49 protein-coding genes are annotated in these 54,222 nt (G+C 34.0%); 16 read left to right on the top strand and 33 right to left on the bottom strand.

The window, feature by feature from the left end; genetic code table 11:
* Positions 1-68: 68 nt before the first annotated feature.
* Positions 69-1,313, bottom strand: a complete 1,245-nt coding sequence (locus B5V89_RS17575; RefSeq protein ID WP_108073271.1) for a helix-turn-helix domain-containing protein — start codon at positions 1,311-1,313, stop codon at positions 69-71.
* Between the two features lie 190 nt (positions 1,314-1,503).
* Between B5V89_RS17575 and B5V89_RS17570 the strand changes: the two genes are divergently transcribed.
* Positions 1,504-1,872 (top strand): hypothetical protein, encoded by a 369-nt coding sequence (locus tag B5V89_RS17570; protein ID WP_107958439.1) that lies wholly within the window; start codon positions 1,504-1,506, stop codon positions 1,870-1,872.
* Between the two features lie 466 nt (positions 1,873-2,338).
* Positions 2,339-3,313 carry a hypothetical protein gene (locus B5V89_RS17560; protein WP_107958443.1) on the top strand — a complete coding sequence of 325 codons (975 nt, stop codon included), beginning with the start codon at positions 2,339-2,341 and terminating at the stop codon, positions 3,311-3,313.
* A 111-nt stretch (positions 3,314-3,424) separates the two neighbouring features.
* On the opposite strand, the gene aspA is transcribed toward B5V89_RS17560, so the two are convergent.
* Positions 3,425-4,855 (bottom strand): aspartate ammonia-lyase, encoded by a 1,431-nt coding sequence (gene aspA / locus B5V89_RS17555; protein WP_107958445.1) that lies wholly within the window; start codon positions 4,853-4,855, stop codon positions 3,425-3,427.
* Positions 4,856-5,075: 220 nt separating this feature from the next.
* On the opposite strand from aspA, the gene B5V89_RS17550 reads away from it, so the two are divergent.
* Positions 5,076-5,831 carry an LbetaH domain-containing protein gene (locus tag B5V89_RS17550; protein ID WP_066233476.1) on the top strand — a complete coding sequence of 252 codons (756 nt, stop codon included), beginning with the start codon at positions 5,076-5,078 and terminating at the stop codon, positions 5,829-5,831.
* 94 nt (positions 5,832-5,925) lie between these two features.
* A complete protein-coding gene (locus tag B5V89_RS17545) occupies positions 5,926-7,296 on the top strand; it encodes a hypothetical protein (protein WP_107958449.1) in 1,371 nt (456 codons plus the stop codon).
* 70 nt (positions 7,297-7,366) lie between these two features.
* Here the strand turns inward: B5V89_RS17545 and dctP are convergent, their stop codons facing one another.
* The 3 genes from dctP to B5V89_RS17530 all read right to left on the bottom strand — a co-directional run bounded on the left by dctP (position 7,367) and on the right by B5V89_RS17530 (position 11,041).
* Positions 7,367-8,644, bottom strand: coding sequence for a C4-dicarboxylate transporter DctP (dctP, locus tag B5V89_RS17540; RefSeq protein WP_108073269.1), 1,278 nt, complete (start codon positions 8,642-8,644; stop codon positions 7,367-7,369).
* 119 nt (positions 8,645-8,763) lie between these two features.
* Positions 8,764-9,444, bottom strand: coding sequence for a response regulator (locus B5V89_RS17535; protein WP_108073267.1), 681 nt, complete (start codon positions 9,442-9,444; stop codon positions 8,764-8,766).
* A 1-nt stretch (position 9,445) separates the two neighbouring features.
* On the bottom strand, positions 9,446-11,041 hold the full coding sequence (locus B5V89_RS17530) for an ATP-binding protein (RefSeq protein WP_108073265.1): 1,596 nt from the start codon (positions 11,039-11,041) through the stop codon (positions 9,446-9,448).
* 98 nt (positions 11,042-11,139) lie between these two features.
* Here B5V89_RS17530 and B5V89_RS17525 point away from each other — a divergent pair, with 98 nt between their 5' ends.
* Both B5V89_RS17525 and B5V89_RS17520 read left to right on the top strand, forming a co-directional pair.
* On the top strand, positions 11,140-12,195 hold the full coding sequence (locus B5V89_RS17525) for a TRAP transporter substrate-binding protein (RefSeq protein ID WP_108073263.1): 1,056 nt from the start codon (positions 11,140-11,142) through the stop codon (positions 12,193-12,195).
* A 131-nt stretch (positions 12,196-12,326) separates the two neighbouring features.
* Positions 12,327-13,496: an MFS transporter gene (locus B5V89_RS17520; RefSeq protein ID WP_108073261.1), complete on the top strand. Its 1,170-nt coding sequence runs from the start codon at positions 12,327-12,329 to the stop codon at positions 13,494-13,496.
* 72 nt (positions 13,497-13,568) lie between these two features.
* Here the strand turns inward: B5V89_RS17520 and B5V89_RS17515 are convergent, their stop codons facing one another.
* The gene (locus tag B5V89_RS17515) at positions 13,569-14,351 is read right to left on the bottom strand and encodes a VOC family protein (protein WP_108073259.1); all 783 of its coding nucleotides are present in this window, start codon (positions 14,349-14,351) and stop codon (positions 13,569-13,571) included.
* 147 nt (positions 14,352-14,498) lie between these two features.
* Here B5V89_RS17515 and B5V89_RS17510 point away from each other — a divergent pair, with 147 nt between their 5' ends.
* On the top strand, positions 14,499-15,317 hold the full coding sequence (locus B5V89_RS17510) for a DUF2161 domain-containing phosphodiesterase (RefSeq protein ID WP_328019152.1): 819 nt from the start codon (positions 14,499-14,501) through the stop codon (positions 15,315-15,317).
* 101 nt (positions 15,318-15,418) lie between these two features.
* On the opposite strand, the gene B5V89_RS17505 is transcribed toward B5V89_RS17510, so the two are convergent.
* From B5V89_RS17505 to B5V89_RS17490, 4 genes are all read right to left on the bottom strand, one after another.
* The gene (locus B5V89_RS17505) at positions 15,419-15,754 is read right to left on the bottom strand and encodes a CHY zinc finger protein (protein ID WP_108073257.1); all 336 of its coding nucleotides are present in this window, start codon (positions 15,752-15,754) and stop codon (positions 15,419-15,421) included.
* A gap of 12 nt (positions 15,755-15,766) precedes the next feature.
* Entirely contained in the window at positions 15,767-16,696 is a 930-nt protein-coding gene (gene glsA / locus B5V89_RS17500) for a glutaminase A (protein WP_066233449.1), read from the bottom strand.
* Positions 16,697-16,987: 291 nt separating this feature from the next.
* Positions 16,988-17,140, bottom strand: a complete 153-nt coding sequence (locus B5V89_RS17495; RefSeq protein ID WP_084347753.1) for a Fur-regulated basic protein FbpA — start codon at positions 17,138-17,140, stop codon at positions 16,988-16,990.
* A 41-nt stretch (positions 17,141-17,181) separates the two neighbouring features.
* Entirely contained in the window at positions 17,182-17,490 is a 309-nt protein-coding gene (locus B5V89_RS17490; protein ID WP_066233446.1) for a DUF5634 family protein, read from the bottom strand.
* A 182-nt stretch (positions 17,491-17,672) separates the two neighbouring features.
* Between B5V89_RS17490 and B5V89_RS17485 the strand changes: the two genes are divergently transcribed.
* Positions 17,673-18,134: a YndM family protein gene (locus B5V89_RS17485; RefSeq protein WP_066233443.1), complete on the top strand. Its 462-nt coding sequence runs from the start codon at positions 17,673-17,675 to the stop codon at positions 18,132-18,134.
* 42 nt (positions 18,135-18,176) lie between these two features.
* Here B5V89_RS17485 and B5V89_RS17480 read toward each other — a convergent pair whose 3' ends face one another.
* A complete protein-coding gene (locus tag B5V89_RS17480; protein WP_108073255.1) occupies positions 18,177-18,947 on the bottom strand; it encodes a class I SAM-dependent methyltransferase in 771 nt (256 codons plus the stop codon).
* A 145-nt stretch (positions 18,948-19,092) separates the two neighbouring features.
* On the opposite strand from B5V89_RS17480, the gene B5V89_RS17475 reads away from it, so the two are divergent.
* The 3 genes from B5V89_RS17475 (at position 19,093) to B5V89_RS17465 (ending at position 21,967) form a co-directional block, all read left to right on the top strand.
* Entirely contained in the window at positions 19,093-19,293 is a 201-nt protein-coding gene (locus tag B5V89_RS17475; RefSeq protein ID WP_108073253.1) for a methionine aminopeptidase, read from the top strand.
* A gap of 250 nt (positions 19,294-19,543) precedes the next feature.
* Positions 19,544-20,434 (top strand): CPBP family intramembrane glutamic endopeptidase, encoded by an 891-nt coding sequence (locus B5V89_RS17470; protein WP_108073251.1) that lies wholly within the window; start codon positions 19,544-19,546, stop codon positions 20,432-20,434.
* Positions 20,435-20,722: 288 nt separating this feature from the next.
* Entirely contained in the window at positions 20,723-21,967 is a 1,245-nt protein-coding gene (locus tag B5V89_RS17465) for a cation:dicarboxylate symporter family transporter (protein ID WP_066233419.1), read from the top strand.
* Between the two features lie 221 nt (positions 21,968-22,188).
* On the opposite strand, the gene argH is transcribed toward B5V89_RS17465, so the two are convergent.
* The 11 genes from argH to B5V89_RS17410 all read right to left on the bottom strand — a co-directional run bounded on the left by argH (position 22,189) and on the right by B5V89_RS17410 (position 38,188).
* Positions 22,189-23,562, bottom strand: coding sequence for an argininosuccinate lyase (gene argH, locus B5V89_RS17460; protein ID WP_108073249.1), 1,374 nt, complete (start codon positions 23,560-23,562; stop codon positions 22,189-22,191).
* 33 nt (positions 23,563-23,595) lie between these two features.
* Positions 23,596-24,807, bottom strand: coding sequence for an argininosuccinate synthase (locus B5V89_RS17455; protein ID WP_066233413.1), 1,212 nt, complete (start codon positions 24,805-24,807; stop codon positions 23,596-23,598).
* 72 nt (positions 24,808-24,879) lie between these two features.
* The gene (argF, locus tag B5V89_RS17450) at positions 24,880-25,863 is read right to left on the bottom strand and encodes an ornithine carbamoyltransferase (RefSeq protein WP_066233410.1); all 984 of its coding nucleotides are present in this window, start codon (positions 25,861-25,863) and stop codon (positions 24,880-24,882) included.
* A gap of 18 nt (positions 25,864-25,881) precedes the next feature.
* Complete coding sequence (carB, locus tag B5V89_RS17445; RefSeq protein WP_108073247.1) at positions 25,882-29,061, bottom strand: carbamoyl-phosphate synthase (glutamine-hydrolyzing) large subunit; 3,180 nt, start codon at positions 29,059-29,061, stop codon at positions 25,882-25,884.
* Positions 29,048-30,124, bottom strand: coding sequence for a carbamoyl phosphate synthase small subunit (locus B5V89_RS17440; RefSeq protein WP_066233405.1), 1,077 nt, complete (start codon positions 30,122-30,124; stop codon positions 29,048-29,050). Before B5V89_RS17440 ends, carB begins: the two co-directional genes overlap by 14 nt.
* Positions 30,121-31,320, bottom strand: coding sequence for an acetylornithine transaminase (locus B5V89_RS17435; RefSeq protein WP_066233403.1), 1,200 nt, complete (start codon positions 31,318-31,320; stop codon positions 30,121-30,123). Before B5V89_RS17435 ends, B5V89_RS17440 begins: the two co-directional genes overlap by 4 nt.
* Complete coding sequence (argB, locus tag B5V89_RS17430; protein ID WP_066233400.1) at positions 31,314-32,096, bottom strand: acetylglutamate kinase; 783 nt, start codon at positions 32,094-32,096, stop codon at positions 31,314-31,316. Before argB ends, B5V89_RS17435 begins: the two co-directional genes overlap by 7 nt.
* 25 nt (positions 32,097-32,121) lie before the next feature.
* Positions 32,122-33,369: a bifunctional ornithine acetyltransferase/N-acetylglutamate synthase gene (gene argJ, locus B5V89_RS17425; RefSeq protein ID WP_108073245.1), complete on the bottom strand. Its 1,248-nt coding sequence runs from the start codon at positions 33,367-33,369 to the stop codon at positions 32,122-32,124.
* A 15-nt stretch (positions 33,370-33,384) separates the two neighbouring features.
* Positions 33,385-34,425: an N-acetyl-gamma-glutamyl-phosphate reductase gene (argC, locus tag B5V89_RS17420; protein WP_213083814.1), complete on the bottom strand. Its 1,041-nt coding sequence runs from the start codon at positions 34,423-34,425 to the stop codon at positions 33,385-33,387.
* A gap of 207 nt (positions 34,426-34,632) precedes the next feature.
* The gene (locus B5V89_RS17415; protein WP_181294706.1) at positions 34,633-36,660 is read right to left on the bottom strand and encodes a sensor domain-containing protein; all 2,028 of its coding nucleotides are present in this window, start codon (positions 36,658-36,660) and stop codon (positions 34,633-34,635) included.
* Between the two features lie 343 nt (positions 36,661-37,003).
* Entirely contained in the window at positions 37,004-38,188 is a 1,185-nt protein-coding gene (locus tag B5V89_RS17410) for a beta-ketoacyl-[acyl-carrier-protein] synthase family protein (RefSeq protein WP_108073241.1), read from the bottom strand.
* Positions 38,189-38,766: 578 nt separating this feature from the next.
* Here B5V89_RS17410 and kynB point away from each other — a divergent pair.
* From kynB to B5V89_RS17395, 3 genes are all read left to right on the top strand, one after another.
* Complete coding sequence (kynB, locus tag B5V89_RS17405; protein ID WP_108073240.1) at positions 38,767-39,396, top strand: arylformamidase; 630 nt, start codon at positions 38,767-38,769, stop codon at positions 39,394-39,396.
* 5 nt (positions 39,397-39,401) lie between these two features.
* Positions 39,402-40,223 (top strand): tryptophan 2,3-dioxygenase, encoded by an 822-nt coding sequence (gene kynA / locus B5V89_RS17400; protein WP_066233387.1) that lies wholly within the window; start codon positions 39,402-39,404, stop codon positions 40,221-40,223.
* Positions 40,224-40,295: 72 nt separating this feature from the next.
* On the top strand, positions 40,296-41,012 hold the full coding sequence (locus B5V89_RS17395; protein WP_181294705.1) for a class I SAM-dependent methyltransferase: 717 nt from the start codon (positions 40,296-40,298) through the stop codon (positions 41,010-41,012).
* Positions 41,013-41,089: 77 nt separating this feature from the next.
* Here the strand turns inward: B5V89_RS17395 and B5V89_RS17390 are convergent, their stop codons facing one another.
* The 5 genes from B5V89_RS17390 to B5V89_RS17370 all read right to left on the bottom strand — a co-directional run bounded on the left by B5V89_RS17390 (position 41,090) and on the right by B5V89_RS17370 (position 46,315).
* A complete protein-coding gene (locus B5V89_RS17390) occupies positions 41,090-41,278 on the bottom strand; it encodes a hypothetical protein (RefSeq protein ID WP_066233381.1) in 189 nt (62 codons plus the stop codon).
* A 68-nt stretch (positions 41,279-41,346) separates the two neighbouring features.
* Positions 41,347-41,646, bottom strand: coding sequence for a hypothetical protein (locus tag B5V89_RS17385; RefSeq protein WP_108073237.1), 300 nt, complete (start codon positions 41,644-41,646; stop codon positions 41,347-41,349).
* 68 nt (positions 41,647-41,714) lie between these two features.
* Positions 41,715-44,849, bottom strand: coding sequence for an AAA family ATPase (locus B5V89_RS17380; RefSeq protein ID WP_108073235.1), 3,135 nt, complete (start codon positions 44,847-44,849; stop codon positions 41,715-41,717).
* Complete coding sequence (locus B5V89_RS17375) at positions 44,846-45,991, bottom strand: exonuclease SbcCD subunit D (protein ID WP_108073234.1); 1,146 nt, start codon at positions 45,989-45,991, stop codon at positions 44,846-44,848. Before B5V89_RS17375 ends, B5V89_RS17380 begins: the two co-directional genes overlap by 4 nt.
* A gap of 144 nt (positions 45,992-46,135) precedes the next feature.
* Entirely contained in the window at positions 46,136-46,315 is a 180-nt protein-coding gene (locus B5V89_RS17370; protein ID WP_066233367.1) for a hypothetical protein, read from the bottom strand.
* Between the two features lie 218 nt (positions 46,316-46,533).
* Between B5V89_RS17370 and B5V89_RS17365 the strand changes: the two genes are divergently transcribed.
* Positions 46,534-46,962 (top strand): DUF2621 domain-containing protein, encoded by a 429-nt coding sequence (locus tag B5V89_RS17365; protein ID WP_108073233.1) that lies wholly within the window; start codon positions 46,534-46,536, stop codon positions 46,960-46,962.
* Between the two features lie 168 nt (positions 46,963-47,130).
* Here B5V89_RS17365 and B5V89_RS17360 read toward each other — a convergent pair whose 3' ends face one another.
* From B5V89_RS17360 to B5V89_RS17350, 3 genes are all read right to left on the bottom strand, one after another.
* Positions 47,131-47,619: a CcdC family protein gene (locus B5V89_RS17360; protein WP_066233361.1), complete on the bottom strand. Its 489-nt coding sequence runs from the start codon at positions 47,617-47,619 to the stop codon at positions 47,131-47,133.
* A gap of 178 nt (positions 47,620-47,797) precedes the next feature.
* The gene (locus B5V89_RS17355; protein ID WP_066233358.1) at positions 47,798-48,157 is read right to left on the bottom strand and encodes a response regulator; all 360 of its coding nucleotides are present in this window, start codon (positions 48,155-48,157) and stop codon (positions 47,798-47,800) included.
* Between the two features lie 130 nt (positions 48,158-48,287).
* Positions 48,288-49,001, bottom strand: coding sequence for a cytochrome c biogenesis CcdA family protein (locus B5V89_RS17350; protein WP_108073231.1), 714 nt, complete (start codon positions 48,999-49,001; stop codon positions 48,288-48,290).
* A 233-nt stretch (positions 49,002-49,234) separates the two neighbouring features.
* On the opposite strand from B5V89_RS17350, the gene B5V89_RS17345 reads away from it, so the two are divergent.
* Positions 49,235-49,411 carry an aspartyl-phosphate phosphatase Spo0E family protein gene (locus tag B5V89_RS17345; protein ID WP_084347743.1) on the top strand — a complete coding sequence of 59 codons (177 nt, stop codon included), beginning with the start codon at positions 49,235-49,237 and terminating at the stop codon, positions 49,409-49,411.
* 81 nt (positions 49,412-49,492) lie between these two features.
* Here B5V89_RS17345 and B5V89_RS17340 read toward each other — a convergent pair whose 3' ends face one another.
* The 3 genes from B5V89_RS17340 to B5V89_RS17330 form a co-directional block, all read right to left on the bottom strand.
* Positions 49,493-51,286, bottom strand: coding sequence for an ABC transporter ATP-binding protein (locus B5V89_RS17340; protein WP_066233354.1), 1,794 nt, complete (start codon positions 51,284-51,286; stop codon positions 49,493-49,495).
* A 3-nt stretch (positions 51,287-51,289) separates the two neighbouring features.
* Positions 51,290-53,041: an ABC transporter transmembrane domain-containing protein gene (locus tag B5V89_RS17335; RefSeq protein WP_108073229.1), complete on the bottom strand. Its 1,752-nt coding sequence runs from the start codon at positions 53,039-53,041 to the stop codon at positions 51,290-51,292.
* A gap of 394 nt (positions 53,042-53,435) precedes the next feature.
* Positions 53,436-54,023, bottom strand: coding sequence for a hypothetical protein (locus B5V89_RS17330; RefSeq protein WP_108073228.1), 588 nt, complete (start codon positions 54,021-54,023; stop codon positions 53,436-53,438).
* Positions 54,024-54,222: the final 199 nt, after the last annotated feature.

The raw sequence follows: 54,222 nt of genomic DNA, 5'->3' as shown, positions 1-54,222 counted from the left end.
TAGAACTTTTTACAATACCCTTAAAATTAATACCCATTTTATAGTAAACCAACCTCTTGTACTCGACACTAATCTAATTCATAAAGACTATTCTCAACCAGCATTTTCTTTTTGGCGATAGCCCATGCCTTTTCGTTCTGCCCTGTTTTTATATAATACCGAAAAAGCCTAACTTCAAAGTGCTGTATGATATCCTCGTTTCCGGACTGAATAAAATAAGGGAGCACCTCATTTTCAACGTATTTATAGTAAGAATCTTCCATACCCTTCAATGAAAATATATGTAGGTTAAAATAGAGATATCTATGATCTTTTCGTTGTATTGCATGGTGAAGTCCTTTTTTTGCATCGGTCAATAGGCTTTCTTTCGATTTTAAATTGCCTTTATAACAGATGTCTATGTATAAATCTAACATGGTTAGATAGTAAAAATCGTCTTCTTTTATTAACGAAAATCCTTTATCAATATACTCTTTTGCTTCTTCAAAACGTTTTCTTCTAAACAGCTCTTGTCCAAAATTATAATAGAGCTTCATTAATCTATCTACAGATTGTATTTTTTTAGCAGATTGAATTAATTTATAATAAAATTGGCGGGTTTCTTTTAAGCTAAATTGCGATTTGGCGTTTATTAGAAGAATAATTAACGTCTCTGTATCAAGTATACGTGTGAAATTTAATGTTTCTTGAAAATAATGTAAAGCTTTTTGAGCATAATATTGAGCTAAAGTGTTATTATGAACCGCATGATATGAAATAGCAAGGTGGTAGTAATATTCTTGGCTCGAGTAGTTGGAATCAATTTTCTTTAAAATTTCAATAGATTTCTTGTAGCTTCCGATACTAAAGTAATAGATGCCTTGAACATGATTATATAGGTTGCTCTCATAAGGTGAGAGGTTGATATCAAGTTTCTTGACATTCTCCATTAGTTTATGACATTTTTCAATTTCATAAAATACAAGATAATGACGAGCTAATAGAAGTGAGTAACGTACTTGAAAATCGGGAATATTCTTTAATGGATTAGCGTCAAGTGCCGCTTTTTTTACTTGCATTTCATCGGTATCTAACATAACGATAGCGTTTTGCCATTCTTGTAATGTTACTTCAAAATTTTTGAATTTTCTTACTTCATCTTGAATATTTATATTTAATTGTTTAGAAAGAATTGCTGTAATTTCTTCCGAATATTCCGTAATGCCCCGCTCAATTTTACTTAAATGACTGACAGGACAGATCCCTTTTGAAAGCTGTTCCTGTGTGTATCCTTTTTGTTCTCTGTAGTATTTTAAAATTTTCCCCTTGACCATCCTGTCCCCTCCTACCGATAGTATACAACAGAATGATTGATAGCAATAGGTAAGACTTTGATGTAGTTTATAGAAGGGAAAATTGCAAATGTCAAGTAAAATTCATGAATTAATTTAGATACTCCAGCCTTTTACGTTATAATTAAACTACAACTTATTTAAAAACCGGGAAATAAAGGAGATTTTATTTGTGTTCCTAAGAGAACTGAATCAAGAAGAGAAAGAAGCGTTTCTTGAACTCGCTTATCTCATAGCAAAAATTGATAAAAATCAATCTATATTCGAAAATTCAATTCTAAATAAATTCAAAACAGAAATGGGAATTGATAAATATTCGATTAAAGGATCTGACATAGAAGATATACTTAAAGTATTTGAAAACGATCGAACGAAAAATATCGTCTTAGTTGAAATCCTTAGACTCATTTTCTCAGATGGAGTTTTTCATGATTTTGAGAGAGAATCAATACAACTCATAAAAAAACACTTTGGTTTCGATAAAGATGACTTCCAAAGTTTGAGGGATTGGGTATTAAAAATAAAGGAATTAGAGAAATAAGGTAACAAAAGTTTTTTCTTTGTTTAGAAAAGATTTTTATATTGACTCAACTTAAAATACCATGTATACTCGTAAACGTTGTACGCATAAATTGGAGATTGATCCCCACAACTGGTTTGTGGGGATTTTTGTTTTTTACCCTGTGTATTGAAACTTCCTTTTATTTTCTATATATTACTAATATATAACTTCTTACAAGGAGGGACCTGATATCACTTTACTCCCATTGTATTTATTACATGCTACTGAAGATGCCCATGTAGAAAACGATTTCCAATTATGGTTGGTATTTTTCTGCAATTTTCTGATGGTTATTACTGGATTTATTTTTATGTACAAATTATTTACATTAAAAAATGCAAAAAAAATTGGAATTACTTTTGGGATCATCTTACTTATTAATTATTTTCTTATACTTTTATTCGGAAGTTTCTTTGATTTACTTGGTTAACGAAGGGAGATGTTGATGAATTTGAAATTTTACCGACTTTGGGTTTTAGCATTTTTACTTAAATTTATTGGTTCAGCTTGGGACGCGTCCTATCATTTTCGCTATTTATTCGAAAAATACTCCATTCCTCATTTAGTTAATTTTGCCGGCTTTGCATTGGGGGCGTATCTTCTATTTAATGAATGGCGTCGTTTAAACTATATGGATCGTTTTTCAAGAAATTTAACGACGATTGGTTATGTTCTGTTTTTAATTGGAATTCCTTTAGATTTTAGTTATCATATCGCATATGGAATTGATCTGACAACGTGGAGTCCAACCCATTTTGTCTATTATATTGCCACTGGAATAATGATTATTGCTGTATGGCGCGGATATTCGGTTTATACTAAAGGTCAAGTGCCTATATGGAAATCGATGCACACTTGGTTTGCCATGTTTTTATTAGAATGTCTTGTGTTCCCAAATATGCAGCAAGAAAATGGTTCTATCTCATATGATCAATATATCCATGGTAAATCGATTGCCTCTAAAGAGATTTTAGCCATTTTATCTGATCCGGCATCACAAATCTTTGGCGGGATTCCACCTTGGTTATATCCTTGCTATTCCGTATTAACTGTTTCATTATTTACTGTTTTAATCATTCGGATTTTTCGAAGTTATTCAATCCCATTAGCAGCTACTGCGTTATATATTAGTTTAAGATTTATAGGAAAATTAATCTTCTTTGCCGTTGGTTATCCAACATCATATGTTCCAATTACTCTATTATTTATTCCTATATTTTATCTATTGATAAAAAAATATTCTTGGATTGCAGGCTTGCTAGGTAGCTTTTTCTATTTTATTTCTTTATATGGGATTCATAAATCTGGACTGCTCATTACTCCACCTTTGGAGATTTCGTTAATCATTCCTGTCCTACTGATTGGAATACTTGTCCCTATTATAATTCCTACAAGGAAAAGGCGGAATAAAGAAATGTAGTTTCTAGAAAAAACAATTTTTGCAAAACAAAGGCAATGTAAATGTACATTGCCTTTTGTGTTGGAGTTATTTTTTATTAGTGATTCATAGGTTATTTAAGCAATTATATTATTAATCTCTTTCCAGCAATTCAGCACCAGCAATGCCGGGATGTGTCATTTCATACGGATCTAGTATTAAATTTAACTCTTCTTCTGTTAACACATCATATTTTAAACATAGTTCCCGGATCGGTTCTCCGTTTACGATTGCCTCTCGTGCAATTCGTGCCGCTACTTCATACCCAATATGAGGATTAACTGCGGTAATTAGTCCGGCACTCTTCTCTACATAGTCTTTCAATCTCTTTTCATTGGCTTTAATTCCTTTTAAGCAATTGACTGTAAAAGTACGGAAAGCATTATTCATAATACTGATAGATTGAAGTAAATTATATACGAGAACGGGTTCCATCACATTCAACTCGAGCTGGCCCGCTTCAGATGCAAGGCAAATTGTATGATCATTCCCAATGACCTGGAATGCTACCTGATTAATGACTTCTGCCATCACCGGGTTTACTTTACCAGGCATGATAGAAGAGCCCGGTTGTCTTGCAGGCAGCATGATTTCACCCAAGCCGGCTCTAGGACCTGAGGCCATTAGGCGTAAGTCGTTGGCGATTTTCGACATATTCATCATACAAACTTTCAATGCTGCTGATACTTCTGTGTATGCATCTGTATTTTGAGTTGCATCTACAAGATGTTCGGCACCTATTAATGGCAGACCACTAATCTGAGCTAGATGCTTTACGACCAATTCGATATATCGAGGATCAGCATTTAAGCCGGTTCCAACTGCTGTTGCCCCCATGTTCAATTCATATAAATGCTGACGTGATTGTTTAATCCGTTTAATGTCACGCCCGATTACGCGACTGTACGCTTCAAATTCCTGGCCAAGTCGAATTGGCACAGCATCCTGAAGGTGGGTACGCCCCATTTTAATGATAGGATTAAATTCCTCGGCCTTTTCTTGAAAAACCGCTTTCATTTCTTCCATTGAAACTAGTAAAGTTTCCAATAGATTTAATACCGCAATATGAATCGCCGAAGGAAATGCATCATTTGTAGATTGTGACATATTGACATGTGTATTCGGACTGCAACGGAAATAATCCCCTTTTTCTTCGCCCATTAATTCGAGAGCACGGTTTGCAAGAACCTCATTCACATTCATATTTATTGATGTTCCCGCTCCACCTTGAATCGGGTCAACGATAATTTGATCATGCCACTTGCCTTCAATTAATTCATCTGCTGCTTTGACGATCGCTTCTCCAATTCCGGAATAAAGACGTTTAATATCCATATTCGCAAGTGCAGCCGCCTTTTTTACCATAGCCATACCCTTTATTAATTCCTCATGTATGCGATTACCTGTGATTTGAAAATTTTCCACAGCGCGAAGTGTTTGGATCCCATAATAAGCTTCAGCGGGAACTTCTTTTGTTCCTAAAAAATCTTTTTCAGTACGCATTTTGCTTTGTGTAATTGTCATATTATTCGCTCTCCTATTTAGGTCATTAGTACTTCTTCTGTCAACTTCCTATTATAAGTGCAAATATAAGAAAGTTAAAGAAAAATACAGATTAAACTTTTTAATTATTTGACGATGCTGCCTGTGGTTTTGCTTTTTCACCTTTCCCGCCATGTTCTACATATTTAATAAGGACAATGAATACATATTAGAAAAGTATATACAACTGGAGGGATATGTCATGTATGGAAACTACAATGGATATCCATATTTTAAAAGAAATTGTCCAAACCCAAATTGCCTGAATCCAAATTGTCAATGCGGTGATAATTGTCATTGCAACGCTGAACATAATTGTCAACCACTAGAATATAAAAAACCCGGTATTTATCCTCGACAACAAATTATTTATTTTAATCCACCAATTAAAGAGGTACCTCAAGCTGAATACCCAAAAATAAGTTTAAAAGCAGTCATGGGGCCAAACTCTTATGTCATTGGTGATGTTCATGTTGAAGATGATGTAATGATCGGTTGGAATAATTTAATCAGAGCGGATTCTTCTTCACCTTATTTCATTGGAAAAAAAACAAATATCCAAGATTTTGTCCTAATACATTGTCACCCTTCACAACATATTGAAGTAAATGGAAAAAAATATGGTGTTTATATAGGTGAAGAAGTAAGCATATTACATCATGCCCAACCACATGGTCCTCTTTATATTGGTAGAAATACGTTTATTGGTGAAGGCGTTTCTATTTATGGAGCAACGATTGGTAAAAACTCAGTTATTATGCATGGGGCCACGATTGCCAATCATGTAAAAATAAGTGAGGGACGTTTTGTTGAGCCAGGGCAAACTGTTTGGAAACAAGATCAAGCAGATCAACTTCCACCCGTTCCCGCGGAATTTAAAAATCTAAATCAAGAAATTGTTGATCATTACTATCGACTCGGTAAAGCTTATCGAATGCATACTAAGCTATTTATATAAAACCTACTTGTGGAAAGGGAATAGTGATTCCCTTTCTTTTTCTGTTCTAGAGTATGTTATAATAAATTGATAATAAATCTTAGGAGGATCAAAAATGAACCAACAACCATTATTGATTTCTAATCATAATAAAACGACAGAACTTCATGTAGAACAAATGGCCATTTATTTACAAAGCAAAATTATAGAAGCTACTGATGATCAACATAACATTTATTATCTTTTCTTTTACAAAGAACAATTTCTTACATATGTTAAGCCAACTAAGTTAAAACGTCGTACACATATTGAAAAAGCTTTTACAAAAGGAATCGTTCTTCCGTCTACACATCCACTCATCCATTCTCTGCTTTTCCAAGACCATCCATATAAAAAAAGAACGTTTAATCAGCTAGTTAAGAAAGTCCAAAGTCTATACAGTCCCCAAGAAGTCGCCCAAATTGCAACCTTTTTTGAATCCTTTATTTCAAAAAAAACCATTTTCTCTCTCATTCAATCGATCTTTTATGATTACCGCCGAAACGGACAAATGTTCTCAAGCTATCGAATCCTACGGATATTAATGGATTTCGCGCCAAACCATAGTTGGGTAAAAGGATTATCAAGTGATTTAAATTTCATCAAATATGGAAAATTATATGATCGATTATCAGATGAATTAATGACAAAGGATCCTATATATATGGAAAAGGCATTGTATACAGATAAATCCTATAATCAACTTATACAATTACTCAAGAATCAATCAAGATGGATGGATGAAATCGCTTTGTATATCCATCACATCAGCCCCGAAAATTATGTATCTCTAAAACAATTGCTGAACAATCATTTTACAGACAAAGAAATAATTGACGTATTAGAACACTTATCTAACAATACAAGTGATGTTTTAGAAATAAATGATGATTTACTCGAAATCTATTTACACCACCAAAATGCAGAAAAAATGATAAACTTACTATTCACACATAAACTTAACCTCAATCCGAAACAAACTCAGGAATTTGAACAATTATTAGAAAACGTAGATTTAGAACCGGAACAATTTCCAAAAGAAAAAGTTCTTTCATTCTTAGTACCTCTTTTTAACATAAATCCTGAAAAAGCTGCTACGCTACTCCATAAATTCATCGTTTTACAACTAAAAGAATATGATATTGATTCTGTCGTAAAAAGGCTCATCCCATTAAAAATTATCATGCATGCACATCCAATTCTCGAAAAACTTCAGCATATCCAGAAACTAGCGAATGACCCGGATCAACAACTATTATTAGGAGAATTATATTACGAATTTCAACAGTTTGATCAAGCCATCGATTGTTTCAGTTGGGAAATGGAGTTAAAATCCATCGACCCAAAACCGGTAAAATGGCTTTCAAAAATATATAATGAAATTGGAATGGAACAAGAGCATCGAGCATATCGACAGCTGTATATCGATATGCAGAAAAGAGCATGATACATCGGTTTAAGGTAAAAAAGTCTAATCACCGACAACTGATTCTGTCAGGTTGATTAGACCTATCCCTTTATACTGCAGTAGTTATTTGTTTACTATGCTTCATTTCCGCTATAGCCTCTGCACATTTTGCTTCATCAAATTCCTTTTCACTTTTCGCTACGACAATTGTTGCAATTCCATTTCCTATCAAGTTTACGATCGATCGACCTTCACTCATAAAACGATCAACGCCAAGAAGTAATGCTAAACCTTCGATTGGGATGATGTGTAAAGCTGAAAGAGTTGAAGCTAATACGATAAAACCGCTTCCCGTTACACCCGCCGCACCTTTTGAGGTAAGCATCAAAATTAGTATAATCGTAATTTGATGGCCGATTGTTAAATCGATTCCAAATACTTGTGAGAGAAATACCGTTGCCATTACTAAATAAATAGATGTACCATCTAGGTTAAAAGAATACCCTGTTGGAATAACTAAACCAACTACAGATTTTGAACATCCGAATCTCTCCATTTTATCCATCATTCTCGGTAATACAGATTCTGAAGAACTGGTCCCTAAAACAATTAATATTTCATCTTTTATAAATCGTAAATATTTAAATAAGCTAAAACCATATGCTTTACAAATAAGATTTAAGACGATAAATATAAATAAGAACATTGTCGTGTAGACCGAAATCATTAATTTTGATAAAGGAACTAATGATTGCAAACCGAAAGTTCCAATTGTATAAGCAATTGCGCCAAATGCCCCAATCGGAGCTGCTCTCATAATATAGCCAATAATTTTAAAGAATACTTGTGAAATTTTATCAAAGAACTCAATAATACTTTTTCCTTTTTCACCTAAAGCTGCTAAACCAACACCAAACAAAATTGAAAAGAATAAAACTTGTAATATATCTCCTTCAGCAAAGGCGCTTACCATACTATGTGGAACAATATGTGTTAGGAAATCAACCCAGTTTAGTTTTTCTCCTTCTCCTGTATATTGGGAAATATCACCTTTTGGAAGTTTATCAGGATCAAGTCCCGAACCTGGATGGAGAATATTGACTACAAGCAAACCGATAATAAGCGCAAGGGTAGTGACAATTTCAAAATAAATTATCGCTTTTCCCCCAACTTTTCCTACCTTTTTCATGTCACCCATTTTGGCAATTCCTAAAACAATTGTTAAAAAGATAATAGGAGCAATAAGCATTTTAACTGCATTAATAAATGTATCACCAAGCGGCTTCATTTGTTTTCCAACATCCGGCCAAACTAAACCAACAATGACACCAATAAAGATCGCAGTTAGCACTTGAAAGGTTAAATTCTTTAAAATCCTTTTCCCCATTGAAAGCATCCCCTCTAAAAATTGAATTTTCTCGCAAATTGATGATAACGCTTTCTTATTAAATGGGGAAGTATATGGTCATATAGTACATTTTGGTCTTTTTGGTCTTATAGTGCCTATTACATCGTATAACGGTTAACCGGTCTACCTACATTCCCATATTGTACATCCAAATGGATAATTCCTGTTTTTTCTAAGTAATCTAAATAGCGTCTTGCGGTTACTCTAGCAATACCTACGGAGTTAGCTACTTCTCCTGCTGATTTCGCTTCATTTGCTTCTTTCATATAAGTCATAATTTGCTGTAATGTAAACATATTCAAACCTTTTGGTAAGTGGATATCTCGCTTCATTGTTTGTTGCATATTCATCATTGCATCCAGCTCGTCTTGTGAAAGTGTCCTATTCTTCTTCAATGTTCGTTTATAATATTGATAGTTTTCAAGGGATTTCTTTATTCTATCAAACTTAAACGGCTTAATAATATAATCTACAGCACCATTTTGCAGCATAATATTTATCGTTTCATTATCTTTAGCCGCAGAAACAACAATGACATCAATATTTAATTGTTGCAATCGAATTTGCTGTAATGTGTGTATTCCATCGATTTTTGGCATATAAATGTCTAGAATAACTAGATCAATGTCTCTCTCTTTAGCTAATTGAATTCCTTCTTCACCATTACTAGCCTCTCCGATTACTTTGTATCCATTAACGCTTTCTATGAAGCCTTTATTCACTTCGCGGACCATCGGATCGTCGTCTATTAATAGTACATGAATCATCTTGCTTTCCATCTTATTCACCACCTGTTCCAATTGGAAAAGTAATTACAAAGCTCGTCCCTCTGCCTACTGTCGAAGTTACTTCAATCGTTCCATTTCCTTTATCGACAATTTGTTTAGTTAAATACAAACCATAACCCGTTCCATTTTTTTTGTTTTTTGTAAAACCTTTTTCAAAAATATGAGGTAGATCATTTTCATCAATTCCACACCCGTTGTCTTCAATTAAAATTGCGCAAAGGTCATCCGTTTGTTCGATACTTATGTCTACTTTTTTTCGATATTGGAATGTATCTGGATAAGCTCCAAAAGCATTTTCTATTAAATTACCTATTAAAATAACAAAATCATGCTGATCAATTTGATAGGGAAATACTGCTAAAAAGCTATTTGGATCAATGAAAACCTCTATTCCAAGCTCTTTTCCCCTTCTAATTTTACTCAACAATAAACCCGCAATGGCATGATTTTTTATTGAATCCGTTAAAAATTGTTCTAAATTTTCTTGTTTTGCTGAAGTTTCAAATGCTAATTCTAGAGCTTGCTCTGCTTTTCCAAGTTGAATTAATCCTGCAATAGTATGTAATTTATTCATATGTTCATGATTTTGAACTCTTAATGCATCAACAAAATTCCTTACTCCCGTTAGTTCTTCAGCCAATTTAACCACTTCGGTTCGATCTTGGCAAATGGCAACGGCACCGACGACTTGATCCTCAATTACTACAGGAATTCGACTACTTAAAATCGTTTTCCCACTCACATTAATCGTTTCATTATATACTGCCTTTTTCTGTTCAACAATTTCCGGTAAGCGAGTATCAGCTATCACACTCCTTATTGGTTTTCCTACTACATCTCCAATTACTGAAAATATTGACTTCGCCTTATCATTAAAAATAGTTATGATTTCATTATAATCAATGGCTATAATTCCTTCGTGCATGGAATGAAAAGTTGCTGTTCTTTCTTTTAAAATATGAGCAATTTCATACGGCTCCAATTGAAACATCTGTTTCTTTAAATTTCGCGCTAGAAAAAAAGATCCAATAAGTCCTACAGATAATGTAAGGGAAATAATTATAACCACTTCTTTTTTTAAATCAGCAATAATTTCAATAATTGTAGGAAGTCGTTTACCGACGACAACCACGCCAATTTGATTGTAATCTTTATCTTTTATCGGAAAAAAGGCGCGAATAAATGTTCCAATCTCCCCTTTTGCTTTGGAGAAATAATTATGCTCAGCAAATGCAGCCTCTTCATCGCTCGTCTTTGACAGTGTTCCTAATAGACTTTTTACCGGATGGGAGAAGCGAACATGATCCATATTCATTACCACAATATAATCTAACTCGTTAATTAGACGAATTTCTTCCACTAAAGGATTGATTTGTTTCCATCCATCCCTATTCTTTATTTCCTTTTTTACTTCTGTTAACTCAGCTACAGTCCTTGCTGTATTCATGGCATTCATTTTCATTTCTTTTTCTCTCGTATTTTGAATATTAACGATTAGGAACATCCCCCCTACAAGCAAAGAAAAAACGACGATTGCATACGATAAAATTGTTATTTTCCAACGGATGGGTAGTTGCTTCATTTTCATTGATTCTACCTCCCCTCTATCATCTATTATGAATTCGGTTGTATTTTTGTAGTAAAATTGTACTTAGACATGCAATCGGTTTAATTACGGAGGTTAATATGAAAAAATGGATCATTATATTGGCTAGTTTGGTGCTTTTCATTACCTGTCTCCTCGTTGGAATGAAAACCTTTCTTCATCCTAAAAAGCTTGCTTATGATTATGAACAAGAAGGATTAAAGGATCAGATTGTCCTAAAATTCAGTCATGTCGTCGCTGAGAATACTCCTAAAGGTCTAGCAGCAAAAAAATTTGCTGAACTTGTTTATAAAAAATCAGATGGAAAAATAAGAGTAGAAATATTTCCAAATGGGATGCTCTACTCTGATATAGAAGAAATTAATGCATTAAAAGAAAATAAAATACAAATAATCGCCCCATCAACTTCAAAACTAGGCACACTATCAAGTAGATGGGGAGTACTTGATTTGCCTTTTGCATTTCCAAATTATGAAGCCATTCAAGCAGGATTAAATGGGAGTATCGGAAATACTCTTTTGCAATCATTAGAAAAAGAACATCTTAAAGGACTGGCCTACTGGATAAATGGCTTTAAACAATTTACATCTAATAAAGGGCCCATCCGAATTCCTAAAGACATTAAAGGGCAAACATTTCGAATTATGCAAAGCAATATTTTAAAATCACAATTTGAACAGTTACATGCCAAGGCCATTCAACAACCGTTTGATATTACATTTCAATCATTACAATCCGGAAAAATCGACGGTGAAGAAAACACTTTAACAAATATCTACTCAAAGAAATTTTATAACTTACAAAAGTATTTGACAATTAGTAATCACGGATATTTAGGTTATGTTGTATTAATGAATCAATCATTTTGGAATGCGCAGACCGATCAAACGAAAAAAATTTTAACTGAAGCAATGATAGAGACGACTGAATGGAACGAAAAACATGCTAAAAAAATGAATGAGGAGCAACTTAAACTTATACAGAAAAAATCTTCGATACAAATTCATGAATTAACTAACGAAGAAAAAAAACAATGGATGAAAGCTTTAGACCCTTTATATGAGAAACTTGAACCGATAATTGGTAGGGACTTAATAAAAGAAATAAAGAACTTACGAGAGAAATACAGTAATTAATTTTTATAGTGTGTTACTACATATTCACCTCTGATTTATTTTAAAATCAATTGGATAATTGTTATACTATTTGAATACAGAAAAGAACGATAAAACAGTTGAAAATATGGGAATCAAAAAGGATTGATATTATGGAATCAAAAAAAGTTTTACCTATATTATTTTTAATTATGTTTTTAGTTATGGTCGGATTCGGCATTATTATCCCTGTTATCCCGTTTTATGCAGAAAAAATTGGGGCAAATCCAACTGAATTAGGGCTTTTAATGGGAGTTTATTCATTAATGCAATTAATCTCCGCGCCAATTTGGGGAAGGATTTCAGATCGAATCGGCCGGAAACCTGTTATGATGATCGGAATATTCGGATTAGCCGTTTCTTTTTTCCTCATGGCATTATCTAGTCAGCTCTGGATGTTATTTGTCGCAAGAATTATTGGTGGGTTATTATCATCTGCAAATATGCCAACAACGATGGCCTATGTTGCTGATATCACATCTGAGGAAGATCGTGGAAAAGGAATGGGAATTATCGGAGCGGCAACAGGATTAGGATTTATCTTTGGTCCCGCAATTGGAGGATTATTTTCGAAATCCAGCTTGCAAACACCTTTTTTTATAGCAGGGTTTTCCTCGCTTCTTACCTTACTGCTTGTACTAATTGTTTTAAAAGAATCGCTACCAAAAGAAAAAAGAGGATATCATGCCGAAAGAAAAGTCTCTATGTGGGAACCATTTAAAGGATCGCTGTCCATTATTTTTATTTTGCAATGGTTTATCTCGCTTTCTTTATCTGGTTTAGAAGCAAGCTTTGCTTATTTCGCAGCCAAAATGGCAGGATTAGATACGATTGATTTAGGCTATATCTTCATGATTATGGGCTTAGGAAGTGCGGTTGTTCAAGGTGGTTTAGTCGGAAGATTAACGAAAAAATATGGTGAAGGCATTGTTATTAAAGCTGGGATCATCGTATCTGCAATTGGTTTTGGATTAATTTTGCTTGTTAACAATTTTGTTACAGCAGCCATTTTTCTAACGATTTTCGGACTAGGTAATGGTGTTATACGGCCCTGCATATCTGCATTACTTACAAAAAAATCTAGTGCTGGTCACGGAAGCGCAACCGGATTACTATCCTCCTTTGATTCATTCGGAAGAATTATTGGACCTCCATTAGGCGGATGGTTGTTCTCGGTATATGCAGGTCTTCCGTATATTTCTGGAGCAGTAATTTCAATTCTAGCATTTATTCTTTATCAAATTTATCAAGCACAAGAAAAACATCAAAAAATTGCTAAATAATAGTTATTTGGAGAAGATCACCAAAAAACATAGGTTTTCAATGATCTTCTTTTAATAACCATGATCAAAGAATTACACAAATTGATAATGCCCGCCAAACAATTCTTTTTCTAAAACAATATTACTATTTGAAATTCTTAATAAACACGGCCCCTCTCCTTTTGTCTCAATGACCCGTGCAATTTCTCCTTGTGCGTATGGTGAGGCAAATACGATATTGCATCCTTCAAGTTGTAATTGAGTACAGTTTGCTTTTAATTTTTTATCCTTATATGTATCTTGTTTCGTTAAATGAAATAACTCACTCCATTTTGTAGCGACTTCTACATGATTATTAACTGCAAATATTAACTCTTTTAAAGGGAGGGCATTATTGTTTGCTTCAATCGATTTCTTCCTTATTTCGTCATTTTCCTGCCACTGTATAATAAATGGAAATGAAATTGAATACTCATCACGGATAAATAACATTTCCCATTGAATGAGTGTCCCGTCTGCCCTTTTTCTTTCCGCTTTAATTGGGCCAACCGTTTCAATCCCTTTTTTATGGAAAGAATGGATAAGTTCTCTCATATTATTCGTTCGAAGAGCAATTCTTGCAAATCTCTCCTTTTCTGGTAATAAAGCAGTCGTTTGAACAACTAAATCATTTTCAATTACTTTTTCTGCTTTTTCCCTATCAAATACCCCTAAAAATTCAATATAGGATAAACCAAAATAACAGAGTGCATTATACGTTCCCCAATCCTCGTGTCTTCCACCAAGCATTGCTTTCAACCCGATTGTTGCGAAATCTTCAATCGCTTCCTCAGGTCGATTAACTATATGCACTAAATGATCAAATGAAAGTTTCAAGAAAAACCCTCCACAATAATAATTAAGTTATACTTATTTAATTCTACAATTCTTGCGAAATTCCCCTAAGAATTTTATCTTTTCTATAAAAATATTTGTTTACATAATATTATTATCGGAACATATATTTATTCTTAAAGGTCCTAAATGAATACATATGTTATGATGATTATAGTAGTTGATAGATCGATTGATGCGTGTTTTTTTAAGGTTGGTGTAAAAATGCAAAAGAAAAAAGAAAAAATTTATGAAGTTGATTTATATAAGCCGATACATAAACATTTTACAAATCAAGGATATGAAGTGAAAAGTGAAGTAAATGATTGTGATATTACAGCTGTTAAAGGTGACGAACTTATTATTATAGAATTAAAGGTAAGATTAAACGTCGATTTACTTATCCAGGCGACAAAAAGACAGAAGCTTACTGATCAAGTTTATATTGCTATTCCAAAACCGAGTTACAGCTTCTATTCAAAGAAATGGAAAGATATATGCCATCTCATAAAAAGACTAGAATTAGGCTTAATCATCGTGTCATTTCTACAATCAACGACAAAAATGGATATTGTTATCTCTCCTGCCCCTTTTGATCGGAAAAAGAGTATGCAGCAAAATAAGAAAAAAAGAAAAAAACTTCTTTCAGAAATTGAAGGGCGACACGGAGATCATAATATAGGTGGTAGTAGCCAAACGAAAATCATGACAGCTTATAAAGAAACAAGTATCCAGATTGCATACCTTCTTGAACAATTTGGCCCACTTTCACCTAAGGCATTGCGCCAAATGGGTACAGGGGAGAAAACACAATCCATTCTCTTTAATAATTATTATGGATGGTTTGTACGAATTCAAAAAGGCATATATGGGATAAGTGAAAAAGGAAAAAGTGAAATTCAAGAATATCCACAGATTATTGAATTTTTTAGAAAAGAAGCCAATCAAATCGATAAAACGAAAACATAAATTGCATAATGGGATTTAAATATGTGTTAAGCAACTACAACAATGATTATTTGTTGTGGTTGCTTAATTTCCGATAACTTAATGATCCGATTTCATAAAATCTATACTTCAAAATAAAATTTCTTATGTAACGAACATCCTGGATTAAATGCTGCAAAACATACCGGACAAGTTGAGTTACAAGCGTAATATTCATTTATAGTTAATTCGTTCCCGCATCCCCCGCAAAGGATCGCCTTATGATTAAATAACTCTTTCGGCCATACTTTTGGATTGTCACACCCATGTTCTTTGTGACATTCGAAACAAGGATAATATATATTACAACAATAGAACTTTATTGCAATTCGATCAATTTCCTTATGATAATGTGTGCAGCGGGTTTCAAAATCTATAACGTTTCCTTTTACTTTATGGCCATGAATAATCACACACATCTCTCCTACGTTTTAAAACATGCTTAACGAATATTTTTCAGACATTAACTTTAAAAGCTTCATACCTGCAATACTATTTCCCTTTTCATCAAGTGCTGGACCGTAAATTCCAATACCAAACCTTCCAGGTACCGCCCCTAATATACCACCGGATACCCCGCTTTTTGCTGGTATGCCTACCTCGATTGCAAATTCACCAGAAGCATTATACATTCCACATGTAACCATAAATGTTTTACAAATCCTTGCAACTGAGCTAGGAATTAACTGTTCTTCAGTATATGGATCTTTTCCATCCATTGCCAAAACACAACCAATGCGTGACAAATCCAGGCAATTCAATTCAATCGCACACTGTCTTGTATATAAATCAATTAACTGTTCAACATCTTCATCAATAACTCCATGTTCTTTTAAAAAATAACATAATGATCGATTTAAGTCTGCCGTTTTGAATTCAGAATCTGCTACCTCTTTATTATAACTAATCGATTCATTCCCAGAAAGCTTTTGAATGAGCTTTAATATCCTCTTAAACCGCTCATCCACACTACTCCCTTCAATCATATGTGTCACAGCTAATGCACCAGCATTAATCATTGGATTTAATGGTTTTGATGGCTTATTCGTTTCTAATTTTGCTATCGAATTAAACGGATCACCTGTAGGCTCTTGGCCAACACGATTAAAAACATACTCTTCCCCTCTATCATTTAGTGCGATAGCGAGGGTTATAACTTTGGAAATACTCTGAAGAGTTAAATTTTCTTTAATATCTCCTGCTGAAAAACAACTCCCGTTCGGATAAAACAAAGATATTGATAAAGTATCTTTGTTAGCTTTTTGTAATGCTGGGATGTAATCTGCAACTTTCCCTTTATTTGAAGATTTTTTTGCTTCATTAACCAATAATTGCAATTCCTCTGCAGATCGACATTGCATTTATATCACCTCTTAACTTTCTAAAAAATTACGATCTTAGTGAATAACATTATTATCGATAGTCTCATAAAAAAAATACTTACTGCACCATAATATCTTAGTGCTAATAAGTATTTATATCAACCGTAATCACCTAAAATCAAATGCAACAAAATAAAGCAACGATTTTTCTACCTTACTCACCGTTATTCGTTCCCAAGCCTCTTTATAATATTCACAAAAAAAGAGTGTCTCAAAAGTAATGACTCACTGCAATTTTACTAGCATCCTCTTGTAACGGTCTTTTATATTTCAACCTAAACTATTCAATTGTGATTCATTGTATATCTCTTCTAAATCCTCTAATGTTAATTCATATAACTGTTTATTCAACGATTTATATATTCCAATGGATAGTAGTTGATCAATATAGAACTTTTTCATACATTCTGTATCACAGGACATTTCGCTTTCTCCTTATTACCTTAAATTTACTGTCACATTATTTAATGAAAACCTTTGTCTATATGATCGAATACCTCATCTAAGTTATGAAATCCCTTTTTTTCTCCCTCGTCCGATTGGATCGTCCAGTCTCTATTTTTTAACCCAAGATTTCCGTACGCATCCTTCATATATGGCATATTTATCATAAAAACCTCGCCATTTTTTCTTACAGTATAGCCGAGATAATAATCATCTCCGGCTCCCTCTTCTTCATAAATTCCAATGTCCTCAAGTTGGTAATGATCCATTAACTCTTTTAATTGTGCATTCATTTGATCAATTAAGATCTCTCTGTTTAAATAGTCCATTAAATATATACCTCACGTCTTTTTTTATAGTTTGACCATAAAATAAAAAATTTATGTACTTAAAATGTTGTTTACATAATACTTTTATTTTAAACAATTAAAGATTTACCATTTTATTTTTGAATAGTTTCTTAGAAAATTTTAAAAATAATAAGACAGTAAAGTTGTGAGGTGAAATTATTTTGAAGCATATTAAAGCAATGGCTATTAAATTTGTTGCAACAATCGTGGTTTTATTTGTAATCCTTGATGTCATTTTCGGTATGTCGTTTACGAATGTGTTTTTTATTTCACTCGTTCTATCGGTTGTTTCCTACCTTGTCGGTGATATTGGCATCCTTTCAAGAACGAATAATACAGTCGCAACCATTGCCGACTTCGGACTTTCATTAATTGTTATTTGGTTTCTTTCCGCAGCACTAACATTTGAAAATCGTACACCGCTTTTCATCATATCACTTATTTCAGCGGCTGCCATTGCACTTGTTGAGATTGTTTTTCATAAATATGTATCATCTTATACATTTGAGAAAGAATCGGATGATTTTTTACCAAAGCATCGTTATTACTATTCAAATAACTATCAAACCGAAGCATCAAAAGACATTACACCAGAAATTGAAAAGAATAAAGAAAATAAGTAACGTTAGGCCAGATGTCAATAATCCTAGACATCTGGCTTTTAATCAAATTTTACGAGCTTTTATGATGATTGCTTCTCCTTTAAAAGAGATAATTGTGTTTTCAATTACTTCGATATGGAATTTCTTCTTTATATTTAGAGTAGCGTGAAGCATGTATTCGGTTAAATCATTTTTCTCCTTTTCAGTTAACTTCATTCGAGTACACCATGAATCAAACTGAAACGTTTTTTCAAAACGATACATTTCCTCTATATTAAACCCTTTTTCCTCCAGCATACGAATCCATTCAGTTTTTTTCCAGGCACGAAAATGGCTGTAATCTCGTTTTTTCTCAATATTATTATAAAATTGATCTTGATCATCATCTTCCGGAGAAACATTATCATCAAGTAAAAAAATTCCACCCGGCTTTAACACTTTGTGAACACTTTCGATAAATTTATTTACATTCGGAAAATGATGTGGAGCAATTCGACATGTCACAATATCAAAACGGTAATGATCAAAGGGAAGTTCCTCTGCGTCACCCTGGATAAACGAAACATTATGATGACCATTTGCTTCAATAAAAGCTTTTGCTACTTTTATCATCTCAGCTGTTAAATCAACTGCTGTTACATGTTTTACATAATGGGCAAATGCATTCGCTGTATGCCCCCCACCTGTAGCAATATCAAGTACATCTTCATTCCCGGTAAGATTTGCTATTTCTATAAGCTTTTGAAGATCTTTCCCTTTTTGATGAATTTCACTTGTTACATACGAATTTGCACTTCTACCAAATTGCTTCTGAACATCCTTTTTAATATCCATTCCCATCCCTCTTTTCATTGATCTACGTTAAGAATAAACGAATTTCATAATAAGGAAAATTACAATTTATTAATGCTATTTCATAAGTTTTTCTTAATTGTTATAAAACTTCCATTTAGCCTCATACTAAATAAGAGGTGATATGATGGGAATATTTAATGCATTGTCAAATTGGAAAACAGAAAGATATGAAAGGCATATTGAGGAAATGCATGATTTAGGTAAATGTCCGGATTGTCGTGGTAGGGGGTTCACCCTTCCTTTAAATGCTTATGCAGCTGTCTATGAATGTCCAGGCTGTAATGGGAGCGGACTTTATTCGGATTGGTCTGAAATGAATAGTTAGTTTTTAAATTGGAAAAAGACGCCTAAATCCGTAGGCGTCTTTTCAAAAAAAGTTTTGCGGCGAATAACCCGTATGACCACATTCATACGTTTAGCGAACGCTCGGTTTTCGGCTTACGCAAATAGCTCATCGCATAATAAGAATAACATATTATTGGTCGTAAAACAATAAATCTCTAGTTTTTCACTTCTTTTTTTATTATAATTAATATATTTAATTTTAAAATAATTTAAGACTAGAGGTTCAATCTATGAAAAGTTTTTTAAATCCAGAAAAAGGGTTAAATCAAACGTGGCGATATATAGTCTCTATACCGATTATTTTTATTTTTATTATTATCGGGATCCTTTGTTATATTGCCGCATTATATTTTGCTAGCGTGCATGCAGAGGATATGGTTGATTTCGACGAGGTAGTTTTTTCTAATCCATTGATAGACCTTTTCCTCACTAATGCTATGATGGTTTTTTGGATTATAGGTTTATGGGTGGCAGCCCGTATTTTGCATAGACGTTCACTGAAATCGTTTATCACTCCGTACCGTACGATTCGCTGGAAACAGATCATTTTTGGTTTTTCCGTTACTTTTAGTTTATTAGCTTTATTTTTAATTATTGATCTCATCTCGAATCCGAATGATTACTATATGCAAGACTTCCAATTTTCTAACTTTCTATTATTAATTTTAATATCTCTGATTTTGACTCCTGTTCAAACAACTGCTGAGGAATTGCTTTTCAGAGGATTTTTACTTCAATTTTTTGCTAAATTCACAAAAAGTCCTATCGTTTTAAGTTTAATCATTGGTGGGATATTTGGAATTTTGCATTTTAGTAACCCGGAAATGGAAAATGGTGCATTCTGGATAGGCGTCGATTACATAGTAACAGGAGTTATTTTGACTTATGTTACTATTAAGACCAATAGTTTAGAAGCTACAATTGGGGCGCATGCAGCAAATAATGTTTTTATTAGTTTATTTATTGCTTCTAACAATTTGGCAGTAGGTCATCTACCATCATTATTTTTTACCAATAATAACGAGGCAACTGCTATAACAACTCTTCTTTCAATCCTTCCTAGCATCCTATTTATGTACATTATGATTCGTTCATCAAATAAAAACAGTATGGGATTTTGAATCCTATACTGTTTTTATTTTTTTAGTTCCTTCCTAAGTCCCTATCCCACTACATATGATCTCCCGCTCCCGAATTTTCCAAAAGGATTGCCGAGAATTCATCTTATTCTGTAAACATAAATAAACGAATTTATTGATAATTCTGTATTTAATTATTTTAAAATAATTAAATATAGAGTGAATTTTATTTATTTTTGTTATTAAAAGGTTTTCATTTGTCTATTTTTGTTTTTTATATTATATTTAAAAAATAAATAAATTCGTCGTTGTATTAATTGGGGGGTATATATGAAAAAAATTGGATTAGCTTGGCAAATACTTATTGGACTAGTCCTCGGGATTATTATTGGGGCTATTTTTTATGGTAATCCGGGAATCGGAAAGTATTTACAACCGATCGGAGATATTTTCTTACGATTAATTAAAATGATTGTTATTCCAATTGTTATTTCAAGTATCATCGTTGGGGTTTCTAGTGTAGGAAATGGAAAAAACCTCGGTAAACTTGGTGGTAAAACAATTCTTTATTTTGAAATCGTCACAACTATTGCTATTTTAGTCGGGCTTCTCGTTGCGAATATCTTCCAACCTGGTAAAGGCATTAATATGCATTCCATCCATAAAGTAGATATTGGCTCTTATGTTGACACAGCAAAAAATGTAGAAAGTCATGGTTTTGCTGATACAATTGTCAATATTGTTCCAAAAAATATATTTGAAGCGTTTATTAACGGCGATATGCTTGCCATCATCTTCTTTTCTGTCCTATTTGGATTAGGCGTGGCAGCAATTGGCGAAAAAGGAAAACCGGTTCTCGCCTTTTTCCAAGGTACGGCTGAAACAATGTTCTATGTAACAAATTTAGTCATGAAATTTGCTCCATTTGGAGTTTTTGCACTTATTGGTGTAACTGTTTCCACTTTCGGATTAGAATCACTAATCCCATTAGGAAAACTTGTTATTACTGTTTATTTAACGATGATAGGCTTTATCCTCATTGTTTTAGGTGGAATTGCCAAATTAGTCGGTGTAAATATTTTTCATTTACTGCGACTTCTTAAAGATGAGTTAATTCTAGGTTATTCAACAGCAAGTTCAGAGGCAGTACTGCCGAAGATTATGGAAAAAATGGAGAAATTCGGTTGTCCGAAATCAATTACTTCGTTTGTTATTCCTACTGGATATTCCTTTAATCTTGATGGTTCAACGTTATATCAAGCATTAGCAGCCATCTTTATTGCACAAATGTATGGAATTCATCTTTCATTTACGCAACAATTATCACTTGTTCTAGTCCTAATGGTTACTTCAAAAGGGATCGCTGGTGTACCAGGAGTATCCTTTGTTGTTCTACTAGCTACTCTAGGAACTGTTGGAATTCCGATTGAAGGATTAGCATTTATTGCTGGTATCGATCGAATTCTCGATATGGCTAGAACTGTCGTTAACGTTGTTGGAAATTCACTAGGTGCGATTGTTATCTCGAAATGGGAAGGACAATTCAAACAAAATAAAGAGATATTAAAATCATAAATAAAAATGGATTCCAATTTTAAATTGGGATCCATTTTTAACGTCAGATCATTTTTTGTCCATCCCGAATAATCTTGCGAGCACTTCATTCCGCTTTCTGCACTTTTATCTTCTCGCATTCGGTTCTTACGGGCACTTCATTCTACTTACTACACTCTTATCTTCCCGAATATATAAAGGCTTCACCCATCAATGTGAATGAAACCTATAATTTAATACTATTAACTTAATTTACCTTCTGCCAATACAATTTGCTGTTTCACTTGTTCGGTTGATGTTCCACCAAAACTATTTCTTGCTTCAACAACATGTTTTGGTTGTAATACTTTAAAAATATCTTCTTCAAATAAAGGATTGAAGGATTGATATTCTACAAGTGATAAATCTAGTAAGTACTTTTTATGTTGGATAGCATATAAGACAATTTTCCCGATAATTTCATGGGCCTGACGGAACGGAAGACCTTTCGTGACAAGATAATCTGCAATATCTGTAGCATTTGAATAATCATTAGTTACCGCTTTATACATTTGTTCTTTATTTACCGTCATCGTCTCAATCATAGGTGCAAGCAAACGTAGTGAACCGTTTAATGTTTCAACAGTATCGAGCATTCCTTCCTTATCTTCCTGCATATCTTTATTGTAGGCTAACGGAAGACCTTTTAATACGGTTAGTAATCCAATTAAATTACCGTATACTCTGCCAGTTTTACCACGCAATAATTCCGGAACGTCCGGGTTTTTCTTTTGCGGCATAATACTGGATCCTGTGCAAAATGAATCATCTAGTTCAACAAATTGATACTCTTGGCTTGACCATATGATCAATTCTTCAGAAATACGGGAAATATGAGTCATCATAATCGATGCAATTGATAAAAACTCTAATATAAAATCACGATCACTGACAGCGTCTAAACTATTAGGATATATGGTAGCGAACCCCAATAACTCTGCACTCCGGTTACGATCTATTGGAAAAGTTGTTCCTGCTAATGCCCCTGCACCAAGTGGTGACCAATTGATACGCTTCATACTATCAATCAATCGTTCTTTATCTCTTTCAAACATCCAAAAGTAGGCAAGTAAATGATGTGAAAATAGGATTGGTTGTGCCCTTTGCAAATGTGTATAACCTGGCATAATCGTTTCGATATTTTCTTTTGCTTGCAGTAACAAGGCATTTTGAACCTCTTTAACTAGCTCAATTAATTCACTTGTTTGCTTTCGTAAATATAGATGCATATCGGTTGCAACTTGATCATTTCTGCTTCTTCCAGTATGTAATTTCCCACCTACTGGACCAACTTCTTCAATTAACAACCGCTCAATATTCATATGAATATCTTCATCTTCTACGGAAAATTGAACTTCTTCATTTATAATTTTCTGTTCAATGGTTTGTAAGCCTTGTTTAATTATTTCAACATCGTCCATTGGGATAATTCCACATTCACCCAGCATTTGTACATGCGCCAAACTACCTTCAATGTCTTCTAATGCCAGCTTCTGATCAAATGATATGGAAGCTGTAAACTTTTCTACTAATTCGTTTGTTTCTTTTGTAAAACGTCCGCCCCAAAGCTTTGTCATTCGCGTTGCCTCCTGCACGACTCTTAAAATCCGTTAGTTATTTACTTTTTGTTTCGAATGAATTTCAGAATATACTTTTGTTGGTAATCCCCATAATTTTATGAAACCAACTGCTGCATTATGGTCGAATGCATCTCCTTTTGAATATGTTGCGAGCTCTTCATTATATAAGCTATATGGTGATTGGCGTCCTGTCACAACATGTGTTCCTTTGAAGAGTTTTACACGTACTTTACCTGTTACCGTTTTCTGTGTTTCTTCGATAAACGCATCAATTGCCGGCTTTAATGGTGAATACCATAAGCCTTCGTAAATGATTTTTGCTAATTGCTGCTCTACTGTCGATTTAAATTGCGTTACTTCGCGAGGCAATGTTAAAAATTCGAGTTCTTTATGGGCATTAATTAATAATAGGGCTGCAGGATTTTCGTATACTTCACGTGATTTGATTCCTACTAAACGGTTTTCGATATGATCAATTCTTCCAATCCCATGTTTGCCAGCAAGTTCATTGAGCGTTTCAATTAATTCAACTAGATTCATAGGTTGATCATTCAATGCAACCGGAACACCTTCCTCAAAGTCTATTTCAATATATTCCGCTTCATTTGGTGTTTTTTCAATTGGATTCGTCCAATCGAATGCTTCTTCTGGCGCCTCGTTCCAAGGGTTTTCTAATACACCAGCTTCGCATGCTCTTCCCCATATATTTGCATCTATTGAGAATGGATTATCTAAATCAATGGGGATCGGGATTCCATGTTGTTCCGCATAGGCAATTTCCTCATCACGAGTCATTCCCCATTCACGTACAGGTGCGACTACTTTTAATGTTGGATTCAATGCTTGGATGGAAACCTCAAAACGTACTTGATCATTCCCTTTTCCAGTACATCCGTGCGCAACTGCCACGGCACCCTCTTGTTCGGCCACATCTACTAGTAACTTGGATATTAATGGTCTACTTAATGCTGAAGATAATGGGTATTTTCCTTCATATAACGTATTCGCCTTTAAGCTTGGTAAAATATAATCTTTAGCCAGCAATTCTTTTCCATCTATCATTACTGCTTTAATTGCTCCGACATTAAGGGCTTTTTGACGAATTGCCTCTAAGTCTTTCCCTTCACCTACATCTATGCCTAATGCAATGACATCGTATCCATACTTTTCTTGTAACCATTTAATTGAAACAGAGGTATCTAATCCACCTGAGTAAGCTAGAACAATTTTTTCTTTTGTCATGTCTATCTCTCCTTTGTATAAATAATTATAAACATGCATTTTTATTCATGTCAATCAAAAAAATAAAATTGACTATTCTTTTTGTGAAGAACCTCCCATTAATACTTTTAATATTGCTTTCTGTGCATGTAGTCGATTTTCCGCTTCGTCAAATACAACCGAATGTGGTCCATCAATAATTGCTGTTGATACCTCTTCCCCTCTGTGAGCGGGTAAACAATGAAGAAAAATAAAATTTTCATTCGCATATTTGCATAAGTTCTCATTTATTTGATAAGCTTCAAAATCGATTAATCGTTGATGATTTTCTTTTTCCTGTCCCATACTTGCAAATACATCTGTGACAACAACATCTGCATCTTTTATCATTTTGACTGGATCAGAATCTATTTCAATTGTCGATCCCCATTTTTTAGCATCTATTTTTGCCTTATTAACGATCGCCTTATTCGGTTCATAACCATTTGGAGTAGCTACTGACATATTCATCCCTACTTTAGAAGCACCTTCGATTAATGAATGACACATATTGTTATTTCCGTCTCCAACAAAGCACATTTTTAACCCCGTTAGCTTCCCTTTATGCTCATAAATCGTTAATAAATCCGCCATTACTTGTGTAGGGTGATGCATATTCGTCAACCCATTTATAACCGGAACAGAAGAATGCTGGGCAAATGTTTCAATCATTTCATGTTCAAATGTTCGAATCATTAATCCGTCTACATATCTAGAAAGTACTTTTGCAGTATCCTCAATTGTTTCCCCTCTACCAAGTTGAATATCTTTAGAACTTAGAAATATTGCATGACCACCAAGTTGCAGCATCCCTACTTCAAATGAAACTCGAGTACGTGTTGAAGCCTTTTCAAATATCATTCCGAGTACCTTACCATTTAAAATGGAACTGGTTACGCCCGACTTTTGATCTTTTTTTAATTTAACAGCCTCTTTAATAAGGAAAAAAATCTCATCGCTTGATAGTTCTCCAATAGTTAAAAAATGGTCGCCATTGATTTTCTTTATTTGTTGTTCAAATGGAATAACACCGTGCATTTTCTCTCTTCCTTTCTATTATTTATTCACATAACTGTATTTATAATCATTCAATGATTTCACTGCGATTTGCTTTGTTTCTTTTAAAGGAACGATTGATTTAAAAGTATCTAAAGAAGTAAAAAGTGGAATATCATACTTTAGTGAAAGCTCTCTAATGAAGCTTCCGAACTTTTCTTTGTCCCTGCCTTTGGTAGGTAAGATAACGGCACCAGCAAATCTCTCCTTTTCAAATGCATTACTTATCCTTTGTTTTTCTTTCTTAATCGAAACTGCTGTTATCCCATTTTCATTTAAACTTCTCGCAGTCCCTTCTGTTGCGTAAATTGTGCAGTTAATCGTTTTTATGAATTGTATAAAATCCTCCTTTTCCCGATCATTGATTGAGCAAAAAATAGCATTTCCCTCCATATCATGCCTATTCATCGCTTTATTTAACGCTGCTTCATACGTATCTCCTATCCCTAGTACTTCCCCAGTCGACTTCATTTCTGGTCCTAATATCGGGTCAACATCCTGTAATTTCCGAAAAGAAAAGACGGGTGCTTTAACAGATGTAAATGTCTTTTCTGACGCAATTCCAGTTTGTTTTAAAGACTGGCCAAGTTGGGCGGATATCCCGATATCAATAATTGGAATACCAGTAATTTTACTTAAAATTGGCATAGTTCTTGAAGCACGTGGATTCACTTCTAAACAATATATTTGCTTTTCATGGATGACAAATTGGATGTTAGCGACTCCAATAATTCCTGCCTCTTTACATATCTTTTTCGTATAATAAAGTAAAAGTTGTTTTTCGCTAGTAGACAACGTTTTTGGTGGGTATACACTTATGCTATCCCCGGAATGGACACCTGCTTTTTCGATATGTTCAAATATACCTGGGATAAGCACATCATTCCCATCACTTATACAATCCAGTTCACATTCCAAACCGGGAAGATACTGATCAACTACTAATGGCCAGATCCGTTCATCCGTATATGTCAAGGATGACAAATAGCTCTCCAACTCTTCTTCCTTATAAAGAATCGACATGGATTGGCCACCGATCACATAGGATGGACGAATGATTACAGGATAACTTAATTGATTGGCGATTTTTTTAACCATTTCATTGTTATAGGCTATTTCCCCTTGTATATGTGGTATGTTCAATTTATTTAGAAGTTGATAAAATTGCTGTCGATCTTCTAATAAATCAATCGCCTCTATTGATGTACCAAAAACTTTAACACCGGCATATACAAGTTCTTCTGCTAAATTTATCGCTGTTTGTCCGCCAAATTGAATAAAAACACCATCCGGTTTTTCTTTTTCAACGATATGAAGTACATCTTCAAAAGTAATCGGCTCAAAATATAATTTATCGGCTACTGAATAGTCCGTACTGACTGTTTCGGGATTATTATTAACAACAATCGTTTCATATCCTTGTTTTTTTAATGCCAAAATTGCATGTACACAACAATAATCAAACTCAATTCCTTGGCCGATACGAATAGGGCCGGAACCAATAATTAAAGCCTTTTTCTTATTTGTTACGTCTACTTCGTTCATGCCATTCCAAGTTGAATAATAGTACGGGGTTTGAGCCTCAAATTCTCCCGCACAAGTATCGACCAACTTATAAGAAGGGGTGAGATTGTGTTCTTTTCTTTTTTGTCTTATTTGTTGTTCTTTGCATTTCAAAAGTGAACTAATATATTTATCACTCATATTCATTTTCTTTGCTTTTTCCAATTGTTCAATTGGAATATTATCGATCGTATATTGTTTAATTATGTTTTCAAAATGAATCATTCCTTTCATTTTATTCAAAAACCAATAATCTATTTTTGTAGATTCGTATAGTTCATTCATTGAAATCCCTTTTCTAAGAGCTTTGGCGATGGCAAATAAACGAAGATCTGTTGGTTCATTTATATGATGTTTTAATTGTTCATCCGTACATTGTTCGACATAAGGGTGTGAAAGACCATCTACCTTATATTCGATTGAGCGCAATGCTTTATTTAAAGCCCCTTCAAATGTACGATCAATTGCCATTGTTTCTCCCGTTGCTTTCATTTGCGTCCCTAGTTGACGGTTTGCTTCGGGAAATTTATCAAATGGAAAACGCGGCAGCTTCACGACAATATAGTCTAGTGCCGGTTCGAATGAAGCAAATGTTGTTCCCGTCACTGGATTTATAATCTCATCTAAGTGATAGCCAATCGCACATTTTGTTGCTATTCTGGCAATTGGGTAGCCTGTTGCTTTTGAAGCGAGCGCCGATGAACGACTAACCCTAGGGTTGACTTCAATAATATAGTACTGATTGGAATTCGGATCCAAAGCAAATTGAATATTGCAGCCTCCAATCACTCCCAGTGCACGAATAACCTTTAATGATGCATTACGAAGAATTTGATATTGTACGTCTGATAATGTTTGCGACGGAGCTACAACAATTGAATCTCCAGTATGTACACCGACTGGATCAAAATTTTCCATATTACATACAATAATACAAGTATCATTGGCATCTCTTACAACCTCATATTCTATTTCTTTCCACCCTTTAATACTTGTTTCCACTAAAACTTGGTTGATTGGACTAAGTGATAAACCTTTTTGTAAAACAGGAATCAACTCATCAAAGCTATTTGCGAAGCCCCCTCCTGCACCTCCCAATGTATATGCAGGACGGATAATAATCGGAAACCCTATTTTTTCAACAAACTTTATCCCCTCATCTACACTACGAACAATCATCGATTCAGGAATTGGTTCATTTATTTGAATCACTAATTTCCTGAATTTTTCACGATCTTCTCCCTTTTGGATTGAATCTACAGAAGTACCTAGTAATGTCACATTATATTTTTCAAAAATATTCTTTTCATAAAGTTGAACAGTTATATTTAATCCTGTTTGCCCGCCAAGTGTGCCGATAAGACCATCAGGTTTTTCAATTTTAATAATTTCCTCAACCGTTTCTACGGTAATTGGTTCGATATAAATCCGATCCGCAATTTGCTCATCCGTCATAATTGTTGCTGGATTACTGTTTAATAGTACAACTTCAATACCTTCTTCTTTCAATGCGAGACAGCTTTGGGTTCCTGCATAATCAAATTCAGCTGCTTGCCCAATTACAATTGGACCGGATCCGATTACGAGAACTTTTTTTATGTTTTTATTGTAAGGCATACTGCATTACTCCCATTTTTTGTTTAAGTAAATTAATGTATTTTTCAATGATATATTCAGTATCCATAGGACCAGGATGTGCCTCTGGATGAAACTGTACAGTTATAATTGGTAGATGACGATGTTCTAAGCCTTCAATCGTTCCATCATTTACATGCTTGAATGTAACGATAAACTGTTGTTCGTCAATTGTTTGATCAATAACAACATATCCATGATTTTGTGATGTGATAAAAACTTTACCTGTTGTCACATCTTTCACGGGGTGATTTCCACCACGATGTCCAAAAAGAAGCTTTTTCGTTTTACCTCCATATGCTAATGCGATTAATTGGTGGCCTAAACAAATTCCGAGAGTGGGAAATTTTTGTGTGATCGCTTTTATCTTTTTCAATTGATTACTCACTGCAAGCGGATCTCCAGGTCCATTACTAATTACTATTCCATCCGGATTTAAGCTGTATATTTTCTCTAGCGGATAATCATATGGAACGACTGTTACCTTACAAAGGGAATCTAGCAAGTAATGTAATATTGATTTTTTGAAACCAAAATCCATGAGCATAATATGAGGACCATTGTTTTCATATGTTCGAATCTCTTTAGAAGTTACTAGATCAACGAGTTGTGTATCATTTAATGATGGTTTTGGACTCACCTTTCGAGTGGAAATGATTCCTTTAACCGTTCCTTTTTTCCGAATGGTTTTCACTAATTCTCGAGTATCTACATTCGTTAAACACGGGATATTGTGTTTTAGTAAGATATTTTCCGTCGAATTTGTCAACGTAAAATGACTTGGATGACTACAAAATTCACTTGTTATAATTGCCTTCGCATGCGGGATATGACTTTCACTATCATTCTGGTTCACTCCATAATTTCCGATTAACGGATAAGTAAACACTACAATTTGACCTGCATAGGACGGATCTGTCATAATCTCTTGGTAACCTGTCATACTCGTATTAAAAACCACTTCCCCACAAACGTCAGAAGCATTTCCAATTAGTTCTCCTTCAAAACTTTCTCCTGTTTCGAGAGTTAAATAACCAGAAATCATTGTATGCATCCCTCCATTTCATACAAAATTTTGTTAAAGCTGTTTATGAACTGATCAATTTCTTCTTTCCTAATTGTTAGTGGCGGAAGTAATCTGACGACATTTTGACCAGCTGTTAAGATAAGAACTCCTTTTTTTCGGGCAGCTTCTACTAGTTGATTGGCATTACAATCCACAACAATCCCAATCAGTAAACCTTTTCCTTGAATAGCTGTAATAGTTGGATGGGCTTCATTTAAGTGATTTAATTGATTCCATAAATAAGTAATCATTTCGTTGTTTTTAGAAATAATGTGGCTGATTAAAAATTTAACCGTTGCTAATCCAGCTGCTGCAGCTAATGGATTTCCACCGAAGGTACTTCCATGAGTACCCGGTACAAATGCTTGTGCAACCGAACCTTTCGCAAGCATAGCACCAATAGGGAAACCGGATCCCAGTCCTTTTGCAAGTGTAACAATGTCTGGTTCAATGTCGTATTGTTCATAGGCAAACATCGTTCCTGTTCGCCCCATTCCTGTTTGAACTTCATCAACGATAAGTAAAATATTGTTCTTCTTGCAAATCGTTACAAGTTCCTTGACCCATTCTTTATTTGCAGGTATGACGCCGCCTTCACCTTGAACAAGCTCAAGCATAACGGCAATAGGGCAAATTGTTTCGATTTCTTTCAGGTCTTGGGCATCATTATAAGTAAGATAATGAAAACCCGGCATTAATGGGTCAAAGCCTTTTTGTACCTTTGCTTGCCCAGTAGCCGATAATGTAGCGAGGGTTCGACCATGAAACGATTGTTTAAAAGTTACAATAACTGGCGATACATTTTTCTTTAAATTGTTCGCATTAATTCTTGCTAGTTTAATGGCTGCCTCATTTGCTTCAGCACCACTATTACAGAAAAATACTTGGTCCATACAACTAATATCCGTTAATATTGATGCTAATTTCTCTTGAACATGAATATGATATAAATTTGAACAATGCCATAACATATCTAATTGTTCTTCTAAAGCCTTTTTCACTGTATCAGGCACGTGACCAAGGTTGCATGTAGCAATTCCCGAAGTAAAATCTAAGTATTTATCCCCTTCCATATCCCAAACATAGCTACCTTTACCTTTTTGCAAATGTATAGGCGCTCTTTGATACGTATTCATAACTGGAGTAATTATCGGATCTAAGACACCATTTAACATGTGATTCCCTCCATAAATTTAGTACCAACCATCTCACCGCTCACTAACTTTAGTAAGGCATTGTCATCCATACCATTAATTATCGAAACTTCTTTCACACCGGAACGTAAACATTCAATGGCTGCATTCACTTTAGGAATCATGCCGCCGGTTATAATTTGATTGGCAATCATGTTTTCCGCCGCTAAGCTTTGTATATGATGAAGGATTTTACCTTCTTTGATTACTCCGGCTACATTCGTTACCATACATAATGATGCATTGATTTCCTTTGCGATAGCAGCTGCAGCCGTATCTCCATTGATATTCCAATGTTGTCCCCTTCGATCAATGGCAATGGGAGAGATAACTGGAATGACTTGTTCATCTAGTAATTTATCTAGCAAACTCTTATTTACGGAAACGACCTCACCGACAAAGCCAAGTTCTTGATGTTCTCCAAATTGTTTTGCCTCTAGGAGCATGCCATCAACACCGCTTAATCCAATAGCCGCCCCACCATTTGCAATAATATTCCGAACAATATTTTTATTAGACGAACCCGACAAGACCATTTCAACGATACTTAAAACTTCCTTTGAGGTAACGCGTATTCCATTAATAAATCTTGTTTCAATATCCATCTTCATAAGAAGTTTCGTTATATCCGGTCCGCCACCATGAACGATGATTGGTTTCATCTCTCCGCTTTTCATAATGTCTACGATGTTCGAATAAAAAGAACTTGAAATGTTCTCCAGTACGCTGCCTCCAAATTTAATAACAATATAGGACAATCCTCACCAGCTCCTTCTTTCAGCTTTAAGTTCGATAAGATGCATTGATTTTGACATAGTCGTACGTTAAATCACACCCCCAGGCAACCGCATTTCCACTGGCAGCAGATAAATCAACAAAAATTTGAATCGTTTCATTCTGTTGCAAATAATATGCTGCGTCTTTTTCGGAAAACGAAAATGGGAGTCCGTTATCCAATAATTTAAACGGCCCTAGGGATACATTCATTTTTGTAGGGTCCAGTTCAATACCGCTATAACCAATAGCTGCTATAATTCTCCCCCAATTGGGATCTTCGCCATATATAGCTGTCTTAACAAGATTTGAACCAACTATTGCTTTCGCAACCTTTTTGGCATCTTGATCAGTTTCGGCACCTTTAACTTGTACTTCGATCAGTTTTGTTGCTCCTTCCCCATCTCTTGCTATTTGTTTTGCTAATGATTGACATACTAATTTCAAACATTGTTCAAATGCATGCCACTCAGGATGTGCTGGAGTTAATTCTTTATTTCCAGCTTTGCCATTAGCCAGAATAAGGACCGTATCATTTGTACTCGTATCACCATCGACCGTAATCATGTTAAATGTTTCATCCGTTACCTTTTTTAATGATTGATTAAGTGCATCTTGCTGGATATTTGCATCTGTCGTAATAAATGCTAACATCGTTGCCATATTGGGATGGATCATTCCCGAACCTTTTGCTGCCCCGCCAATCGTTACAGTTTTACCATCAATTTTCAGCTCCGCACATGCATGCTTAACAAATGAATCCGTTGTTAATATCGCCGCTTCAAAGCTAGCTGCATCGTTTTGTTGATAAAAATCAGTCATATTCAATATTCCGTTTTCAATCTTTTCTATTGGTAATTGTTCACCAATTATTCCTGTTGAACTAACAGCTATTAAGTGTTCACGGACACCAAGATGTTCCGCAAATTTTTGTCTCATTAAAAGGGCGTTTTTCAGTCCTTCTTCTCCCGTACATGCATTCGCATTTCCTGAGTTAACGATGACGCCTTGTATTTTCCCACTGGATTGAATACTATCTTGCGTTACTTTTAATGGTGGTGCTTGAAATAAATTTGTTGTGTATACTGCAGCTGCTGTTGCAGGTACTTCCGAATAAAGCCAAGCCAAATCCAATCTTTTCCGTTTAATGCCACAAAATAATCCACCTGCTAAAAATCCTAAGGGTGATGTTATACTTCCGTCTATTAAACTTCCTTTGTTTTCTTTTAACGTATCCACTTGATTAACACTATTCATCCAAATTTCCTCCTTTTACGGATATAACGGTACGTTTTCTAAGCCTGTTTTTTCATACCAAGCATTTATTACGTTCATATTTTGAATCGCTTGACCAGCCGCACCTTTAACGAGATTATCAATGACTGAAACGATTACTAAACGGTTCGTCCTTTCGTCAACTCTTAAACCAATATCACAAAAATTGGAACCTGTTACTTCCTTTGTTGCAGGCCATTCATTTGCTGAACGGATACGAACAAAATATTCATCTTTATAAGTCTCTTTATATAAATCAATCATTTCTTGTGTTGAAATAGTTTCCTTTAGATCAGCATAGATCGTGCACATAATCCCTCTCGTCATTGGAACCAGATGGGTAGTGAAGGATATCCGTGCTTCCTCTCCACTTATTACATTTAGCAGTTGCTCAATTTCCGGAATGTGTTGGTGCAGACCAATTTTATATGCTTTCATATTTTCATTGATTTCTGCAAATATATTACCTATGGATGTATTTCTTCCCGCCCCCGAAATACCTGATTTGCCATCAATAATGATGGATTTCTGATCAATCCATTTTGCCTTCAATGCAGGATATACTCCAAGAATTGTGGCCGTTGGATAACATCCAGGGTTTGCAATTAAATGCCCATTTTTTATTTCTGAACGGAATAACTCGGTTAATCCATATGTAGCGTTTTGTAACAACTCATATTTTCCTTGAGTGTTTTTGTACCATTTTTCATAAAGAAGCCCATCCTTCAATCGAAAATCGCCAGACAAATCGATACATCTAATACCTTTTTCCATAAGTGGGGGAATAATTTCTTTTGACACGCCGGATGGTGTTGCAAAAAAAAGTAAATCTACATTACTAGCAATTTCTTCAATATCAATTTTCTCAAGGGTCATCTCAAATACATCGTTTAAATGGGGATATTGCTCAGTCAGTTTACATCCTTGTGTTGAATGAGAGATGACTTTTTCTACACTTACGAGGGGATGTTGTTTCAATAATCTAAGTAGTTCGACACCTCCGTAGCCATTAGCACCTATGACTCCAACTTTCACCATAATCACCTCCGTTAATTTTGAATCATTATAACAACTAATGAATAACTATACAATATTTTTTAAAAAAATAATTATTTTATCCTATGTATTAATAAATAATTTAACAAACCTGTATAAACAAATGAATAATAATACATCCGCTCGCATATTCCCATAAAATAAAAAACCCCTTAAGTTGACTTCATAGTCCAACTTAAAGGATTCACTTCAACTAAACGGATGTTCTTTCGGTTTTGATATAAAGTATCCTTGCCCGGTATAACAATCCATGTTTTTTAAATATTGTAATTCTTCCTTTGTTTCAATTCCTACGGCAATTACATCTATTTGTAATTTTTTTGTGACGGATATAATGCTTTGAACAATTGTTGCATTCTTATTATTCAAAGAAATGTTTTTTACTAATGATCGATCGATTTTAAGTACATCAATTGGGATTTTCCCTAAATAATTTAAAGAAGAGTATCCTGTACCAAAATCATCAATGGCTATTCTAACTCCTAATGATTTTAAAGACTCTATTATCTCAATTACTTTTTCATGATTGGTCATGGCTATCTTCTCAGTTATTTCAAGTTCTAAATAAGTAGGATTTAGTTGTGTTTCATCTAAAATTCTAGATACTTTGTAAACAAAGTCCCCCTCTAAAAATTGTTTCATTGAAATATTTACTGCAATTTTTATTGGATCTCTACCTTCAATATTCCATTCTTTACATTGCTTACAGGCGGTTAGTAACACCCACTCACCAATCTGATTTATTAAGCCAACTTCTTCTGCAACTGGAATAAACTCACTTGGTGGAACCATTCCAAATTCTTCGCTATTCCACCTTAACAAGGCTTCCGCACCTATAACAACGTTGTTTTTTAAATCTAATTGCGGTTGATAAACTAATGTAAATTCTTCTGCATCAATAGCCTTTCTTAATCCCTTTTCAATCATCATTTTACGGTAAAACGTTTCTTTCATATCAGACTGAAATAATTTGTAACCATTTTTCCCTTTTTCCTTTACGAAATACATTGCGGTGTCCGCATTTTTCATCAACGTTTCCGCATTTTCGCCATCTTCTGGAAAAATACTAATACCGATACTTGGTGTAATAAAAAGAGGATTTCCTTTAATCGTTAGCGGCTCTTTAAACTTTTTAAGAATCTTCAAAGCAAATAACTCGGCTTCAATCGCACGGCTATTCGGTAAAATGATTGTAAATTCATCTCCGCCAATTCGGTATACTAAAAAGTCTTCATTTTCTTCACTGCAAGTTTCCAGTTGGTATGCAACTAATGAGAGTAACGTATCTCCGGTTGCATGGCTCATTGTATCATTTATATATTTAAATCGATCTAAATCGAGAAAAAAGACCGCGAAATGCTTGTTGTGAGTTTTTGCATTTTCTGTGAATTCGATTAAGTCGATATTAAACTTGCGACGATTCGGCAAGCCCGTTAATGTATCATGAAAAGCTAAGTATTTCATTTCTTCTTCTTGTTTTTTTCTTTCCGTTATATCGGTAGAAACACCGAGAATAATTTTTTCATCATTATATGCTTCAATCGGAATTTTTACTGATTGTAACCATATTTTATTTCCATTTTTATTCAAGGTAATTTCCTCGGGAACACATTGTTCATTCATTTCGTTAATTTCATACAGTTTTTGTTCCTCTTTTTCATCATAAAGGATTTCCACCGAATGACCTTCCAATTCCTTCGGTACCTTTTTATATAATTGAGCAAAAGCTTTATTTACAAGTGTAAATTCTTTTTTTTCGTTTATAGCATAAATCAAACTAGGATTCATATCGATCGTTGTTCGCAAAAACTCTTGGTGTTTTTTAATTTCATCATTCATACTCTTAATTTTCTTCTGATGAATTCTTATTATTGTAATGAAAATAGATGTAGCAAAAACAATAACTGCTAAGCTACTCCCTAGTAATTTACTTTGTGGGAAAACATTTAGAAAGCCTATAGTATAACCTAACGTAGTAGCTACTAAAAATTGTCTTGTATAGGATTTCATCTGCTTATCTTCAATTTTTGCTGATAATAGAAAACAAAAAAATAGACAAATAAACATTATGATAAGCATGGAAAAATAGAATCCACTACCTCTTCCTCCAATTGGAAACAGGAAGTTTGATCCATCTATCCCATTCATCATGACAAGCTTATTCACACCATAAGGACTCATGCCGATTAAAAATACGACTAATCCCCAAGCGGACAATAGAATAACTGTATACCTGCTTACAATAAACCGCAACCAACTTTTGTTAAAATTAGGAGATAGTTCAGTAAACAAGAGGTAACATATATACATTAAATTTGGGGCTAAAAAAATCGATCCCCATCTAAATAGCCTAAATAAAAATTCTATTGTGTATATGTCAAATATTTTATGAGCATAAAGGACCGCAACACTCAATTGCCATAAAATAATATTAATAAGAAACAAAAATAAGGAAATTGAAATTCTAGAGCGTTCCAAAATAAATAACCCTAAAATTCCAATTATCAAAGGAAAACAAGCAAATAAAGTCATCATTATATACATTAAATAATCACACCTATTAATGATAACGAGAGATAAGTAAACACGTATTATTCCCTCCATTACCGTGTGTAGTTATCGCAACATGTTTAATTTCTTGATATTGCGTTTCTAAAACGATCGGCAAATCCTCATAACCATCTGCGTTCGTTTTAATTGTTGGTGGAATAAATCCATATTCCATCGAGATAAGAGCAGATATAACCTGGATAGCTCCCGACGCTCCAAATGGATGTCCAATCATCCCTTTGATAGAAGTGATAGGAACACTAGCACCAAACATGGATTGATGGGCTTTATATTCGACTGTATCGTTAGTTATTAATCCAAGTGCCTGGCTATTAACATAAGAAGGAATATAGTTACCAATTGCCCCTTTTAACGCTTTTGCCATTGTTTGTCCAGTTAAATCCGTTTGATACATTGGTAAAGAGTCATTATTAGCATCCCCATTCATAATGGTACCTAAAATGTTGGCTTTTCTTATTTTCGCATCATTTTCACGTTCTAAAACAAGAATACCTGCACCTTCTGCCATTACAAATCCTTTATGCTTTAATGAAAATGGGACTCCAGTGTTTAGGATATCCTCATCCAATTGAATAGACTTAAGTTTCAAAAAACCTAATGAGATCCAGTCTCCTAGGCAAGCATCTGCTCCGCCAACAATACAAACATCAGCTTGTCCTGTTTCTAATAGAAGTTTCCCAAGTAATATTGCATCAGAACTGGCTGCGCATCCCGTAGTGAGTGTATAAGATTGATTTTTCACGCCGATATGTGTCGCAACTGAAGAGGATAATGTATGTGGGTCTCCTAATGAAACACTTTCTATAGGAAAAGTCTCGTATTTCTTAAAGTTTTCTGAGTTTCTTTCTAATTCTCTTAATCCTCCAGCGGAAGTACCCAAAATAACTGCTACTCTCTGATTCTTTTCAAATATGATTTGTGCCATTTTTATTGCATCATCAGTTGCAGCCATAGCTATTCTACTTAATCTTGGATATCGTTTATAATTTTTTCCGTTTATTGTTTGGAAATCATCACGAATAACTCCAGCAACCATTTGATGAATTCCATTTTTACCTTTTGTTTGCACCAATTCATGTGTACAAATTCCGTTTTCTAAAACTGCTTTAAATTGGTGTTTTGATAATACTCCGGGAATTTTTAAACCAAAACCTGTTACTACTACTTTTCCCATAATTTTCTTCCCTTTACTTAAATAATCAATACTTAATTTTATTTAATAGATTAATAGTTAGTCAAACCTAAAAAATTAATGCGTAAGCATATTATAGCCTTTATAAAGAGAAAATAGGAATGAAAATTTATCAATTCTATTTTACTCCAAATCCGCATTAATATGCTATAGTATCTGTTTACTATTTTTTGGATTATAGGTCAGCAAGTAAATAAATCCATTTGTAAAATAAGATAATCCCACAATAATATTGTGAAATTATCTTATTTTTTATAGAGAAATGGTTGTTCAATTGTGACAATTTTGTTTCTCATTAATTTATCATCTAGCTTTCATTTGGATTTAGGATTTATCGATTACTATATAAACAGTTGCAACGAACATTGCAGCAAATACCTTTTTTAAAACTAGGCCCCCCCAAATAGTCTAGTTAAACCCCTTTTATTTCCGGTCGTCATGGCCGGCTTTTTTTTGAATTGATACCTTTCCATTCTTTCTGTATTTTTCACGAAATATTCTGAGCATATATTGTATAATAATAATAGAATCGATAAGTTACATCTTTTCAGGAGGTACATATGAAACTAATTGACATTTCAAAACCATTAACGAACTCAATTGCGGTATGGCCAGGGGATACTCCATTTTCATATGAAGTAGAAGTAACAAAGAAGCAAAGTGGGTCTGTTAATATTGGCAAGGTTACGATGAGTACACACACTGGAACCCATATAGATTCTCCCTTTCATTTTGATGATAATGGAAAGAGAGTGAAGGATCTTAATCTATCCATTTATATCGGTCCAGCTAGAGTGATTGATGTTTCCGAGTTTACTAGTATTGGTGCAGAAGAACTTCAAGGATATAATTTAGGGAATGAATCAAGACTGTTGTTGAAAACGGATTCATCCACAAATCCCGAAGTTTTTCCTTCTAATATTCCTTATTTACAATCTAATATTGGTCCATTTCTAAAGGAAAAAGGAATTGAACTAATTGGAGTAGATGTTCCCTCTGTCGATCCTCTTGATAGTAAGTCTTTAGATGCACATCATGCATTGTCCAGTAATGGCGTCCATATTTTAGAAAATATCGTTCTTACTGATGTGGAACCCGGGTGTTATGAATTGATAGCTCTTCCATTACCTATTCAAGAAGCAGACGGCAGCCCAGTACGTGCAATTCTAAGAAACCTTGAAGGAGTGTAAAGCTAATGTCAAAGGAAAATGAAATTTATACAGATTTTATTAATCGTATGAGCTATGGAGAATACCTCCACTTGGACACTCTCTTATCAAGTCAAAAAAGATTATCTGATCATCATGATGAAATGCTATTCATTATCATCCATCATGTTAGTGAACTTTGGATGAAGCTTATTTTACACGAACTTCATACTGCAATTGAATCCATTTCAAAAGGGAATTTATCCCCTGCTTTCAAAATGTTATCACGTGTTTCTAAAATACAAACCCAAATTATCCATGCATGGGATGTGCTTGCAACATTAACACCTGCAGAATATATGGAGTTTCGCGATAAATTAGGTCAGGCGTCCGGTTTTCAATCGTACCAAAATCGATTAATCGAATTTGCATTAGGATATAAAACTCGCCATATACTAGAAATCTACAAAAAGGACAGTAACTTGCATAAACAGTTACAATTAGCCTTACAGGCTCCAAGTTTATACGATGTCTCCATTCAAGCATTGGCAGCAAATGGTTTACATATTCATTCCGAGTTATTAACGAGAGATTTTTCACAACCATATCAAGCGGATCCGAGCGTAGAAAACGCCTGGCTTGAGGTATATAAAAATGTTGATAAATATTGGGATTTATATGAACTCGCTGAAAAACTTGTTGATATTGAAGATTCGTTTCAACAATGGCGTTTTCGACATATGAAAACGGTAGAGCGAATTATCGGTCATAAAAAAGGTACTGGAGGCTCTGCTGGTGTTACTTACTTAAAAAAAGTACTTGACCATCGTTTTTTTCCTGAATTATGGGATATTCGTACAAAGTTATAAGATAAACATATAACTCCTTCAAGCTTCTAAACATATAATGAAGGGATGAGGTAATTGAAGGAGTGAAAAATATTGGCCTATTCATATCAAGATGCCCTTGCTTATTATGGAGTAGGGGGAGCGCATCCAGGAGGATTTTCCTTAACAAAACAAATCTTTCATAATGAAAATATTACCCATACTACTAAAATTTTAGATGCAGGATGTGGCACAGGACAAACCTCTGCCTATCTTGCGGAAATGTATAAATGTGATGTTACAGCCTTAGACATTCATCCAGTTATGATTGAAAAGGCAAAAAAACGATTTAAAGAGAGAGATCTCCCAATTAACACGATACAAAGTAGTGTAGAAAACATCCCTGTTTCAGACCAAACCTATGATTATATAATTTCGGAGTCAGTAACGGTTTTTACAAATATCGAAAAAACATTAACAGAATACTTTAGAGTTTTAAAAAAAGGGGGCATTTTAATTAATATTGATATGACAGCCGAAGGTCCATTACATTCGTCAGATATAACGATGATTTCTAATGTATATGGAATTTCCTATGTTCTAACTGAGAATGAATGGATATCCCTACTTCGTGAAGTTGGCTATCGAAAGGTCAATGTGCTCCATTCGGATTCTCTTTCTTCACATATCAATAAAAACTTGGAACAACCTGAGTTTCACATATCTCCTTCAATCGATCCTAAGCTAATGGAAATTCTTCAAAATCATCAAAATGTTACATCACTATTAGCAAATAAAATTGGGTACCGTATTTTCAAATCGAAGCGATAAGAAGGTGTAAGTGTATAATTCTAAACTCATTTCACCTGCGAAAAACCCCTTTCTTAAAGGAAAGGGGTTCGTAATTTTTATACATGTTGTTTTTTAAACTTACGTATAAAAAGGATGTTCATTATTATTGATGCAATTGTCAATAGGATAAAAATGAGTCCAATAATGAAATATCCCATTTTAAAGGCAATAATCGAAAAGGTGGCGATTGCTAATAGAATAATCCACCCAAATAGGATTGTTGCGACATAATAACTTTTTTCCATATGTATCACCACCATATTCACAAATAAAGAGCTTCTATTATAGCCAATAGGTTGTAGAGTGGCTATAACTAATACGGGAAAACGGATTGTTTCTGCTTTTTTGGTTTAAAAAGTGAAAGAACAAGCCAATTAATTGTGTTTATTATCGACATTGATAGAATATAGTAAACAATTCCGGGGATAAGTGTTAATATAATACCCCAATTGATCACTATCCACCATATTAATCCAATTATATGTAGTGAAATGTTAATGATAGTGGCTTCAATTAATGGTTTTTTATAAATTTCAAATTTCCTCAACCGAAACATACTCCAAACGATTGATCCAATGAAAGCCAATCCAACAAAACTAAAATAAATAATCACCTTATCCTACCTCCCCTTACAATATATGAAGGGGTGGGTAGATAATGCATTAAAACTATGGTTGCTATTTAATTTAGAAAATGAAATTCTGTTTTACTACCATTTTGACTAGAGTAAACTTCAAGTCGCGCATCAATGCGTTCCTTTAATTCAGGAACATGCGAAATAATTCCTACCAATCTACCACTATTTTGTATATCCATTAATGATTCAATCGCTTGGTCTAATGATTCCGGATCAAGAGTTCCAAACCCTTCGTCTATAAACATCGTTTCAAGTGAAACACCGCCGGAATGTTGTTGGACAACATCGGCAAGTCCTAATGCAAGTGCTAAAGATGCCTTAAAGCTCTCCCCGCCAGATAACGTCTTCACATGGCGTTCCTGCCCGGTATATTGATCGAAAATCAATAACTCTAAACCGCTTTGGACATTCCCCTTTGATCGATCTGTTTTTCTAAGTAAGTGATAACGTCCACTTGTCATTCTTGTTAACCGTGTATTAGCAACTTGTAATATATCATCTAAAAATGCAGCAAGGACATATCTTTCAAATGTGATTCGATACGTGTTTTGGCCTTTTGAGATATCGGATAGATGACCAATTACCTTGTATTTTTCTTCAGACTCTTTAATTGTATGATTAATCTTTGCAACCTTTCTCGCTATTTCCTCATTATGATGGATTTTCATCAATACAGTTGAATGGGTGGAAGATAAGTCCTGCAAATCGTTTTCTAATTCGATAAATTGTTGCTTTAACTGATCGATTTGCGGCTTTTCAACATTTTTGAGAAGCTCTTCTATTTCTTGATAACGATCTGAAACGGAGCGAAACTCTTCTCGATAATTTTGAACCTGTTGTTCTAGTTGTTTGATTGTTTCTCTCTCTCTTTTTGCCTGTGAAAATTGTTGGTATCCGCTAAATCCCTCTTCACTTAACATATTGATGAACTTTTTTCTTTCTTCTTTTAATGTTCCTTCTGACTTTGTTAATAAGTCTAATAGTTTCTCATTGGAAGCTCGATTTCCTGAAAGCTGTTCTTTTAACTGTTGAACGTATAGTTTTGCATTTTCAAAATCTTGTTCCAATTGTTGTTTTTGCTTTGTTAAACTTTTAACTTTCTTTTCATATACATCTATTGTTTGAATTTCATTTGGAATATTTTTCAATGAGCTTTGAATAGATGTATTTAACTCTGTATAACGCTTAGCAATTTCTCTTTCGTTTTCTAAGTATGATTCTTCATTGTTTCTTTCCTGTTTCCGTTTACCTTCCAGATGTTCAATATCTTTTTCGATTTGATTAAATTGTGAGATTTTCATTTTTTGCTCGTTAATTAACTGATTTTTCTCGACAAGTTTTTCTTCGTATAGCCTTAACGTTTGTTCCACATTTTCAAGTGATAGTTCTGGAATGATAACTGTCATCTCTTCTTTTTGTTCTTCGATAGAGACATTCAAGTGTGTAAGGTTCGATTTAATTTCAAACCAGTTTGTTTCTATCTTTCTGTATTCACTCTCTAATTTTTCTACTTCTGATTTAGCACTTTTCAAATCTTTTTCGGTGGGAATCTCATCATGTATAATAGATCGATTTGGATGATGGGTAGATCCACAAACCGGGCAAGGGTCACCTTCTACTAATGTTTGCGCCAATAAGCTTGCTTGACCTATCTGCCATTTACGTTCTAAAGTGGAAAGGGTGTTTTTAGCATCTTCAATCCTTACCTTTGCATGTTCATACAACTTTCCTTTTTCTTCTAAATCACGTTTTGTTTTGGCTTCTTTTTGCATAAGATCAGCGATTTTTCGTAATTTTTGTATAATGTTTGTTAATTGATCTAATTCCTTTTCATTTTTCAATGAAAGCAATTTCAGTTCATCTACCCATTTTTGTTCATTTCTCTTCTCGTTTATATTCTTTTCAATTTGTTCAATTTGTTTTTTAGTTTGTTCAATTTTTAACTCAATGATTTTATACTCTTTTCCAAGAGTTTGAAGCTCTTTTTTACGATTTGCTAATGAGTAAACTTCGTCCTTTAAATTCGTTACTTTAACTAATTCATCTGCGATTCGATTACGCAAATCTGATTTTTCTTCCTCTTGTTTTAATCTAATTTCAGCTTGTTCTAATAATGATACTATCCGTTCTAGCTGATTCTTTGAATGTTGAAAATCCGCTTTATATGTATCATATTCCTTTTTAATTCGATGACAAAGTTGATCTTGCTGTTCTAATCTAGAGGCTTTATATGCCTGCTCAATTTCAACTTTCATTTGATCATAATAATCTTTTTTAGACTCCAAAAAATCTTTTTCTTTTTTGAGACGGTCGCGATTAGCAAATTGTTTTAAAAGAGTTTCCGCTTCATCGACTTTTTTCTTGGACTCATCGCGCTCTAACTTTTTTTGTTCCATTTTCACTTGGAGTTCCACGGCCATTTGCTGCATTTTCTTGATTTCGGCCGTTAACATTGGAATTATTTTCACGTCATTAATGATGTCTTCTTCAATTTCCGACTGCAAGTCTTCATTTTCAATTTGATAAATTGATTTCAATGCCATGGATCGTTCTTCTATCTTCGCTTCAACATATTTTTTTAATGTCGCAGCTTCTTCCTTTAATTGTTCTTCAATTCGTTTATACAACTCTGTATGAAAAAGTCTTTGTAAAATCTGTTCTTTATCCTTACTTTCAGAGGTTAATAATTTTCGGAACTCTCCTTGCGGGATCATGAGGATTTGACGAAACTGATTGGCATCCAATTGAATAATCTCTTTAATTTTTTCATCTGTATCACGTACATTCGCCGCTAAAATTTGCTTATCTCCAGTCTCGTTAAGCAAATAAAGTTCTGCCTTAGCACCTACGGTTGTAAAGCCATCACCACGGCTTTTTCGCTTTTCTTGCTGCGGGGAACGCCATATAAAGTAGGTTTTATTTCTTAATGAAAATTGCAATGAAACTTCCGTAGGCAGCTCATCTTTCGCAAATTGGCTACGAAGCTCATTACCATTACGGTCCTCACCACTTGCTTTCCCATAAATAGCGAAACTGATGCCATCAAAAATGGTCGTTTTTCCAGAGCCCGTCTTTCCGGAAATAACAAACATTGTTCGATTGCCTAGCTCTGTAAAATCAATCACTTCTTTTTCCGCATAGGGGCCGAATGCTTGCATCATTAATTTTAATGGCTTCATAGATTACGAGACTCCCCTTTCACCCGATCAATGATACTTATCATCAAATCTCTTTTTTCTTGACTAAATTCTGATGTCGTCATTTCTTTATAAAACTCTTCAAATAACCTAAGTTCCGATTTCGATTGTCTTTTTACGGTATTAATAGATAGTTTTTCTTTTACATCGATTTGATCGATCTTTTTCTCTAAATGCAGTACATTCGGATACACTTGTCTTAGTTTGTTAATTGGATCTAATATAGCTCCTTCATCATGAAGTACTACTTTGAGGTAATCATCTATCTTTTGATTTTGATAAAAAGAAGGATCTAATAGCTCTTCAAGATATCCCGAAATTTCTCTCATATCTTGTCGGGGTGTTAGTATTCTCTCCTCTATTTCTAGTTTACCGTTAGGATCAATTGTGACGATTGATACAGATTTCCTTTGTTTCGCTTCTGAAAAAGAATACTTTAATAAGGAGCCGGAATATTTAATCGTATCATGTTTAATCGCATGCGGGCTGTGCAAATGTCCTAAGGCGGTATATGTAAATGGCCTAAAACAATCGGCAGGAACACTTCCTGTGCCACCAACAGATAAAATTCGTTCAGAATCACTTGTCGAACCACCGGCGACAAATGCGTGTCCAATTAAAACATTGGGTTCATTTGGGTTCATTGTCTTTTCTATTTGTCCAACTATTGATTTCATTGCATCTTCATGCGAATGGATAGATGAATCATCTAATAATTGACGGACAATACCCGGTTCTGCGTATGGAACGAGATAAAAATTAACTCCATTTAAATAGATTGGCTTAATTTCCTTTAACAACTTACCTTGCATATAAAAATGACTTTGACGATACCATGTTGAACCGAAAGATAGTCTTTCCGCACTATCATGATTACCGGAAATCGCCAAAATCGGAGTTTTTAATTCTACATTAATTTTAAATAATATCTCATCTAATAGATTTATAGCATCTGTAGGCGGCACGGAACGGTCATATAAATCTCCTGCAATAATCACTGCATCCGGCTTTTCTTCTTCGACTAATTTAACAAATTGTTCAAGTACTATCCGCTGTTCGTCTGTCATATATATTCCATGTACAAGCTTTCCTAAATGCCAGTCAGCTGTATGAATAAATTTCATTCAAATCACCTCAGGTGCTTTTTATATTCTTCTTATTATATCAAAATGAAGCATTTTAATAGAAGGGAAATTGAATGAAGGAATTATGTCATAGGATCAAAAAAGCAAAACCCTGCATAAAAAAGCAGAGTATTACTTATTGTATCATTTATTAAATCCTTTGGATTTAACATGTATTTTATTGAGAAGAGTTATATATTCAGCAAACATTTTACTGTTACACGGCTCATTTTGCATGATTCCTAAAATGATTTGTGCTTCGGCTTGAAGCATTTGATAACTTTTACAGTGATCGATTCGTTTTTGGAAATCTAATTGATCCATTCAATCACCCTCCGACCCACGAAAATGGATTTATGTTAGAATATGAAAATCTCACAATAAATTCATAGGTAAAAAGACCTATTGAACGAATAAAATTTTCTCCTTGAACTATTTTATTTAATTTTCCTATAATCATTCCTTGTATTTTACTTGTGATAACATTTCCAAATTGTCTATAATAGAAAATGATATGCTTTAAATAGATTGAGGTGAAGCACATGCTAAATGGCTGGTTTTTATGGTTTATTTTGTTTTGGGTAGTCATATTAATTAGTTTATTTGCAATCGGCGGTTTCTTTATGTTTCGAAAGTTTTTAAAGAGGCTTCCAAAAGAAGATGGGAAATCGATTTTAGATTGGGAAGAACATTACGTAAATCAAACGCGTAATCTTTGGACTCCTGATCAAAAGGAGTTATTAGAGGAATTAGTGAGTCCGGTTCCCGAATTATTTAGAGATGTGGCAAGACAGAAAATCGCTGGAAAAATTGGTGAAGTTGCGCTCGAAGAGAACGCAAAACAAATAAATCGCGAGCATGTAATTAGAGGATATATATTAGCAACACCAAAGCGAGATCATAAGTTTTTAAGAAAAAAACTACGTCAAATGGAAATAGATGAAACACCTTATGAACATTTGTTCCAATAGGAAAGAAAATCGCCGCTTTTTTAGCGGTTTATTTTTTTATACAAGAAATGGAGGAAAATCTGTTATTACTGAACTAGAGAATTCTAAAGAATAAATTATAAATTTACATAAAAAAGCGAAACGAATGCGTTTCACTTTTTAAACTTATATTAAATTAGACGTTCAATTTCATATCCCTTTAATCTGCACATCATTATTAAGTGTGCCGAGCAATCTACGATATTGAATATACATCGCTAGTCGCCAAGGAACAATCATTCCAAATGCTAATAAATAAAACATTCCGCTAAGTTGCCCAACGTTTATTTCGGCACTCAATATAAGCTTTGCTACTAGCCTTATTAAAAGAAGGCCGATTAGGATAAATCCGAACGCTTTTGATCTTTTTAAATATATATCATTTTCTCGAATTTCAAATCTAGACGTTTTTACTAAAACGATTGAAAATAGCATTCCTACCAAAACCGCTTCGACAATTTCGGATAACGTAACTCGAAAAAATGGTTCAACAAACATTAGCATACCCGTACTCATAAAGATAGGAGGTAAAATTATTTTCTTTGCTGATGCTGGTTTATGTGATGCTTTCATCCGGACAAATATAACAAAAAGTCCCATGCACAAGGCAAAAATAGATGAAACAATTATTTCGAGCATATATGATCAACCTCTTTTACTTTGATGTTTATATAAGCTTGTAAATGCCTTATCTATTATAACGGATTTCTCCCAAAAACGAAATCAAATAAAAGAAGGTTATCTCACTAAATATGATTCATTCATATAAAAGACACCTTCGTTTACCTACTTAATCAACAGGAATATTTAAATAACTTTATTTTAGAACACGATCGATTGCTTCGTTCACACGAATTTCATTGAATGGCTTAACGATATAATCCTTTGCTCCCGCATCAATTGCATTCATAACCATTTTTTGCTGTCCCATTGAGGAACAAATAATGATTTTTGCCTCCGGAAACTCTTGTATGATTTGCCTTACAGCTTCAATACCAGTCATCTCGGGCATAGTAATATCCATTGTGACTATTTCAGGCTGTAGTAAGCGATACATTTCAACCGCTTCCCGGCCATTCTCAGCTTCACCAATTACCTCATGATCAGCTAATTCTAACATTTTCTGTAAGGTTACTCTCATAAATTTAGCATCATCAACTACTAATACTTTAGCCAAAGATGTTTCCCCCTCATCTTATATGTAATTAACTAACAGAACGATAATTAATTGCATATATAATAAATATAGCAAATATTTTTAATACGGTGCAAACCATAAACATACAATTTTCCGTTCAAAAAGAATATTAGAATCCCTTAAATCCTCCAAAAAAAGCGGACATATAGCCGGTAAGCATTGTCATCCAATCAAAAAATAAGAAGATTCCCATTACAATCATAATATAACCACCTATTTTAACAATTCTATTACTATTTCTACGAATCCATTTAAGCTTTCCAATAAAGAAAGAAAGAATAAAAAATGGTACTGCAAAACCGATGATATAGGCGATCATATAAGGCAGTGCAGAATTGGGATTATTTAAACCAAGATTAATTACAGCCCCTAATATTGGGCCTGTACAAGGTGTCCATCCTGCAGCAAAAGCAAGTCCAATTAAAATTGATCCAAAATAACCAGCCGGTCTATTTTTAAATTGAAAACGATGTTCTTTCATCAAAAAATCCGGTTTTAAAAATCCAACAATTATAAATCCAAAAATTACAATGATAATTGCACCAATTTGTCTAAGTAAATCTTGATAATCCTTAAACAAACTACCAATTAACGAAGTACCAAAACCAAGTCCAATAAAAACTATTGAAAATCCAAGAATAAAACATAAAGTATGTAAAAGACTTCGCCTCTGTAACATAGCATTTTCATTTTTTAATTCATTCACTGACATGCCAGTTATATAGGATACAAACGCTGGATAAAGCGGTAAACAACATGGAGATATAAAACTTAAAAATCCCGCACCTAGCGCTAGAAATATATTTAAATCTACTTCAGTCATGCTAAACAACTCCTGATACGTTTTTCTTCATTTTACCAAAGTTCCCTATTATATATGACTGGATATTGTGTGAAGTTTTTGTGTACAATAATATTTATGTATATTTTCTGTCATAAACTATCAAAGATAAACGAAATTATTTAATTTTTTATGGAAATAAAGAGAAAAACTTTTGAAAAAGTGTAAAAGATTGGGTATACTTAGATTAAATAAAGTACGAAAGGAAATCAACCGTGAAAAATGATCATCTTTCAAAACAAATTGAAAAAAAACGGGCTGATTTAATAGAAGTAGTTAGGAAGGAAGGGCTTTCATCTTCATTAGCCATTCAATATAGTCAAGAATTAGATCGTTTGTTAAATCAATATCTTCATCTAAGTATGCAAAATAAATCTGCAATTTCTCCATGATCCATATAAATATATTATAGAATGTGAAAAAGATAAAGTAAAAAAACGAGTACCACTCGTTTTTTTTACTATTTAGTTATTTCAAGAAGTAATTGGATGGATCGATTCTTTTATACCATTTTGCAATAAATACATTTTATGGTATAAACCATTTAAGGCAATAAGCTCCTGATGATTTCCGCGTTCAACTATTTCCCCTTGATGCAAAACTAATATTAAATCTGCATCTTGAATAGTAGATAAGCGATGTGCGATAGCAATTGTTGTGCGACCTTTTCTCATATGATTTAATGCATCTTGAATAGCTTCTTCTGTTTCCGTATCAATATTTGCAGTCGCTTCGTCTAATATTAATATTTTCGGATCTGTTGCAATTGTTCGAGCAAACGCGATCAATTGACGCTGCCCGCTCGACAAGGTTGATCCTCTCTCAACAACTTTATGGTGGTAACCACCTTCAAGCTCGGATATAAATGTATGTGCTTGCACAAATTTTGCAGCTTCTTGAATTTTTTGATCGGTTAAACTTGGATTATGAAGCCGAATGTTATCTTGTATTGTTCCGTAAAACAAAAAAGGATCCTGTAACACTAAACCTAATTTTGCGCGCAATTCTTCAAGAGGATATTTTTTAATCGATATACCATCTATTAAAATATCTCCTCTCGTGAATTCATAGAATCTCATCATTAAATTAATCGTTGAACTTTTTCCACTACCTGTATGACCTACTAAAGCAATCGTTTGACCCGGCAGCACTTTAAAGGAGATATTCTTTAAAACCTCTCTTTTGCCATCATATGAAAAGCTTACATTTCTAAATTCAACCTCACCCATTTCAATTTTTAAATCATTCCCACTCTCTTGACTAGGTGCGGTTTCCTTTTCATCAATTATTTTGAATATCCTTGTTGCGGCAACGATAGCTTGTTGAAACATCGATAAGCGAAACATCATTTGATTTACCGGTTCAAAAAATCGATCTAAATAATTGACAAATGCATACAAAACACCAATTTCTATTGGATGTTGAAAGGAAGAAATACCGAAATAGCTTAAAACAATGATTAATGCAAATACATAGATGAGATCAATTACCGGACGTAGTAGGAGTCCATCAATCTTAATATTTTTCATCCCGGCTTTAAAATGCTTTTCATTGATACTAGCGAATTCTTTTCGAAACCGTGCTTCCTGCCGAAACAATTGGATAATTGACATTCCTTGCAAAGATTCATTTAGCTTTGCATTTAATTGACTAAGACGCTCTCTTAAATCTTGATAAAAGACAGAACTATATTTGCGGTATAGTCCCATGATAAAAATTAATATAGGCAGTATACATAAGCAAAAAACGGCAAGTTTTACATTTAACGCAAACATCGCGATAAAGATCCCTATAATTAAAAAGACTCCTTGAATAAAAGTAACCATGACATTTACAAACATATCATTAATCGCTTCCGTATCGTTTGTTACCCTCGATACAATACTTCCTGCGGGTGTTCGATCAAAGTATCTCATTCCTAAATTTTGGACCTTTGTAAACACGTCAATCCGCAATTGCTGAATGATTTTTACGGCAATTTCCTGAAACTTAAATAGCTGATAATACTGTATAATCGCTTTAAATACTTGAATTAAAATATATACAACCGCTAAATTTACAAGTGCTTGATATGGAAAATGTCTAGGTGTTAAATAATCATCAATAAACACCTTTACGATAATCGGACCATAAATATCACCAATTGTTGCTAGTAACAATAGAAAAAAGGCGAAGAACATCATTTTCAAATGAGGTTTCGTATATGCCATCAAGCGAATTAGTATCATCCTTTGTTCTTTAGCCGTCATCGTCATATTTTTATCCATTATTTACTTTCCCCCAAGTTCTACAAGCTCTTCAAGCTGCTGACTGACAAACATCGCTTTATACCAACCATCATTTTCCATTAATACATCATGTGTTCCACTTTCAATTATTTTCCCATTTTCAAGTACTATAATTTTATTCGCATGTTTAATCGCACTTAGTCTATGGGCTGTAATAATCGTGGTTTTTCCCGAACGTTCTTCCTTTAACGATTTTAAAATCGCCTCTTCCGTTTTGGCATCAACTGCCGACAATGAATCATCGAGAATGAGCACTTCCGGATCTTTTAACAACGCTCTGGCAATGGAAATTCTTTGTTTTTGTCCCCCAGATAAAGAAACACCTTTTTCTCCTACTATTGTTTCATACCCATCTGTAAACTGAAGAATGTCATCATGGATATGGGCGATTTTCGCCGCCTTCTCGATAAAAGTTTGGTCAATTAGTGGATCACTAAAAGCAATATTCTCTTTTACAGTTGAAGAAAACAAGAAATGATCTTGCGGAACATAACCAATTGATTCTCTTAATCTGTCAATCCGGTATTCATAAATCCTATTATTTCCAAACAATATTGTTCCATTTATCCCTTCAAATTCTCTCAGTAAAAGTTTGATTAAAGTTGTTTTTCCAGCGCCCGTTTTTCCTACTATCCCAAGTGTTTCCCCTTGTTTCAACTGAAAGTGGATGTCTTCTAACACTGGCTTCGTTTCATTCGGATAGTGAAATGACTTTACTTTATATTCGATTGAACCTGTTGGGATAGTATTTATTGCATTTGGACGATCAAGAATTTCTTTAGGCTCTGACAATAAGTTACTTACTCGTTCATAGGAGGCTCTCCCCCGCTCCAAAATATTAAAGAGACTGCCAAACGCAAGCATCGGCCAAATGAGTAAACCAAGATAGGTAGTAAAAGAGATTAACTGTCCAATCGTTAATTCATTTGAAATGACATATTTTGCTCCAAATACAATAGATAAAAAGAATGATAAACCAATTACGATAGATATGGTCGGGTCAAAAAGGGAATCAATTTTCGCAACAGCTACATTTTTTTTGACTACATCAGCGGATTGAGCTCGGAAAGACTCTATATCCTCCTTTTCCTGACCAAATGTTTTAATCACTTTTATTCCATTTATACTTTCCTGTGTTTTATCATTTAACGATGAAAAGGCTTCTTGCGCTTTATGAAACTTTTTATGGAGCAATGATCCATAATAATTCGTTAATATTGCCATAAACGGCATTGGTATTAATGCGATTAGTGTTAATTTCCAACTAATCGTTGCCGCCATAGCAATAACTACAAAACCACCCGTCAAAAGTGAATCAACAAATGTTAACACTCCTGAACCCGCCGTCCCTTGGATTGCCTGCAAATCATTTGTTGCATGAGCCATTAAATCACCAACACGTTTTTGCTGATAAAATGAAGATGACATATTCGTAAAATAGCTAAATAAACGATTTCGTAAAATCCGTGCTAATTTCAAAGAAGAACCGAAAATCATAATCCGCCAATAATATCTCAAAACATACATAGCTAATGCTGTCACAATCAAAACGATAATCCATTTTATTAGCGTGCCTTTAGTTAATTCATTCTCTTTAATTAAATCAACGATATACCCCACGATTTTGGGTGGAATAAGGTGCAGCACTGCCACAACTGCTAAAATCAGTATTCCCGATATGTATGCTTTCTTTTCCTGCTTAAAAAACCACATTAAATCAATGAAAACCCTCATTTTATCCCCCATCTGTCCGTCAAAAAATTGTAAACTTTATTTAAGATATTTCATTAATCAAAATAAAAAACCCTTTCTAATATTACCAAATTTTCCGATAACAAAGAAGAGACATTTTCCAAAAAAAATAAAGCTATAAGATGATAGTTATCATAAAGGCTGTCCCTTTTCTAACATCATTTATAGCTCTATCCTATTACTTCATTTGTTGTTTATTCATCGCATTCATCATTTGATTGATTTTCTTTTGAGATGGTTGGTCGATTTTTAAATCAAAATATTGATATATAAACTTTTCTAATTAATATTTGACCGTTCTTTTCAGTTAAGAAAAATGTACCAAATTTAATAGAGTTTGTCTACTATTTCTGTTAGAAAAATTTCAAAATGTTGGTTAAACTCTCTCACAGGTCAAAATCAACAATCCTTTTTTAGTCCTATCTTGATTTCTAACTTTCCAATTTAAATCCATTAAACTAAAAGTATTATTTACTGTAAACTTTCCCCTATTAACTTCATTATCCTGTGCAATTACAATAATTTGATTCTCCGCAACTAATAATTGACTACCTGCTATACTAAAAGTTTTATTTTCTACAATTGAAGGAATAAATATAGGATCACCTACAATTGTAATTGGGATTGGATCACCGTATCTATCTAAAATTAACTCACCATTTTCATCCCTCATGAAATCCTCAATTACTTCTCCCGGCATTTCAATCACATAATTACAATGTCTAATCTTGGCTTTATATTTACTGTGACGTTTAGTTATGCTTTCAGTTAATGATAGATACTTCTCATCATCTAATGTAACTAAGTCGCCCATATGGACAATATCAAGTGTATGTATAAATCTTTCTTCATTCTCTGTTAAAGGTGGAGTTGTAACAATTGCTTGACGTTCTGTATCATTAACTAAGATAGTTTGACTAGCCATATCAAAAACAGATTGAATATCTATTTCAAATAAATTCATTTATCGTCCCTCCTAATCACCAAACAACATGAAAAAGTTAGATTCATTTGCTATTTGGTCACGGATTAACCCCCGAATTTTGGACAGTATTTCTCTTAATCTCACTTTATCTTAAAACTACATTCTTTTTCGTTTCCTTTTGTCCTTTTGAGATCATAGCCATTGCTTCCATTCCTTCAAGGGTAAAGGCTACGCCCGA

This window comes from Heyndrickxia sporothermodurans (genome assembly GCF_003055045.1).
Classification (GTDB): Bacteria; Bacillota; Bacilli; order Bacillales; family Bacillaceae_C; genus Heyndrickxia; species Heyndrickxia sporothermodurans.
The sequence above is the reverse complement of the archived record's forward strand: the minus strand, read 5'-3'. Positions and strand labels throughout refer to the sequence as shown.

Bases quoted from the DNA above. Each gene is read 5' to 3' on its own strand.
- B5V89_RS17475 (WP_108073253.1), top strand. From the start codon at position 19,093: ATGGGAATATTTAATGCATTGTCAAATTGGAAAACAGAAAGATATGAA.
- glsA (WP_066233449.1), bottom strand. From the start codon at position 16,696: ATGCAATGTCGATCTGCAGAGGAATTGCAATTATTGGTTAATGAAGCA.
- aspA (WP_107958445.1), bottom strand. From the start codon at position 4,855: ATGACAATTACACAAAGCAAAATGCGTACTGAAAAAGATTTTTTAGGA.
- B5V89_RS17360 (WP_066233361.1), bottom strand. From the start codon at position 47,619: ATGCTCGAAATAATTGTTTCATCTATTTTTGCCTTGTGCATGGGACTT.
- B5V89_RS17330 (WP_108073228.1), bottom strand. From the start codon at position 54,023: ATGAATTTATTTGAAATAGATATTCAATCTGTTTTTGATATGGCTAGT.
- B5V89_RS17505 (WP_108073257.1), bottom strand. From the start codon at position 15,754: ATGTGTGTGATTATTCATGGCCATAAAGTAAAAGGAAACGTTATAGAT.
- B5V89_RS17340 (WP_066233354.1), bottom strand. From the start codon at position 51,286: ATGGATAAAAATATGACGATGACGGCTAAAGAACAAAGGATGATACTA.
- B5V89_RS17370 (WP_066233367.1), bottom strand. From the start codon at position 46,315: ATGGATCAATTAGATTTCCAAAAACGAATCGATCACTGTAAAAGTTAT.
- kynB (WP_108073240.1), top strand. From the start codon at position 38,767: ATGAAACTAATTGACATTTCAAAACCATTAACGAACTCAATTGCGGTA.
- B5V89_RS17435 (WP_066233403.1), bottom strand. From the start codon at position 31,320: ATGTTAAATGGTGTCTTAGATCCGATAATTACTCCAGTTATGAATACG.
- B5V89_RS17470 (WP_108073251.1), top strand. From the start codon at position 19,544: ATGAAAAGTTTTTTAAATCCAGAAAAAGGGTTAAATCAAACGTGGCGA.
- B5V89_RS17465 (WP_066233419.1), top strand. From the start codon at position 20,723: ATGAAAAAAATTGGATTAGCTTGGCAAATACTTATTGGACTAGTCCTC.
- argJ (WP_108073245.1), bottom strand. From the start codon at position 33,369: ATGAATAGTGTTAATCAAGTGGATACGTTAAAAGAAAACAAAGGAAGT.
- B5V89_RS17390 (WP_066233381.1), bottom strand. From the start codon at position 41,278: ATGGAAAAAAGTTATTATGTCGCAACAATCCTATTTGGGTGGATTATT.
- B5V89_RS17550 (WP_066233476.1), top strand. From the start codon at position 5,076: ATGTATGGAAACTACAATGGATATCCATATTTTAAAAGAAATTGTCCA.
- B5V89_RS17455 (WP_066233413.1), bottom strand. From the start codon at position 24,807: ATGACAAAAGAAAAAATTGTTCTAGCTTACTCAGGTGGATTAGATACC.
- carB (WP_108073247.1), bottom strand. From the start codon at position 29,061: ATGCCTTACAATAAAAACATAAAAAAAGTTCTCGTAATCGGATCCGGT.
- B5V89_RS17490 (WP_066233446.1), bottom strand. From the start codon at position 17,490: ATGGACTATTTAAACAGAGAGATCTTAATTGATCAAATGAATGCACAA.
- B5V89_RS17350 (WP_108073231.1), bottom strand. From the start codon at position 49,001: ATGACTGAAGTAGATTTAAATATATTTCTAGCGCTAGGTGCGGGATTT.
- argH (WP_108073249.1), bottom strand. From the start codon at position 23,562: ATGACAAAGCTTTGGGGCGGACGTTTTACAAAAGAAACAAACGAATTA.
- B5V89_RS17530 (WP_108073265.1), bottom strand. From the start codon at position 11,041: ATGAAAATGAAGCAACTACCCATCCGTTGGAAAATAACAATTTTATCG.
- B5V89_RS17375 (WP_108073234.1), bottom strand. From the start codon at position 45,991: ATGAAATTTATTCATACAGCTGACTGGCATTTAGGAAAGCTTGTACAT.
- B5V89_RS17335 (WP_108073229.1), bottom strand. From the start codon at position 53,041: ATGAGGGTTTTCATTGATTTAATGTGGTTTTTTAAGCAGGAAAAGAAA.
- B5V89_RS17525 (WP_108073263.1), top strand. From the start codon at position 11,140: ATGAAAAAATGGATCATTATATTGGCTAGTTTGGTGCTTTTCATTACC.
- B5V89_RS17440 (WP_066233405.1), bottom strand. From the start codon at position 30,124: ATGATTTCTGGTTATTTAACTCTCGAAACAGGAGAAAGTTTTGAAGGA.
- B5V89_RS17545 (WP_107958449.1), top strand. From the start codon at position 5,926: ATGAACCAACAACCATTATTGATTTCTAATCATAATAAAACGACAGAA.
- argC (WP_213083814.1), bottom strand. From the start codon at position 34,425: ATGGTGAAAGTTGGAGTCATAGGTGCTAATGGCTACGGAGGTGTCGAA.
- B5V89_RS17495 (WP_084347753.1), bottom strand. From the start codon at position 17,140: ATGTCCTGTGATACAGAATGTATGAAAAAGTTCTATATTGATCAACTA.
- kynA (WP_066233387.1), top strand. From the start codon at position 39,402: ATGTCAAAGGAAAATGAAATTTATACAGATTTTATTAATCGTATGAGC.
- B5V89_RS17480 (WP_108073255.1), bottom strand. From the start codon at position 18,947: ATGGATATTAAAAAGGATGTTCAGAAGCAATTTGGTAGAAGTGCAAAT.
- B5V89_RS17410 (WP_108073241.1), bottom strand. From the start codon at position 38,188: ATGGGAAAAGTAGTAGTAACAGGTTTTGGTTTAAAAATTCCCGGAGTA.
- B5V89_RS17380 (WP_108073235.1), bottom strand. From the start codon at position 44,849: ATGAAGCCATTAAAATTAATGATGCAAGCATTCGGCCCCTATGCGGAA.
- B5V89_RS17510 (WP_328019152.1), top strand. From the start codon at position 14,499: ATGAATACATATGTTATGATGATTATAGTAGTTGATAGATCGATTGAT.
- argF (WP_066233410.1), bottom strand. From the start codon at position 25,863: ATGCACGGTGTTATTCCATTTGAACAACAAATAAAGAAAATCAATGGC.
- B5V89_RS17560 (WP_107958443.1), top strand. From the start codon at position 2,339: ATGAATTTGAAATTTTACCGACTTTGGGTTTTAGCATTTTTACTTAAA.
- dctP (WP_108073269.1), bottom strand. From the start codon at position 8,644: ATGGGGAAAAGGATTTTAAAGAATTTAACCTTTCAAGTGCTAACTGCG.
- B5V89_RS17575 (WP_108073271.1), bottom strand. From the start codon at position 1,313: ATGGTCAAGGGGAAAATTTTAAAATACTACAGAGAACAAAAAGGATAC.
- B5V89_RS17535 (WP_108073267.1), bottom strand. From the start codon at position 9,444: ATGGAAAGCAAGATGATTCATGTACTATTAATAGACGACGATCCGATG.
- B5V89_RS17365 (WP_108073233.1), top strand. From the start codon at position 46,534: ATGCTAAATGGCTGGTTTTTATGGTTTATTTTGTTTTGGGTAGTCATA.
- B5V89_RS17520 (WP_108073261.1), top strand. From the start codon at position 12,327: ATGGAATCAAAAAAAGTTTTACCTATATTATTTTTAATTATGTTTTTA.